This window comes from Acinetobacter sp. ANC 4173 (assembly GCF_004331255.1).
GTDB lineage: Bacteria > Pseudomonadota > Gammaproteobacteria > Pseudomonadales > Moraxellaceae > Acinetobacter.
This window is the reverse complement of record NZ_SJOF01000007.1, coordinates 1-57,671: the sequence shown is the minus strand read 5'-3', so window position 1 is coordinate 57,671 and position 57,671 is coordinate 1. Positions and strand designations below refer to the sequence as shown.

General features: G+C 38.6%; 56 protein-coding genes (1 of these 56 running past the window's edge). 29 read left to right on the top strand and 27 right to left on the bottom strand.

Annotated elements, in window-relative coordinates; genetic code table 11:
* A protein-coding gene (gene fba / locus E0H94_RS09805) for a class II fructose-bisphosphate aldolase (protein WP_131264377.1) crosses the window boundary here: on the top strand, positions 1-560 show its 3' portion. It extends 478 nt beyond the left edge of the window; the window shows 560 of its 1,038 coding nt (coding positions 479-1,038); its start codon lies off the left edge, out of view; its stop codon occupies positions 558-560.
* A 73-nt stretch (positions 561-633) separates the two neighbouring features.
* Positions 634-1,503, top strand: coding sequence for an EamA family transporter (locus tag E0H94_RS09800; RefSeq protein WP_227548572.1), 870 nt, complete (start codon positions 634-636; stop codon positions 1,501-1,503).
* A gap of 293 nt (positions 1,504-1,796) precedes the next feature.
* Here E0H94_RS09800 and nfsB read toward each other — a convergent pair whose 3' ends face one another.
* Positions 1,797-2,450 carry an oxygen-insensitive NAD(P)H nitroreductase gene (gene nfsB, locus E0H94_RS09795; protein WP_131326305.1) on the bottom strand — a complete coding sequence of 218 codons (654 nt, stop codon included), beginning with the start codon at positions 2,448-2,450 and terminating at the stop codon, positions 1,797-1,799.
* 242 nt (positions 2,451-2,692) lie between these two features.
* Between nfsB and hpaI the strand changes: the two genes are divergently transcribed.
* Positions 2,693-3,493, top strand: a complete 801-nt coding sequence (hpaI, locus tag E0H94_RS09790; RefSeq protein WP_131326303.1) for a 4-hydroxy-2-oxoheptanedioate aldolase — start codon at positions 2,693-2,695, stop codon at positions 3,491-3,493.
* Positions 3,494-3,560: 67 nt separating this feature from the next.
* Here the strand turns inward: hpaI and E0H94_RS09785 are convergent, their stop codons facing one another.
* Complete coding sequence (locus tag E0H94_RS09785; protein ID WP_131326301.1) at positions 3,561-4,280, bottom strand: UDP-2,3-diacylglucosamine diphosphatase; 720 nt, start codon at positions 4,278-4,280, stop codon at positions 3,561-3,563.
* An 83-nt stretch (positions 4,281-4,363) separates the two neighbouring features.
* Positions 4,364-4,873, bottom strand: a complete 510-nt coding sequence (locus E0H94_RS09780; protein WP_131264372.1) for a peptidylprolyl isomerase — start codon at positions 4,871-4,873, stop codon at positions 4,364-4,366.
* A gap of 167 nt (positions 4,874-5,040) precedes the next feature.
* On the opposite strand from E0H94_RS09780, the gene E0H94_RS09775 reads away from it, so the two are divergent.
* Complete coding sequence (locus E0H94_RS09775) at positions 5,041-6,765, top strand: glutamine--tRNA ligase/YqeY domain fusion protein (protein ID WP_131326299.1); 1,725 nt, start codon at positions 5,041-5,043, stop codon at positions 6,763-6,765.
* Between the two features lie 146 nt (positions 6,766-6,911).
* Here the strand turns inward: E0H94_RS09775 and E0H94_RS09770 are convergent, their stop codons facing one another.
* Positions 6,912-7,448, bottom strand: coding sequence for a lecithin retinol acyltransferase family protein (locus E0H94_RS09770; protein ID WP_131326297.1), 537 nt, complete (start codon positions 7,446-7,448; stop codon positions 6,912-6,914).
* A gap of 376 nt (positions 7,449-7,824) precedes the next feature.
* Here E0H94_RS09770 and E0H94_RS09765 point away from each other — a divergent pair, with 376 nt between their 5' ends.
* The gene (locus E0H94_RS09765; protein WP_205679295.1) at positions 7,825-8,346 is read left to right on the top strand and encodes a phosphodiester glycosidase family protein; all 522 of its coding nucleotides are present in this window, start codon (positions 7,825-7,827) and stop codon (positions 8,344-8,346) included.
* A 61-nt stretch (positions 8,347-8,407) separates the two neighbouring features.
* Here the strand turns inward: E0H94_RS09765 and E0H94_RS09760 are convergent, their stop codons facing one another.
* The 3 genes from E0H94_RS09760 to putA all read right to left on the bottom strand — a co-directional run bounded on the left by E0H94_RS09760 (position 8,408) and on the right by putA (position 13,929).
* Entirely contained in the window at positions 8,408-8,635 is a 228-nt protein-coding gene (locus E0H94_RS09760; protein ID WP_131326294.1) for a hypothetical protein, read from the bottom strand.
* A 239-nt stretch (positions 8,636-8,874) separates the two neighbouring features.
* On the bottom strand, positions 8,875-9,957 hold the full coding sequence (gene trmA / locus E0H94_RS09755) for a tRNA (uridine(54)-C5)-methyltransferase TrmA (RefSeq protein ID WP_131326291.1): 1,083 nt from the start codon (positions 9,955-9,957) through the stop codon (positions 8,875-8,877).
* A 222-nt stretch (positions 9,958-10,179) separates the two neighbouring features.
* The gene (gene putA / locus E0H94_RS09750; protein ID WP_131326289.1) at positions 10,180-13,929 is read right to left on the bottom strand and encodes a trifunctional transcriptional regulator/proline dehydrogenase/L-glutamate gamma-semialdehyde dehydrogenase; all 3,750 of its coding nucleotides are present in this window, start codon (positions 13,927-13,929) and stop codon (positions 10,180-10,182) included.
* Positions 13,930-14,047: 118 nt separating this feature from the next.
* On the opposite strand from putA, the gene E0H94_RS09745 reads away from it, so the two are divergent.
* On the top strand, positions 14,048-14,539 hold the full coding sequence (locus E0H94_RS09745; protein ID WP_131326287.1) for an Lrp/AsnC ligand binding domain-containing protein: 492 nt from the start codon (positions 14,048-14,050) through the stop codon (positions 14,537-14,539).
* A gap of 45 nt (positions 14,540-14,584) precedes the next feature.
* On the opposite strand, the gene putP is transcribed toward E0H94_RS09745, so the two are convergent.
* A complete protein-coding gene (gene putP, locus E0H94_RS09740) occupies positions 14,585-16,096 on the bottom strand; it encodes a sodium/proline symporter PutP (RefSeq protein WP_131326285.1) in 1,512 nt (503 codons plus the stop codon).
* A 754-nt stretch (positions 16,097-16,850) separates the two neighbouring features.
* On the opposite strand from putP, the gene E0H94_RS09735 reads away from it, so the two are divergent.
* The 4 genes from E0H94_RS09735 (at position 16,851) to E0H94_RS09720 (ending at position 23,014) form a co-directional block, all read left to right on the top strand.
* Complete coding sequence (locus tag E0H94_RS09735) at positions 16,851-17,207, top strand: hypothetical protein (RefSeq protein ID WP_131326283.1); 357 nt, start codon at positions 16,851-16,853, stop codon at positions 17,205-17,207.
* A 164-nt stretch (positions 17,208-17,371) separates the two neighbouring features.
* On the top strand, positions 17,372-20,830 hold the full coding sequence (gene mfd / locus E0H94_RS09730; protein ID WP_131326281.1) for a transcription-repair coupling factor: 3,459 nt from the start codon (positions 17,372-17,374) through the stop codon (positions 20,828-20,830).
* 223 nt (positions 20,831-21,053) lie between these two features.
* Positions 21,054-21,488 (top strand): HIT domain-containing protein, encoded by a 435-nt coding sequence (locus tag E0H94_RS09725; RefSeq protein ID WP_131326279.1) that lies wholly within the window; start codon positions 21,054-21,056, stop codon positions 21,486-21,488.
* Positions 21,489-21,610: 122 nt separating this feature from the next.
* Entirely contained in the window at positions 21,611-23,014 is a 1,404-nt protein-coding gene (locus tag E0H94_RS09720; protein WP_131326479.1) for an adenylate/guanylate cyclase domain-containing protein, read from the top strand.
* 97 nt (positions 23,015-23,111) lie between these two features.
* Here E0H94_RS09720 and fdx read toward each other — a convergent pair whose 3' ends face one another.
* From fdx to E0H94_RS09680, 8 genes are all read right to left on the bottom strand, one after another.
* Positions 23,112-23,450, bottom strand: a complete 339-nt coding sequence (fdx, locus tag E0H94_RS09715) for an ISC system 2Fe-2S type ferredoxin (protein ID WP_131326277.1) — start codon at positions 23,448-23,450, stop codon at positions 23,112-23,114.
* A gap of 14 nt (positions 23,451-23,464) precedes the next feature.
* Positions 23,465-25,324, bottom strand: coding sequence for a Fe-S protein assembly chaperone HscA (hscA, locus tag E0H94_RS09710; protein ID WP_131326275.1), 1,860 nt, complete (start codon positions 25,322-25,324; stop codon positions 23,465-23,467).
* Between the two features lie 34 nt (positions 25,325-25,358).
* On the bottom strand, positions 25,359-25,874 hold the full coding sequence (gene hscB / locus E0H94_RS09705) for a Fe-S protein assembly co-chaperone HscB (protein ID WP_131326273.1): 516 nt from the start codon (positions 25,872-25,874) through the stop codon (positions 25,359-25,361).
* 87 nt (positions 25,875-25,961) lie between these two features.
* Positions 25,962-26,282 (bottom strand): iron-sulfur cluster assembly protein IscA, encoded by a 321-nt coding sequence (iscA, locus tag E0H94_RS09700; protein ID WP_116760830.1) that lies wholly within the window; start codon positions 26,280-26,282, stop codon positions 25,962-25,964.
* 36 nt (positions 26,283-26,318) lie between these two features.
* The gene (iscU, locus tag E0H94_RS09695; RefSeq protein WP_131326271.1) at positions 26,319-26,708 is read right to left on the bottom strand and encodes a Fe-S cluster assembly scaffold IscU; all 390 of its coding nucleotides are present in this window, start codon (positions 26,706-26,708) and stop codon (positions 26,319-26,321) included.
* A 101-nt stretch (positions 26,709-26,809) separates the two neighbouring features.
* A complete protein-coding gene (locus E0H94_RS09690; protein WP_131326269.1) occupies positions 26,810-28,027 on the bottom strand; it encodes an IscS subfamily cysteine desulfurase in 1,218 nt (405 codons plus the stop codon).
* A 1-nt stretch (position 28,028) separates the two neighbouring features.
* On the bottom strand, positions 28,029-28,505 hold the full coding sequence (locus E0H94_RS09685; protein WP_016166295.1) for an Rrf2 family transcriptional regulator: 477 nt from the start codon (positions 28,503-28,505) through the stop codon (positions 28,029-28,031).
* A 112-nt stretch (positions 28,506-28,617) separates the two neighbouring features.
* Complete coding sequence (locus tag E0H94_RS09680; protein WP_131326267.1) at positions 28,618-29,268, bottom strand: hypothetical protein; 651 nt, start codon at positions 29,266-29,268, stop codon at positions 28,618-28,620.
* Between the two features lie 189 nt (positions 29,269-29,457).
* On the opposite strand from E0H94_RS09680, the gene E0H94_RS09675 reads away from it, so the two are divergent.
* The 3 genes from E0H94_RS09675 to E0H94_RS09665 all read left to right on the top strand — a co-directional run bounded on the left by E0H94_RS09675 (position 29,458) and on the right by E0H94_RS09665 (position 32,363).
* Positions 29,458-29,922 carry a phasin family protein gene (locus E0H94_RS09675; protein WP_131326265.1) on the top strand — a complete coding sequence of 155 codons (465 nt, stop codon included), beginning with the start codon at positions 29,458-29,460 and terminating at the stop codon, positions 29,920-29,922.
* Positions 29,923-30,090: 168 nt separating this feature from the next.
* Positions 30,091-30,363, top strand: coding sequence for an HU family DNA-binding protein (locus E0H94_RS09670; RefSeq protein WP_004697018.1), 273 nt, complete (start codon positions 30,091-30,093; stop codon positions 30,361-30,363).
* A gap of 131 nt (positions 30,364-30,494) precedes the next feature.
* On the top strand, positions 30,495-32,363 hold the full coding sequence (locus E0H94_RS09665; RefSeq protein WP_131326263.1) for a SurA N-terminal domain-containing protein: 1,869 nt from the start codon (positions 30,495-30,497) through the stop codon (positions 32,361-32,363).
* 58 nt (positions 32,364-32,421) lie between these two features.
* Here the strand turns inward: E0H94_RS09665 and E0H94_RS09660 are convergent, their stop codons facing one another.
* Positions 32,422-33,294 (bottom strand): DUF2797 domain-containing protein, encoded by an 873-nt coding sequence (locus E0H94_RS09660; RefSeq protein ID WP_131326261.1) that lies wholly within the window; start codon positions 33,292-33,294, stop codon positions 32,422-32,424.
* A 32-nt stretch (positions 33,295-33,326) separates the two neighbouring features.
* On the opposite strand from E0H94_RS09660, the gene E0H94_RS09655 reads away from it, so the two are divergent.
* On the top strand, positions 33,327-33,797 hold the full coding sequence (locus E0H94_RS09655; RefSeq protein ID WP_131264354.1) for a DUF6231 family protein: 471 nt from the start codon (positions 33,327-33,329) through the stop codon (positions 33,795-33,797).
* A gap of 147 nt (positions 33,798-33,944) precedes the next feature.
* The gene (locus E0H94_RS09650; RefSeq protein ID WP_131326478.1) at positions 33,945-35,345 is read left to right on the top strand and encodes a methylenetetrahydrofolate reductase C-terminal domain-containing protein; all 1,401 of its coding nucleotides are present in this window, start codon (positions 33,945-33,947) and stop codon (positions 35,343-35,345) included.
* 41 nt (positions 35,346-35,386) lie between these two features.
* Here the strand turns inward: E0H94_RS09650 and E0H94_RS09645 are convergent, their stop codons facing one another.
* From E0H94_RS09645 to E0H94_RS09625, 5 genes are all read right to left on the bottom strand, one after another.
* A complete protein-coding gene (locus tag E0H94_RS09645) occupies positions 35,387-36,481 on the bottom strand; it encodes a porin (protein ID WP_131326259.1) in 1,095 nt (364 codons plus the stop codon).
* A 252-nt stretch (positions 36,482-36,733) separates the two neighbouring features.
* Positions 36,734-37,153, bottom strand: a complete 420-nt coding sequence (locus tag E0H94_RS09640) for an HIT family protein (RefSeq protein WP_131326257.1) — start codon at positions 37,151-37,153, stop codon at positions 36,734-36,736.
* Between the two features lie 44 nt (positions 37,154-37,197).
* Positions 37,198-37,467, bottom strand: a complete 270-nt coding sequence (locus tag E0H94_RS09635) for a YARHG domain-containing protein (protein WP_131326255.1) — start codon at positions 37,465-37,467, stop codon at positions 37,198-37,200.
* 797 nt (positions 37,468-38,264) lie between these two features.
* The gene (locus tag E0H94_RS09630) at positions 38,265-39,137 is read right to left on the bottom strand and encodes an NAD(P)-dependent oxidoreductase (RefSeq protein ID WP_131326253.1); all 873 of its coding nucleotides are present in this window, start codon (positions 39,135-39,137) and stop codon (positions 38,265-38,267) included.
* Between the two features lie 10 nt (positions 39,138-39,147).
* Entirely contained in the window at positions 39,148-40,239 is a 1,092-nt protein-coding gene (locus E0H94_RS09625) for an alpha/beta fold hydrolase (RefSeq protein WP_131326477.1), read from the bottom strand.
* A 143-nt stretch (positions 40,240-40,382) separates the two neighbouring features.
* On the opposite strand from E0H94_RS09625, the gene E0H94_RS09620 reads away from it, so the two are divergent.
* The 9 genes from E0H94_RS09620 to trpB all read left to right on the top strand — a co-directional run bounded on the left by E0H94_RS09620 (position 40,383) and on the right by trpB (position 48,159).
* Positions 40,383-41,570 (top strand): O-succinylhomoserine sulfhydrylase, encoded by a 1,188-nt coding sequence (locus E0H94_RS09620; RefSeq protein WP_131326251.1) that lies wholly within the window; start codon positions 40,383-40,385, stop codon positions 41,568-41,570.
* A gap of 27 nt (positions 41,571-41,597) precedes the next feature.
* Positions 41,598-41,927 (top strand): YbaB/EbfC family nucleoid-associated protein, encoded by a 330-nt coding sequence (locus tag E0H94_RS09615; protein ID WP_116760803.1) that lies wholly within the window; start codon positions 41,598-41,600, stop codon positions 41,925-41,927.
* Between the two features lie 56 nt (positions 41,928-41,983).
* Positions 41,984-42,580 carry a recombination mediator RecR gene (recR, locus tag E0H94_RS09610; protein ID WP_131326249.1) on the top strand — a complete coding sequence of 199 codons (597 nt, stop codon included), beginning with the start codon at positions 41,984-41,986 and terminating at the stop codon, positions 42,578-42,580.
* A 238-nt stretch (positions 42,581-42,818) separates the two neighbouring features.
* Complete coding sequence (locus E0H94_RS09605; RefSeq protein WP_131326247.1) at positions 42,819-43,961, top strand: ribonuclease D; 1,143 nt, start codon at positions 42,819-42,821, stop codon at positions 43,959-43,961.
* Positions 43,962-44,093: 132 nt separating this feature from the next.
* On the top strand, positions 44,094-44,396 hold the full coding sequence (locus E0H94_RS09600; protein ID WP_131326246.1) for a YcgL domain-containing protein: 303 nt from the start codon (positions 44,094-44,096) through the stop codon (positions 44,394-44,396).
* 20 nt (positions 44,397-44,416) lie between these two features.
* Positions 44,417-44,800, top strand: a complete 384-nt coding sequence (locus E0H94_RS09595; protein WP_131326244.1) for a hypothetical protein — start codon at positions 44,417-44,419, stop codon at positions 44,798-44,800.
* A 20-nt stretch (positions 44,801-44,820) separates the two neighbouring features.
* The gene (locus tag E0H94_RS09590; protein ID WP_131326242.1) at positions 44,821-45,672 is read left to right on the top strand and encodes an AAA family ATPase; all 852 of its coding nucleotides are present in this window, start codon (positions 44,821-44,823) and stop codon (positions 45,670-45,672) included.
* Positions 45,673-45,685: 13 nt separating this feature from the next.
* The gene (locus E0H94_RS09585; RefSeq protein WP_131326240.1) at positions 45,686-46,873 is read left to right on the top strand and encodes a vWA domain-containing protein; all 1,188 of its coding nucleotides are present in this window, start codon (positions 45,686-45,688) and stop codon (positions 46,871-46,873) included.
* A 77-nt stretch (positions 46,874-46,950) separates the two neighbouring features.
* Positions 46,951-48,159 carry a tryptophan synthase subunit beta gene (trpB, locus tag E0H94_RS09580; RefSeq protein WP_131326238.1) on the top strand — a complete coding sequence of 403 codons (1,209 nt, stop codon included), beginning with the start codon at positions 46,951-46,953 and terminating at the stop codon, positions 48,157-48,159.
* Between the two features lie 60 nt (positions 48,160-48,219).
* Here the strand turns inward: trpB and E0H94_RS09575 are convergent, their stop codons facing one another.
* From E0H94_RS09575 to E0H94_RS09565, 3 genes are all read right to left on the bottom strand, one after another.
* Positions 48,220-48,651, bottom strand: a complete 432-nt coding sequence (locus E0H94_RS09575; protein ID WP_131326237.1) for a CBS domain-containing protein — start codon at positions 48,649-48,651, stop codon at positions 48,220-48,222.
* A gap of 138 nt (positions 48,652-48,789) precedes the next feature.
* Positions 48,790-49,164 (bottom strand): DUF2750 domain-containing protein, encoded by a 375-nt coding sequence (locus tag E0H94_RS09570; protein ID WP_131326235.1) that lies wholly within the window; start codon positions 49,162-49,164, stop codon positions 48,790-48,792.
* A gap of 137 nt (positions 49,165-49,301) precedes the next feature.
* Positions 49,302-49,535: a hypothetical protein gene (locus E0H94_RS09565; protein ID WP_016166270.1), complete on the bottom strand. Its 234-nt coding sequence runs from the start codon at positions 49,533-49,535 to the stop codon at positions 49,302-49,304.
* Between the two features lie 219 nt (positions 49,536-49,754).
* On the opposite strand from E0H94_RS09565, the gene E0H94_RS09560 reads away from it, so the two are divergent.
* The gene (locus E0H94_RS09560) at positions 49,755-50,117 is read left to right on the top strand and encodes a hypothetical protein (RefSeq protein ID WP_131326233.1); all 363 of its coding nucleotides are present in this window, start codon (positions 49,755-49,757) and stop codon (positions 50,115-50,117) included.
* A 335-nt stretch (positions 50,118-50,452) separates the two neighbouring features.
* Here the strand turns inward: E0H94_RS09560 and E0H94_RS09555 are convergent, their stop codons facing one another.
* Together E0H94_RS09555 and E0H94_RS09550 are read right to left on the bottom strand one after the other, a co-directional pair.
* Positions 50,453-52,036: a M16 family metallopeptidase gene (locus E0H94_RS09555; protein ID WP_131326231.1), complete on the bottom strand. Its 1,584-nt coding sequence runs from the start codon at positions 52,034-52,036 to the stop codon at positions 50,453-50,455.
* Positions 52,037-52,051: 15 nt separating this feature from the next.
* A complete protein-coding gene (locus E0H94_RS09550) occupies positions 52,052-53,434 on the bottom strand; it encodes a M16 family metallopeptidase (protein ID WP_131326229.1) in 1,383 nt (460 codons plus the stop codon).
* A gap of 177 nt (positions 53,435-53,611) precedes the next feature.
* On the opposite strand from E0H94_RS09550, the gene ftsY reads away from it, so the two are divergent.
* From ftsY to E0H94_RS09530, 4 genes are all read left to right on the top strand, one after another.
* A complete protein-coding gene (gene ftsY / locus E0H94_RS09545) occupies positions 53,612-54,715 on the top strand; it encodes a signal recognition particle-docking protein FtsY (protein ID WP_131326227.1) in 1,104 nt (367 codons plus the stop codon).
* Positions 54,716-54,889: 174 nt separating this feature from the next.
* Positions 54,890-55,576 (top strand): nitroreductase family protein, encoded by a 687-nt coding sequence (locus tag E0H94_RS09540; protein WP_131326225.1) that lies wholly within the window; start codon positions 54,890-54,892, stop codon positions 55,574-55,576.
* A 183-nt stretch (positions 55,577-55,759) separates the two neighbouring features.
* Positions 55,760-56,353, top strand: coding sequence for a nitroreductase family protein (locus E0H94_RS09535; RefSeq protein ID WP_131326223.1), 594 nt, complete (start codon positions 55,760-55,762; stop codon positions 56,351-56,353).
* Positions 56,354-56,604: 251 nt separating this feature from the next.
* Entirely contained in the window at positions 56,605-57,258 is a 654-nt protein-coding gene (locus E0H94_RS09530) for a DUF2057 family protein (protein ID WP_131326221.1), read from the top strand.
* Positions 57,259-57,671 lie beyond the last annotated feature (413 nt).

Below are 57,671 nucleotides of genomic sequence, written 5' to 3'. Positions count from 1 at the left end.
TGGGCGCTGAAGGTGTTCTCGATCATTCTCAACTTTTAACTTCAGTTGAAGAAGCGCGTCAGTTTGTTGCAGATACCAATGTCGATGCACTTGCAATTGCGGTAGGTACTTCACACGGTGCATACAAATTTACGCGTCCACCTACAGGCGATATTTTGGCAATTGACCGTATTAAAGAAATTCATGCGGCACTTCCAAATACGCATCTTGTAATGCATGGTTCAAGTTCTGTTCCTCAAGAATGGTTAGCTGTAATTAACCAGTATGGCGGCGACATCAAAGAAACTTATGGTGTTCCTGTTGAGCAATTGGTTGAAGCAATCAAACACGGTGTGCGTAAAATCAACATCGACACAGACTTACGTTTAGCATCGACAGGTGCAATGCGCCGTATGATGGCAGAACAACCAAGTGAATTCGATCCACGTAAATTCTTTGCTAAAACTGTTGATGCAATGAAACAGATCTGTGTTGATCGTTACGAAGCATTTGGTACAGCGGGCAATGCTGACAAGATTCGTCCAATTTCTTTAGAGAAAATGGTTGAACGTTATAAATAATCGCTCCACAAATTATTTATAAATTGAAGCCCACATAAGTTATGTGGGCTTTTTTATATGATTGGCGGAAAACTTGGGGAAGGTATTTAATGGAACTGATCTTTGCAGCGTTTTGGTATCAATACTACTGAAAGTTTGTAAGGCTAAGGGCTTGAATCCTATACATATGATTTGCTGGAATTATGCGATTGCGAGTCTTTTATGCTTTTACTGGTTCAAACCAGATTTAGGCCATGTTTCTCCGAGCAATACACCATGGTGGCTTATTCTCAGTCTAGGCATGTTATTGCCAAGTGTGTTTTTATGCTTATCGAAGTCATTACAAACTGCGGGTATTGTCAAAACTGAAGTCGCCCAGCGTTTGTCAGTGGTTTTGTCTTTGGGTGCTGCTTATTTCATTTTTAACGAGCAGTTTGGCACACTCAAACTTATTGGCATTGGGCTGGGTGTCATTGCAGTTTTATGTATTATCTACTCGCATCGAGCAACGAATAGCTATTCTAGCGTTAGTACTTCGGGGATGTTTTATTTGGCAAGTGTCTGGGTGGGGTATGCCTTGGTGGATATCTTGCTGAAATACACGACGGGTTTGGGCGTGCAGTTCTCTGTGGCTTTAAACTTAATGTTTATATGTGCCTTTGTATTTTCACTTTTATATGTCGTATTAACTACAAAGCAGATTGGATCAGCTACAAATATTTTGTTTGGTTTGTGTTTGGGCGTGCTTAATTTTGCCAATATCGCGCTATACGTTAAAGCACACATGTTGCTAAAAGATAGCCCCGCAATTGTATTTGCAGGGATGAATATTTTGGTGGTGTCATTGGGGGTGTTGAGCGGGTTTATTTTCTTTAAAGAAAAGCTCAAAACCACTACCAGTCTAGGATTAGGCTTAGGAATTATGAGTGTGCTTTGTTTAGCCTATGCCATGACTGTTTCATAAATTTGGCAACCCACGTTATTGGATAACGAAGTAAGTCGGTTTTTTCCGCGACGCCCATGAGTAAGCTAGTATGATGACATTCTGGGCAGAGTGATTCATGTAATGCAGATGGCGCATAGGCATGAAAATAGGTGAGTTGACAGTGTTTACATTCAAATTTGATTGGAAGCTGAACAAATAAAGACATTGTACTGACCTCTGCTTAGGTAGAATATGTATCTTAATTAAGCAAGATTTGTTCCTTTATAGAAAAAAGGGACAAATGAATTGTCCCTGATTATTGCAAGTAAATTTTACAGCTTAGTGAAAACTTCTTCTTTCTTTAGACGAGATTTTGGTAGCTTGGCGTTAAAATCTGTCTCACTGCGATAGCCCAGTGTTAATAGTACAGAGGGAATTAAGCCCTTTTCAGTAAGTTGTAATTCTTCAGTTAATAAATCCTCATCAAAACCACCAATAGGGGTAGCATCAATATGCTCAATCCCTGCTGCGAGTAAAATTTGACCGAGTGCGATAAAGGTCTGATTTTCAGCCCAACGTTGAATATCACCTTTTTCATTACGATAATAATCGACATAACCTGTACGACTATCCTTTTGACCTTGCTTTGCAGTGGCATCTTTAAAACGACCACTCACATCATCTTGTGCCAATAAATTTTCTAAATGTGCTTCAGTAATATCAGCTTTGGTGCAAAACAAAATGGTATGTGATGAATCTAATACTTTTGGTGCATTGTAGGCATATTTACCCACTAAAGCTTTGGCGATGCGTTCTTTGGCTGCATGGTTATCTGCAATAAAAAAATGCCACGGTTGAATATTAATTGAAGAAGGTGTTAAACGTAAAATTTCGAGTAAGTGTTCAAATTGTTCTTGTGGAATTTTCTTGGAAGGGTCGTAAGCCTTAGTGGTATAACGAGTTTTTGAAATATTCAAAAGATCCATGAAAATCACTCCGAGGTCAAATCGATGCTGTTATTAGCGGAATATTCACATTAATCGTTTCATGTATCAGATTCAAGCATCGTTCATATATGTTCTATCAAAGCTTGTTCAATTATGAGATAAGCACAGAATTCGGCACGATTAAGTGTTGAATACAATGATAAGATCGAAAATCAATATTGGCATTTTGCGCTATAAATCGATTTACTTATCAGCATCATGCCATTTAAACCTAGCTCATCATGAGACCTGACACCATTAACCATTTTAAGCAAAGATTAAAAAGCCAACAGCAAATCGGACTTTGGGTCGGTTTAGCAGATGCCTATGCAACCGAGATAGTTGCAAATGCCGGTTACGATTGGCTTTTAATTGATGGTGAACATGCTCCTAGTGATTTAAGAACCACATTATTACAACTGCAAAGTATGGCTGGCTATTCTTCACAAGCAGTGGTACGTCCACCGATTGGCAGTGTGCAATTAATTAAGCAATTATTAGATATAGGGGCACAAACCTTACTAATTCCGATGGTGGAAACGGTTGAGCAGGCAGAGCTTATGGTTAAAGCGGTACGTTATCCACCAGAAGGGATTCGTGGTGTCGGTGCAGCATTGGCTCGTGCAACGCGTTGGAACAGTATTCCTGATTATTATGCACATGCGCATGAACAAATTTGTTTGTTGATTCAAATTGAATCAGTACAAGGCTTAAGTCATTTAGATGAAATTCTTAAAATTGAAGGGATTGATGGAGTCTTTATTGGAGCAGTCGACTTATCTGCAACCATGGGTTATCAAGGCGATCCGAACCATCCAGACGTGCAAAAAGCTGTCATTGTAGCAATACAGAAAATACGTGCAGCAGGAAAAGCCGCAGGGATTTTATCCACTACAGATGAAGTCACGCAGAAATACATCGAATTAGGAACTGAGTTTGTTGCTGTTGGTGTAGATACTAGTGTTTTGATGAGTGGATTAAGAACGCTGTTGGTTAAATATAAAAAGGGCAGTGAGAAAATGCGAGTAGACGGTGGCTATTAATTCTAAGGATGTATCGCAAAAATGGTGTTTAAGTCAGAGAGACAGAGAAAAGTAAAGTTTTAAATACTTAGTAATTAAAATTGCTTAACTTTAATCTTAAATTTTGTTGTGTCGAATCAATCACTAGAATTTGTGCTGAATCTTCATTCCAATCGCCTAGCACAATGCGCTTTTTATCCTCTTGCTCATGAATGGCAGCACGATGGGTATGCCCATGAATTAAGATATCTACATTTGCCAAAGCCTGAGCAACCGCTTGTTGATTGACATCCATCACTTCATAGCTTTTAAACTGCTGAGCAGCATGACTTTTCTTTCGGAAGCCATTGGCTAGTTTGGTACGGAAACTGAGAGGGGTTTTTCGCAGAAAGCCAAGGACTATTGGATTGCGAATGACTTTTTTAAAGCGTTGGTAACCGATGTCATCGGTACATAAGGCATCGCCATGTTCAAGTCGGAATTTAAGTTGGTTAATTTCTAAGACATAGCAGTCTGGTAACAAAACACCCTGAAACTGATCGAGAAATTTTTGACCTAAGGCGAAATCACGATTACCCACTTGGAAATAGACTTGATTACCTGCGGCGTGAAAATCTTGTAAAGCCGTAACGATTTCATCTAACCATGGGGCAGTATAGTCATCACCAATCCAAGCATTGAACCAATCCCCTAAAATATAGAGCTGGGTTTGCTGGTGTTGATATTCTTTGAGCAAAGCGAAAAACCCTCGAACGAGTCGAGGGTGATCGGGTGACAAATGTAAATCTGATATAAACAGATAGGTCACGCTATTATCCTTTTTAATCTCCCTAAATCCCTCTTTTAAAAGAGGGACTTTCCGCCCTTTAAAGGGAGGTTAGGAGAGATTAATTACTCAGAAATGATTTTTGCAGATTCAATCACAACGTTTTCTAAAGGAACATCTGCATGGTAACCACGGTTACCAGTACGTACGTTTTTGATTGCGTCTACAATATCTAGACCTTCAGTAACTTTACCAAATACTGCATAGCCCCAACCTTGTGCTGTTTTACCAGTGTGGTTAAGGAAAGAGTTGTTTTTCACGTTAATGAAGAATTGAGCAGATGCAGAGTGAGGTGCTTGAGTACGTGCCATTGCAATAGTACCAGCATCATTGCTTAAACCATTGTCAGCTTCGTTTTCAATTGAGTCACGCGTTGCTTTTTCTTTGAAGTTTTCGTCCATGCCGCCACCTTGGATCATGAAACCATCAATCACACGGTGGAAAATTACGCCGTCATAGAAACCGTCACGAACATATTCTAAAAAGTTAGCAACTGTTTTAGGTGCTTTTTCAGCGTTAAGCTCTAGAACAATACGACCTTTATTGGTATTTAATTCGACTTGAGGAAAACTCATTGTGTAATCTCCTTAACATGGACATAAAAGCCATGGGTTTTTGGTTGAGAGAAGCATAAGCAAACTGTAAACTACAAGGCAAGTAAAAACGTACATTTCTTTGTTAAAAATACTGAAATTGCGTTTAAAATATCCTGTTTTTTATTTTTAGAAGTGATCTATCTACTATGAAGCCAAATGATGTTGTTGCATCTCTGCCAAATAACCCGACACCAAGTAATCATGCCTCTGTCGATGCTGCGCAGCAAGAACAACAGCCTGGCTTGGATTTTGTACGTCAGGTCATTACTGACGATTTATCTTCTGGGCGTACACAAACCGTTGTAACGCGTTTCCCGCCAGAGCCGAATGGTTATTTGCATATTGGTCATGTAAAAGCGATTTGCCTAAATTTTGGTATCGCACAAGAATTTGATGGTTATTGTAATCTTCGTTTTGATGATACGAACCCTGATGCCGAAGAACAAGAATATGTTGATGGTATTGCCAACGATGTAAAATGGTTAGGTTTTGAGTGGAAAGATGAACCACGTTATGCATCGGGTTATTTTGATCAGTTATATGCATGGGCTGTGCAATTGATTGAACAAGGTGATGCGTATGTGGATTTGCAATCGCCAGACGAAATTAAATTAAATCGTGGCAGCTTTGTTGAACCGGGTAAAAACTCTCCTTACCGCGATGCTACTGTCGCAGAGAACCTTGAGCGTTTTGAAAAAATGCGTAATGGTGAGACGAAAGAAGGTGAAGCGGTTTTACGTGCCAAAATTGACATGACATCTCCGAATGTTCATATGCGTGACCCAATTCTTTACCGTGTTTTGCATTCTGAGCATCATCAAACGGGTGACAAATGGAAAATGTATCCAATGTATGACTACGCTCATCCATTGTCTGATGCAATTGAAGGTATTACTCACTCTTTATGTACATTGGAATTCCAAGATCACCGTCCATTCTATGACTGGGTGATTGAGAAAGTTCATTCAGCCGCAGTTCCACGTCAGTACGAATCTAGCCGTTTAAACATTGATTACACCATTACTTCAAAACGTAAATTACGTAAATTGGTTGAAGGCGGTTATGTTAATGGTTGGGATGATCCTCGTATGCCAACAGTTGTCGGTATGCGTCGTCGTGGGTTTACACCTGAAGGCTTGCGTGATTTCTGTAAGCGTGTAGGTGTGACTAAGACCGACGGTATTGTGGATGTTGCAATGCTTGAGTTCTGTATCCGTCAATCGCTGGAAAATGCAGCTGGTCGTGGTATGGCAGTCTTGAATCCACTAAAAGTCACTTTAACGAATTTACCTGAAGCTTTGGATTTGGTGCATGCACGTCATCCAAACGTAGATATGGGTGAGCGTATTATTCCGTTAACTTCTGAAATCTATATTGATCGTAAAGATTTTGAAGAAATTCCACCGAAAGGCTTCAAACGTTTAGTGCCAGAGGGTGAAGTGCGTTTACGCCATGCTTATGTGATCAAGTGTGACGAAGTGATTAAGGATGAAAATGGTGAAGTAGTTGAACTGAAATGTTCAATCGATCCTGAAACTCTAGGTAAGAACCCTGAAGGTCGTAAAGTGAAAGGGGTCATTCACTGGGTATCTGCAAGCAAAGGTGTTCCTGCTGAAGTTCGTATTTATGACCGTTTATTCACTGAATCTGCACCAGATGCAACCGATGATTTCTTGGCAAACCTAAACCCAGAATCGTTGCAAGTGGTGCAAGCGGTCATTGAACCCGCTTTGGCACAAGCAGAGCCTGAACAACGTTTCCAATTTGAGCGTGAAGGTTATTTTGTTGCGGATCGTTATGACCATACAGCTGAAAAGCCTGTGTTTAACCGTATTTTAGATTTAAAAGACAGTTTTAAACCAGGTAAATAAAACCTGCTTTGAAATGTAAAAGCCCCTGAACCGCGAGTTGAGGGGCTTTTTTTATGTCTATTGCTTTTTGAAGCAGAGATTGTAAAAGAGTGGATTAAATATGATAAAGAGTTTGAAACTAGAAAATGGAACTTTTAAGCATCCACTTAACGATTTTTATGTTCCTGATCTTTAAGGAATAAATAAGTTTTTGTTTGCATTTTTGCTTTATCACGCAGCTTCTTTTTAATGTAAAGAGCAAGTGCAAAACAAGTCGTGGTAATGGTCAGCAGCATACTGTTCATATAACTCATAATTGAGCTGACATAACCAATCGTGGTTAATCGGTTCATCATCCGAACCACTTGAGGGCTGCTTTCTACCCCAGTAATTGCCCAAGTACAGAGATGTTCACAATTGTTCATAATCAGATGATAGTGGTTTTCTTTCATCCGTGAGCGCATACGGCGCACGACGTTGCGACCTGAATATTTAGGATGTTGGTATTGGACGACATCAATTTTTTTACCATGACAGAATTCTGCCAGAGTGGTAATTTCAATCGGTCTTTTTTTATAGAAGTGGGCAAAACCTGAATAATGGATAACACGTCCACGCCCCATATAAATCCCATGATGAGAGTAGGCGAAGTGTTTTACCACCAAATGTGCCCCAATAGGAAACGGTTTTTTCTGTTGATGCATTGCTACACTAAACGAATAAACTTAAGCAGTATATTAGCATGTAGTTTACTTGGAATGATGGAGATAGGTGAATAGTTGAATGTGAATGCTACAAAAAGCAATAAAATAAAAAATAAGCGGCTAAAGAGTGTTTGATGGTATGTATACAAGATTCAGGCAAAGGATTCAGCTTGCATTCATACTCCTATTCAGTTTGTTATCGATGCAATCTGAGGCACAAGTTAAAAGTTATACACGCGAATATAATGATCTCATTTTTACAGTAGTCGAAGTGCATGATCTGGCAAAGCTACGCTTATTTTTAAATCAACAGGAGCCTAAAACTCCCATTAATTATTTTACCAATATAGCAAGGCAACTAGCACAATGTGAGGTCATGTTATTTGCAATGAATGCAGGTATGTTTCATTCGAATTTCAATCCTGTTGGTTTATACCTTGAAAAAAGGCCGGCACAATATCCATTGAATCGGCATCAAGGCTGGGGAAATTTTTATTTAAAGCCGAACGGTGTTCTGGCATGGAACAGTAAACAGGCGATTATTTTAAGTAGTTCGCAATATACCAATAAGAAATTCAACGCTGATTATGCGACGCAGTCTGGACCGATGTTGGTGTTTAATCGACAAATCAATCCAATTTTCATGGTAGAAAGCACATCCTTGAAAATACGTAACGCCGTGGGGATAAAAGATCAAGTATTGTATTTTGTGCTGACTGAGCAAGCTGTGAATTTTTATACTTTGGCGAGTTTTATGCAAAACGAGCTCAAGTTAGAGCAAGCTTTATACTTAGATGGTTCAATTTCAGCAATGTACCTGGCTGAGACGGATATGAATACTCAGAGTAGTCCATTTGGACCAATCTTAGCCTATATTGAAGATCAGGATTGTGAGTAGAAACAAAAAGGCAATAAAAAAGCATTGGTTGCCCCAATGCTTCTTAATAACGAAATCGGCATCACTGTAAAGGTGAGCGAGCAATTTCATTGAGCTCTTTACGGCTATACCCACGAGAGGCTAAGACACGTTTAATACCAATGATAACATCATCATCTGTGGCTTGAGCAAGAGCCTTTAACAGTTGTTCATCTGTTTTACATGAGCAATCATTTTCGACACATGCGATTTGATTCTTGTGCTCATTCAACTGCTGAGGTGCAGTAAACAATTTTTGCCAAAAACTCATAGAGCCTTCATTCATGAATAACATAGAACGAAATATAGCCAATTCTATAAATAATGCAAGATGGTCTAAGTGATAAAAGCAGCAGTTGAACACGAAAAATTTCAATCATAATAGCAAGATTTAACGGTTTTATGACAGGTTGAAATGTATGGTGAAATTAACTACTTTATTTCAAATAAAAATCCTCAAGTTATTGTTTTAAATAACTTGAGGACGTAAAGGAGATGATTAAATAATTTTTACAATTTTTCTAGTAACACACCTGATTCTACATGGTGGGTATAAGGGAATTGGTCAAACAAGGCAAATTGAGTCACTTTGTGGGTTTGAGCCAGTTGCTTTAAATTGTCATGTAAAGTGTCTGGGTTGCATGAAATATAGATAATCCGCTCAAAGCGCTGTAATAATTTGAGCGTTTCATCATCAATACCAGCACGAGGTGGATCAACAAACACCGTATCAAAATCATAACTGCTGATATCAATTTGTGCTTCTTGTAAGCGTCTAAATTCACGTTCACCATTGTAGGCTTGGGTAAACTCTTCAGCAGAAAGTCGCGCTACTTGAATATTATCAATATTATTTTGTTCAATATTCCATTGCGCTGCGTAGACCGATGATTTTGCCAATTCAGTTGCTAAAACACGGTTAAAATGCGTTGAAAGCGGTAGGGTGAAGTTCCCATTACCACAATACAGTTCTAATAAATCTTTTGAAGATTCTTTTGCAGCATCACACGCCCATTCCAACATCTTTTGGCAGACTTGAGCATTGGGTTGAGTAAAGCTGCTTTCAATTTGCTTGTAATGATATTTACGCTCGGAAACTTGTAGTTCCTCGACCACAAATTCATCAGAAAGCACAACCTTTTGACCACGACTACGACCAATAATTTTAATCTTAAGTTTTTCAGCAAGCTGTTTGGCTAGAGTTTGCCACTGTTCATCAAGTGGGCAACGATAAATCAGTGAAACAAGCATTTCACCTTTTAAAGTCGCTAAGAAATGAACTTCAAATAAACGTTTTGAAAGGGCATGGTGACTTTTTAGTTCTGCCAAAAGCACAGGCATAAGTTGATTAATGCTGGCATCGGCAATTGGGAACTCATCTATACGAATCACTTGTTTTTGTTGTTGTTCGTCGCGCTCGAACATCGCATAGAACATATCATCATCAGTATGCCAAATACGAAATTCTGCACGCATACGAAAATGTTGTTCTGGAGATGCAAATACAGCAAGTGAAGGAGGGTTGAATTCGGCAAATTGTGCAGAAATACGTTCAACTTTGGCATCAAGTTGTTGCTGATAAGATGAAGTCATATGCAGTCAAAAATTATAAAACGTAGAAAACAGGGATGGTAACAAAGTTTACTGAAGAAGACTAAGCGAATTCAGCAACTTCGAATGAAAATCTAAAGAACTGGGAAACAGTTGAATGAATACGCAGAAAATATGCTTTTCTCAAATAAAAAGAAACCAAGCCATTAGACCAGTAATGGCTTGGTAAGGGAAAGATAACCCTTTAAAAGGAGGCTTTAAACCTTAGTTCAAGGTCATTAAGCTTGCATTACCACCCGCAGCTGCCGTGTTAATACTAATCGCACGTTCAATCACAAGACGTTCAACTGGAATGTTTTGTTCCGCAGGCTGTAAATGGGTAATACCCACAATAGCACCTGAACGTTGGGCGATGGTTGCTTGTAACTCAAGTACTTGAGTTGTTGTGCCATGGTGTAGAACCGCATCAAAATTACCCGTCGCAATGCTTTCGATCACTTTGAATTGTTGTGCTACAATTTTAGGCATAGAAGACATGTGCTTCAATGCAAAGACATTGTCAGCAAGTACAGCAGCTTGGCTACCGACTGCAAAAATTGCATTCAATTGAACCAATTGGTCTTGTTCTTGCTCAGCAAGAGACAATACGCAGTGACGTGCAACAATTGTATATTGGTTGCTTTCACCTGTAGGGCCATTTAATTCATACACTTGACCAGAAGCAAGCGCAGGAACTTGAGGCAATTTCACTTGTGGGAACTGTTTTTTCACCCAAGCGCTGAATTGTTCGTACACTTCATTCTTCGGTGCAGCTTGTAATACTTTACCTACTGCAAATGGAGTACTTAACTGTTTTACGCTGCATTCTTGCATTAAACGGTATAAGTAAAGTGGACCACCTGCTTTAGGACCAGTACCAGATAAGCCTTCACCACCGAAAGGTTGTACGCCAACAACAGCACCAACAATGTTGCGGTTAATATACAAGTTACCCACTTCAGAAGTGCTAATCACAGTGTTAATGGTTTCATCAATACGTGTATGTAGACCCATGGTTAAGCCGTAGCCTTTCGCATTGATTTGATCGACTACAGCTTTCACATGACCTTGTGGGTAACGGATTACGTGTAATACAGGACCAAAGACTTCACGCTCAAGGTCATTTAGGTTTGGCAATTCAATCAACGTTGGTGGAATGAATGTACCTTGAGTCAGGCTTGCATCAGCATTGTCGTTATGCATGAACTGATGAACCGCATAACCTTTACCACGCATTTTTTGAATGTGGTTTTGGATATTGGTTTGTGCTTCAGTATCAATGACTGGACCAATATCAGTTTTTAACAATGCAGGATTACCTACAGTTAACTGTTGCATGGCGCCTTTTAGCATGCGAATTACGCTTTCAGCATTGTCTTCTTGTACGCATAAAATACGTAATGCAGAACAACGTTGACCAGCACTGTCATAAGCCGAGTTTACAACATCGAGAATCACTTGTTCAGTTAAAGCAGATGAATCAACGATCATGGCATTTTGACCACCTGTTTCCGCAATTAACGGAATAGGTTGACCATTTGTACCTAAGCGTTTCGCAACAGTTTTCTGAAGAATTTTCGCAACTTCAGTAGAACCAGTGAACATAATACCTTGAATGCGTGGGTCGGCACTGAGTTGTGCGCCAACAGTTTCACCGCGACCAGGAATTAACTGTACAACCGCTTCTGGTACACCAGCTTCCCAAAGCATTTGAATGGCTAAAGCAGCAATAAGTGGCGTTTGTTCAGCAGGTTTTGCAATAACCGTATTACCTGCAACAAGCGCAGCAGAAATTTGACCACTGAAGATTGCAAGAGGGAAGTTCCATGGGCTAATACACAATACGGTGCCTAAAGACTCAATTTGTGCATTTGCAGCTAAGTTTGTGCATTGTGCTGCGTAGTAACGTAAGAAATCTACCGCTTCACGTACTTCGGCAATCGCGTTGGCATACGTTTTACCGCTTTCACGGCATAACAACACCATCAGCTCTTGGATACGGCTTTCCATTAGGTCAGCAGCACGGTTTAAACATGCAGCACGTTCATTTTTCGGCGTATTGACCCAAGCGGCTTGTGCATTTGTAGCATTTATCAGTGCTAGGTTTACATGTTCAGTAGAAGCTTCTTTTACGCTACCAACTTTGTCAGAGTGTACAGCAGGGTTGATGACATCAACTTCTGCAGCCGCAGCTGTTTCAGCTAAACCAGGACCCATTGATTCAGCAGCCCATTGCTGAGACATTAAGTTTTGAACTGTCGTGTCTAAACTCAATAATTCGCTGTCATTGGCTAAGTCAACACCTGAAGAGTTGTGACGCAATGCACCATATAAATTCTTTGGTAACGGAATAGCTGGGTGTTTTAAGCCAACCGCTTGTTCTTGTTTTGCAGCAGTTAAGATTGCTTCGCGTGGATTTTCAATTAAGTCTTGAATCTTCAAGCTTTTATCCGCAATACGGTTTACGAAAGATGTGTTAGCACCATTTTCAAGCAAACGACGTACTAAGTAAGCCAATAAAGTTTCATGCGTACCCACTGGTGCATAAATACGGCAAGGAACGTTTAATTTCTTTTCAGATTTTGGACCAACAACTTGCTCGTATAAAGGTTCACCCATGCCGTGTAAGCATTGGAATTCGTATTGACCGACATAATATTGTTCAGGTTTTGCCAATTCGTAAATAGTGGCAACCGTTTGAGCATTATGCGTCGCAAATTGTGGGTAAATTTGATCTGGTGCAGCCAATAATTTTCTCGCACAAGCGATATACGACAAGTCAGTATGTACTTTACGCGTAAATACTGGATAGTCGGTCATACCTTCAATTTGCGCTTTCTTGATTTCGCTGTCCCAATAAGCACCTTTCACCAAACGAATCATTAGACGTTTGTTGCTACGTTTAGCAAGATCAACTACATAGTCTACAACGTAGAAGCAACGCTTTTGGTATGCTTGAATAACAAAGCCGATACCTTTCCAATCCGCCAGTTCTGGTTCGAAGCAAAGACGCTCTAATAGCTCTAGAGAAAGCTCTAGACGCTCAGACTCTTCTGCGTCAATGTTTAAACCGATGTTGTAGTTTTTGGCTAAACGAGCCAATTCCAAAACTTTGCTATAAAGTTCGTTATGTACACGTTCAGTCTGTGAACGTTGGTAACGCGGATGTAAAGCAGAAAGCTTAATAGAGATACCTGGACCGCTATAAACGTCTTTATCTGTTGATGCTTGACCAATTGCATGAATTGCATTGGTGTAGTCATCAAAATAACGTTCTGCATCGTGATCTGTTAATGCAGCTTCACCCAGCATATCGTATGAATAACGGAAACCTTTATCTTCCAGACGTTCAGCATTGCTTAATGCTTCTTTGATGGTTTCGCCAGTAACGAATTGTTCGCCCATCATACGCATAGCAACGTCGACGGCTTTACGGATTACGCCACGACCACTACGTGCAATTAAGCCAGTAAGCATACTTGAAAGACTGGCTTGCTTCGGCGTTTCCATCAGCATACCCGTTAACATTAAGCCCCACGCAGCGGCATTAACGAACATTAGGTTACTTTGACCAATGTGATCTTTCCAGTTACCTTGGTTAATTTTGTCACGGATGAGTAAATCACGCGTTGCAGTATCAGGAATACGTAATAACGCTTCAGCAAGACACATAAGCGCAATACCTTCTTGAGAAGATAGAGAGAACTCTTGTAATAAACCTTGTACGATACCTGCTTTACCCGCAGAGCTTTTACGCTCACGTAACGTGTGTGCAAGGTTAAAAGCTAAGTCCTGAATACGTGTATTCAATTCATCTGAAATTTTGCTATGCTCAAGTAGATTCTCAACACATTCAGATTCGGCACGGCGCCAAGCAGTATTAATTTCTGTTTCGTAAGCGGTCTTTTCTTTGAAAAGCGTAATATAGTCTTGATGAGGCTTTGTTCCATCAATGGGGGAGGTGATCGTATTCATGCCAACTTCCTGTGACTGAAAAGATTGAGTTAAGCAAATTGCCGTATATAATTAATGATCACAGAAATAAACCCGAATAACTCACTATAGTTTCCCTTATTTTTAGAGATTAATTCAGATGTCTAGCCAAATTTTATCGCTTGATCGAACGGATATTAAAATTTTAGATATTCTGCAAAACGATGGAAGAATATCGAATATTAAATTGGCTGAAGAGGTGAATCTATCTCCTACGGCTGTGCTTGCAAGGGTTCAGAAACTCAGTAAAGATGGATTTATTCTTGGCTATGAAGCCAAGTTAAATGCTGCGATGTTGAATTCAAATTTTGTCGTCTTTGTAGAGATTTTACTCGATAAAACCACGCCGAATGTATTAGATGAGTTCTGTGAGGCGGTGATGCTGTATCCAGAAATTGTCGAATGTCACATGACCAGTGGTGGTTTTGATTTTGTTGTGAAGATTCGCTGCGCCAGTATGGAAGAGTTTCGTAAAATTTCAGGACAGGTGCTGTGGCAGCTACCGGGAATTAAAGAAACCCGAAGCTATCCTGTTATGGAAGTCATTAAAGAAAGTGCGAAGTTAAACCTGAAAATTAAAAAGAGTAGATAAAAATAAAGGGGCGTTTAGCCCCTTTATTTTTAACTTGATAAAGAATTATTTATTCTTTAATTCTGCCATTTCACGTTTGTAAAAGGCATCTGCTTTTTCAAAACGTTCAATAACGTCTTGCTCAGGTGCTTTGCCAAGAAGGCTAACAACGATAATGCTCACCAATGACAAGATAAAACCAGGAATGATTTCATAAATACCAGTGTCACCCATCGTATTTTTCCATACGATTACGGTAATTGCACCAACAAGAATACCCACGATTGCACTGTTCAGCGTCATACGTTTCCAGAACAAAGATAAGATAATCAATGGACCAAACGCGGCACCGAAACCAGCCCAAGCGTAAGACACTAAACCTAAAACTTTGCTGTCTGGGTTTTGAGCAATTGTAATAGCAAGGATGGAAATACCAATAACCATCAAACGACCGATCCAAACCAACTCTTTTTGAGATGCATTTTTACGGATGAATGATTTGTATAAATCTTCAGTAAGCGTACTTGAACAAACCAAAAGCTGACAGCTTAAAGTACTCATTACTGCTGAAAGAATCGCAGCCAAAATAACACCTGCGACCCATGGGTTAAATAAAATCTTATTTAATTCCATGAAGATCGTTTCAGGGTTTTGAGAAACAACCGCTGCAAGTTCAGGATGTTGCTGGAAGTAAGCGATACCAATAAAACCAGCACCAACCGCACCACCAAGACATAAAATCATCCAAGCCATACCAATACGGCGAGCAGCAGGGATTGTCTTAACAGAATCTGCGGCCATGAAGCGTACTAGAATGTGTGGTTGACCAAAATAGCCTAAGCCCCATGCCATTGAAGATAAAATGGCAACAGTACTTAAACCTTCAAGCATATTCCACGCTTGCGGGCGAGCAGCTTCAAGCAATACACCAAACTGTTGACTATGGTCATCAATAGCAAGGTAAGCCATCACTGGCATTAACAATAAAGCAAAGATCATCAAGCCTGCTTGGAAGGTATCTGTCCAACTTACTGCAAGGAAACCACCAATACATACATATGAAATTGTTGCGAGCGCACCAATCCAAAGCGCAGTAGAGTAGTTCCATCCGAACAAGCTTTCGAATAAACGAGCACCAGCAACCATGCCCGAAGCACAGTAAATAGCAAAGAAGATAAGAATTACGAATGCAGAAATGATTCGTAAAATACGTTTTTTATCGCCAAAACGACCAGTGAAGTAATCTGGTAATGTGAGGGCGTTATTCTGGAATTCAGTGTGAACACGTAAACGTCCTGCAACTAAAAGCCAGTTTAGCCATGCACCGATAATTAGACCAATCGCAATCCATGCTTCAGAGAGACCAGAGAGATAAATTGCTCCTGGTAAACCCATGAGCAACCAGCCACTCATATCAGATGCACCTGCTGAAAGAGCAGTTACAACGCTTCCAAGACTACGTCCACCCAAAATGTAGTCAGAGAAATCTGAAGTTGCCTTGTAGGCATATAGGCCAATACCGACCATTGCGATAATGTAAAAAATAAAGGTGATTAATGTAGGGTTCACTTGACTCATATGCCCATCCTTTGTCTTAAAATCATCAATCCAAGATGATTTTTTGAGCTTTAATAGCGAGATGGTGATTCAATCATAAAAACAAAATTACTTACTGTTACATTTCTAGGGTATTTGTAATCATTTTGTGTAGCGAAATGTAATTTTGTTTACAAAACTAAGAATGACAAATGATGCGAGTCAGTTTAAGTGATGTTCATAGTTTGCTTGAATATTTCCATTTATAATGTGAACTTTCTATGAATATGATTAAAAAACGATCAAATTTATGTGTGATTCAGAAATATTTCAAATTTGCTTACATAAGTTAACAATCAAGAGGTTGATGAAATTAAAAATAAATCTAGAAATTTCAATTTGATGTGAGTGAATTTTCTCCTGATCAATGAGTTTTTTGAGAAATTATTTAAAAAGTATCAATTTTACGCATTTTGAGGAGCTTATAAATATTATTGGATTATTGCTTTAAATCTGGCTAGCAATGTATTTCTTCTCCTTTTTTTATTGTATTGATAGATCAAGAATATTTTGGAGTGATGAATTTTCTTTCTTAATTATGCGCGCAATTTAAGTAGGTGCTATATACATTTATGTAAATGATTAAGCATAGAATCAAAGAATAAGGAAAGGATGGTACAGAATGCTAACTCAATGCATCTGCCCGCAAAGCTAAATTTCAAATGACACATAAGTAGATAGGTTTGTTCTGATTACATTATATAATGCAGCTTTAATTCTTTAGGAAAGCCTGCTGATGCTGAATAAGCTTAAAAATGTATTTAAAAGTTCAAAAGCGAAAGAGGAAGAAGCTTATTTGATGGAGCATGCGATTCAGTTTGATCCAGAGCAGGGCTATATTGTCGATGGGGTAATCCTAAATCAGGCGCTATCTGAACGCTTAGAATATTATTCCAATCGACGTTTAAAGAAGTTTGATGACCTACAAGCACTTTACTATGCAGCCATGCTTATCAATGAAAAAATTGATTTGGAAATTGCACAGCAGAGATTTGTCGCACGATTAGGCAATACGGAAGAAAATCTAGTGCAGTTTAAACAAATCGTACAAAAACTGAATGACTACTACCGCAACTTCATTCGAGAAAAATAATCATTAACTATATATAGCTATTTTTAGAGATTGTTTAGGTGTAGTCGAGTAGGTTTGAAAAGTTTAGCGCGTATTCTTGTTTAAGTAACTGTATAAAAATTTTATTGGCTTTTGGCCTCATGATAAGATTGTAACTAAGTGACTTATCTCAAAAAGCGATCTACATGTTCGAACAAGAAATTGCTCAACTCAATCTGTCTAAGTTGAAAGCAGGTGACAAACGCTGGATTGGACAATTACAAGGTTCAGCTGCTGCACTATTATTTAAAGAAATCTCAAAACAACATCAGCAACTTTTTATTTTTGTTGCACGGAATAGTCAGCACTTAGCACAGTTGGAAAGTGAGCTTGAATTTTATGGGCTAAAGCCAACTATTTTCCCAGATTGGGAAATTTTGCCTTATGACCGCTTATCTCCTCATCAAGATATTGTTTCAGAGCGTTTGGCAATTTTATCTAATATGCCGCAACAAGGGGTGTTATTGGTTTCTGCCTCAACTTTGGCACAGCGCGTTGCGCCGACCTCTTGGGTGTTGGGAGAACATTTCGATATTCAAGTTGGACAGAAATTTGATATTGAAAAGCAAAAGTTACGATTGATTCAGGCAGGCTATCATCTGGTCGATACAGTATATGACCATGGTGAATTTGCTGTGCGCGGCAGTATTATGGATATTTTTGCATCTGGGCAAAATTCACCGATACGTATCGATCTTTTTGATGACGAAATTGAAAGCTTAAAATTCTTTGATCCTGAAACCCAACGTACCACGCAAAATTTAGAAAAATTTAGTGTACTTCCAGCCAAGGAATTTCCATTAAAAGAAGCACGTTCTTTATTTAGAGACCGTTATGCGGAAAGTTTTCCAACAGCAAATCCGAAAAAAAAACCAATTTATCAAGATGTACTTGAGGGCATTGCTTCGCCAGGTATTGAGTTTTATTTGCCGCTTTTTTTCGATAAGTCTTTGATGCAAAGTCAAAGTACGCTTATGGCGTATTTACCAAGGAATGGCATTGTCATTACAGATGGTGGCTTAGACGAAGGAATATCTGGCTTCTGGAAAGAAGTTTTACGCCGTTATGAAGACCGTCGTCATAATGTTGATCATCCGATCTTGCCACCAGAAGAGCTATTTCTCTCACCAAACGTTGTTTTAGAGCAATTAAATAAATTTGCTCGTGTTATTGCTTCAACTGAAACTGTAGAAGAGCGCGCTGGGGCAATCAATTTAGATACTGAAACTCCACCACGTTTAGCGGTTGACCCCAAGCAAGAAAAGCCTTTTGCTGCTGTAAAGCAATATTTAGATGCAGTGAATCATCCAGTATTACTCGTTGCAGAAAGTGCAGGTCGACGCGAAACGCTAAAAGATGCCTTGCGGCCTTTTTTAGGTGATATTCCAAGTGTCGAAAGTTTTGCTGATTTCCAGCAATCTTTACAAGCAATCGCAATTACCAACGCACCACTTGATCGTGGTTTGGTTGTACGAGGTCAACTGAGTGTAATTTCAGAAAACCAGCTTTATGAACATCGCGTGGTACAGCGCCGACGTAAACGTCAGCAAGAAGTTTCAGAAGAGTTTTTAATTAAAAGTTTGACTGAACTGAGTATTGGTGCGCCAGTGGTGCATATTGATTATGGAGTTGGGCGTTATGCAGGTTTAATCACGCTGAGTATCGATGAGCAAGAACATGAATTCTTGCAACTTGATTATGCTGATGCGGCCAAAGTCTATGTCCCAGTAACGAATCTGCATTTAATCAGTAGATATAGTGGTGGGGATCCTGATTTAGCCCCATTACATAAATTGGGTACAGATGCTTGGAATAAGGCAAAACGTAAAGCTTTAGAACAAATTCATGATGTGGCAGCAGAACTGCTACATATACAGGCACGCCGTCAATCTAAACCAGGGATCAGTTTTGAATTAGATCAAAGCCTATATATGCAATTTGCTAGTGGATTCGCATACGAAGAAACTCTAGATCAAGCCAATGCCATTGAAGCAACGCTGCATGATATGCAATTGGCCAAGCCGATGGATCGTCTGGTTTGTGGTGATGTTGGCTTTGGTAAAACTGAAGTTGCTATGCGTGCAGCGTTTTTAGCAGTCCAAAATAATAAGCAAGTTGCTGTATTGGTGCCAACCACCTTATTAGCGCAGCAGCATTTTGAATCATTTAAAGACCGTTTCGCAGATTGGCCAATTCGTATTGAAGTATTGTCGCGGTTTGGTTCTAGTAAAACGCATCTCAAAATCATTGAAGATTTGGCTGAGGGTAAAGTCGATATTGTGGTGGGTACTCATAAGATTTTGCAAGAAAATGTGCAATTTAAGAATCTCGGTCTAATGATTGTAGATGAAGAACATCGTTTTGGTGTGCGTGATAAAGAAAGAATCAAAGCAATGCGCGCTGATGTGGACATGCTGACCCTTACCGCAACGCCAATTCCGCGGACTTTGAATATGGCATTTAGTGGTATGCGTGATTTATCGATTATTGCAACACCGCCAGCACGTCGCCTAGCGGTAAAAACCTTTGTACAGGAGCACACGTCAGAATCAGTGAAAGAAGCCATTCTGCGTGAACTACTACGCGGTGGACAAGTTTACTTCTTGCATAATGAAGTTGAGACCATCGAAAGAGCGGCACAAAGTCTTCGTGAACTTGTGCCCGAAGCACGCGTTGCAGTAGCGCACGGGCAAATGCGAGAGCGCGAACTTGAACAAGTCATGCAGCAGTTCTACCATAAAGAATACAATGTCTTGGTTTGTTCAACCATTATTGAAACAGGGATTGATGTCCCAAATGCCAACACAATTTTAATTGAACGTGCTGATAAGTTGGGATTAGCACAATTGCATCAATTGCGTGGACGAGTAGGGCGTTCGCATCACCAAGCTTATGCTTATCTGTTAGTGCCTTCCATTAAAGGACTAAAAGGTGATGCAGAAAAACGACTCGATGCCATTCAACGTGCTGCAACCTTAGGTGCGGGTTTCATGTTGGCGACGGAAGATCTTGAAATTCGTGGTGCGGGTGAACTCCTCGGTGAGCAGCAAAGTGGTTCTATGCAAGCGATTGGTTATAGCTTGTATATGGAAATGCTTGAAAAAGCGACCAAAGCCATTCAGAAGGGCAAAACCCCGAACTTTGATGCACCATTGTCATTAACGGCTGAGATCAATTTACATATGCCTGCATTAATTCCAGATGATTATTTGGGGGATGTGCATCAACGACTCCTCTTTTATAAGCGTATTAGTAATACAGATCACCAAGAAAAACTCGATAATATTCGTATGGAATTGATTGATCGTTTTGGTATTCCACCACAACCTGTCAAGCAATTGTTTGCTGTACATCAATTGCGTCTTAAGGCTGAACATTTAGGGATTACTAAAATTGATATTAATACCAATGGTGGCTATATCGAATTTTCACAAGATACACCAGTGCAGGCGATGAGTATCATTAGTATGATGCAAAAACATCCGACCTTCTTCAGAATGGAAGGTGGTCAGCGCCTAAAAGTCATGGTGATGTTGGAGGATTTTCAAAAAAGAATCCAATTTATTAATGAGTTACTTGATAGTTTGATTAAAGAGTTAAATTAGTCTCTAGAACGTACTTCTTTGGCTTGACTTTCTAAAAGTAAGATTGGAATGATAGCCGAAGAAGCAATTGATTTATTTAGAAAAATTATTAAAGTGTTAAATGTGATCAATATCATATAAAATAGTGCTTTATTTGTAATGAAACACCTTTTATAGAATACTCAGCTCTAGTTTGATGTGATAGTATTAACCACCATTCTAATTTTCCATCATTTATAAAGATATGTTTAGTTTGCATCCACAACTTGCTCAAGATACGTTTTTGGTAGGCGATTTTCCGCTTTCTACATGTCGTTTAATGAATGATATGCAGTTTCCTTGGCTTATTCTTATTCCACGTGTACCTGGAGTAACTGAGCTATATGAATTGAGTCAGGCAGATCAAGAGCAGTTCTTACGCGAATCAAGTTGGTTATCTAGTCAACTTTCACGTGTATTTCGTGCTGATAAAATGAATGTTGCAGCATTAGGTAATATGGTTCCTCAGTTGCATTTTCATCATGTTGTGCGTTATCAAAATGACGTGGTTTGGCCTAAACCAGTTTGGGGTACACCAGCAGTTCCATATACCAATGAAGTTCTTGCGCATATGCGTCAAACATTAATGCTTGCTTTACGTGGTCAAGGTGATATGCCATTTGACTGGCGCATGGATTGATCCCAGAAAATCTTTGTTTATGGATGAATTGTGATTAGATTCGGGTTCTGGAGTAGGTAGTGCTATCATTAAGCAATTGGATAGATAGAGACCCTAAGCATTTTGAATATCTTCATCGTGTGATGGGATATGCAATGCTATCTCTACTTTTAGTTGTTTATCACTACACATCCCCAGAAACCAAATATCAAATTTATGTCCCAATTCTGCTTGGAATTGTGGCATTAATTCTTCCTAAACTTTCGAATTGGTTAGAATTCAAGTTTGGTTATCATGCCAAGCGCAATACATTATTTGCGATTGATGTAGTTGTCATTGCGATTATGTTGTCGGCCGTACATTTAAGTTTAGTGCTGACTTTTACTGCAATTTTTGCAATTTTATTTTCATCTATAAATACAAAAGTTTCTTTTTTCTCCGCCATGCTTACTTGTGTGTTCGGTGTAGCTGTTTTTTATTTTAGTAATATTTTTGTTTTCGGTTTCGGTGAGTATTTCGAACATACATCGGCAGAACTGACGGTTCTTTCATTTTTGTGTTTAATCACCTACTTTGGTGTTGGGATTATTTATCAAAGCCGTCGCATTCGCTATATCCATACCAAGCGTGAATACTATTATAATCAGATGAATCGTTATATGGAGTTCGCAAACCAACTCAGTCGTTATGCACCGTTACAGCTTTGGCAATCGATTATGAAAGGAGAGTCGGAAGCCAAAATTGAATATAAACGTAAAAAAATGACAGTTTTTTTTTCCGACATTCAAGGTTTTACTGAGTTATCCGAAACGTTAATTCCAGATGATCTTGCATATTTACTCAATGATTACTTAAGTCATATGACTGAAATTGCTAAGCAATATGAAGGTACTGTCGATAAGTTCATGGGTGATGCCATTTTGATTTTCTTTGGTGATCCAAATACTCAAGGTGTTGAGCAAGATGCAAAAACCTGCGTAGAAATGGCAATGGTTATGCGCCAGCAAATGAAGTTGCTTCGAGAGCGTTGGATTAAAATGGGTTATCCACCGTTGCATATTCGTATGGGGATCAGTACTGGTTATTGTCACGTAGGGAATTATGGTGCTGCACATCGTATGGCCTATACAATTGTGGGTCGTGATGCGAATTTGGCAGCTCGATTACAGAGTGCCGCAGCAGTTGACGAAATTTTAATTTCTGATGATACCTATAACCTTATTAAAAATGATTATTTGTGTGCGCCTAAATCACCAATTTATTTGAAAGGGATTCAGGGCCCTGTAAGAACTTGGCAGGTAATGGAGAAGTATACTTCTCAAAAAATGGATTATCAGCGTTGGTTTGATTATGAATACAAGGGTTTTCACTTATTGTTAAACTTGGATGAAGTGCAAAACTTTGAGTATCCTGAACTGATCACTGTGTTAGATAAAATGATTAAGCGTATTCAAACTCAGCAAAAATTAACAAATTCACAGGGTATTGTGAAGCTAAAGCTTGAAGATGAAGTGATTCAGCCTATTGAAAATATACATACTCATTAAATCGAGAGAATGCTGAATTAGTATTGTTTTGTATAAAATAAAAAGTTGAATAATAAAAAACCACGCATTCGCGTGGTTTTTTTACATCAGAAATGGATTAGTGATTTTCTGAAGCATGGTTGATGGTGTATTTGGGAATTTCAATTTCTAAATCTTCATCTACAATTTCAACTTGGCATGAAAGGCGTGAATCAGGTTCTAAGCCCCAAGCACGATCTAACAAATCAGCTTCAACATCATTCATTTCTTCAAGACTCTCAAAACCTTTGCGTACAATGACATGGCAAGTTGTACATGCACAAGACATGTCACATGCATGCTCAATTTTGATATTGTTTTTTAATAGGCTTTCACATAAGTTTGCATTTTGCTCTACTTCAAACTCAGCACCTTCTGGGCAGAATTGCGCATGTGGAAGTACTTTAATACGTGGCATAATCTTTACCTTAATTAGTTTGAGTTTGACCAGTCTTCGAGTTTAGTGCCTTTTAATGCGGCATCAATATGTTGATTCATACGTAATGCGGCAAAATTATCACTGTGTATTTTAAGCTGTTCGATTGATTGTTCAATGGCCTTGATATCATCACTTTGTAGCTGAGTCTCTAGTTGAGTTTTGGCAGTATTTAGCTGGTCAAGCTGCTCAGTACTTAAAAGATGGGTATCAACTTTTAGGGCTTGAACTAGTGCTTCAAGTTCACGCTGTGCTTCAACTTTGGTTTCTTGAAGGTGGCGAAGATTTTTATCTTCTTCAGCATACTTAAAGCCATCAAGTAATAGTCGTTCGGTGTCTGATTCAGATAAACCATATGATGGCTTAATATCGATTTGCGCGTGTACACCAGAAGTCGTTTCTTTTGCAGCTACAGTAAGTAAACCATCAGCATCGACTTGGAAGGTCACTTCAATGCGTGCTTGTCCTGCTGTCATTGGTGGAATGCCATGTAATACAAAACGACCTAAGCTACGGCAATGTTCGACCACTTCACGTTCGCCTTGTACCACATGAATCAACATGGCAGTTTGACCATCTTGATAGGTGGTGAATTCTTGACGACGTGCAACAGGAATTGCAGTATTACGAGAAATTAGACGTTCAACTAAGCCCCCCATGGTTTCTAAGCCAAGTGAAAGCGGGGTAACGTCTAAGAGTAATGAGCCATCTGTTGAGTTGCCAATTAATTGGTTGGCTGTAATAGATGCACCAATTGCGACCACTTCATCGGGGTTAATGGTGCATAGGGGTTCTTGATTGAATACAGTCTGAACCGCTTTTTTAACCGCATAAGAGCGCGTAGAACCACCCACTAAAACCACATTTTGAATGTCATTGAGTTCTAATTTGGCATCACGCATGACACGTTTACAAACGCTGATGGTTTTATCAAGCGCAACTTGAATAATCGATTCAAAAGTAGGGCGATCAAGTTGTAATGATTGATCAAGGAGTTTGAGTTCGACTTCATTAACATCAGATAAGGCTTCTTTTGCCTTGCGAGCAGCGACAATGAAATGTGCATATTCAGCATCATCAAGAAGTTCGATGTTTAATTGTTTTTTTGCCCATTTCACAATCAGACGATCAAGATCATCACCACCTAATGCGGTATGTCCACCTGTTGCTAAAACTTCGAATACGCCTTGTGAGAAACGAAGAATAGAAACGTCAAATGTACCACCACCCAGATCGTAAATCACATAGTTGCGATCAGTTGCTAAATTGGTTTCTTGGTCTAGGCCATAAGCAACGGCTGCCGCTGTTGGTTCATTCAATAGGCGTAGAATATTTAAACCAGCCAGTTGAGCGGCATCACGCGTTGCTTGGCGTTGAGCTTCATCAAAATAAGCTGGAACAGTAATAACGGCACCATTGACTGAATTTTTGAGACTTTCTTCAGTGCGGTCTTTCAGTTGTTTTAAAATTTCAGCAGAAATTTCAACAGGAGTTTTACGACCTTGTGCAGTTTCAAATGCTGGCATTTGATGGTCTTCACCCACAAGTGTGTAGGGGTGTTGAAATTTGATGTCAGCTTTAGATCGCCCCATAAACCGTTTAACGGAAACAATGGTATTTTTAGGATCTGTGGTAATAAATGGTTTTGCATCATCGCCATAATGGGCTTGATGTGGAGTGTAATGAACGATTGAAGGAAGTAACACTCGACCTTGTTCATCGTTAAGAACTTTGGCTTTTCCTGAAAGCACAGTTGCGACTAAAGAGTGGGTTGTGCCTAAATCAATTCCAATCGCGATACGGTGTTCATGAGGTGCACTTGATTGCCCCGGTTCTGCAATTTGCAAGAGTGCCATGCGTTACATCCTTTGAGCAGCAAAATTTAAAGAATTAGAAATCATCATCAAGATCGAAACTATCATCATCTAAGAAACGATCTTCAGCTCTGTCTATGTCGAGCATGACTTTTTGAAAGAAGCGTAATTTTCTGACGGTGTCGCGTGCTTCGGACCAATCTTCATCTGTATAATCGATTTTGAATTCTCGAACTAAACCATCAATCCATTGAAAAACTTCTTTTTTAAGCGAGCTGAGATCTTCAGTTGAAGATGCTTCATCAAGTTGCTCACGTATTTCTAACGCAGATTGAAGAAATTCAAAGTCACTAATCGATTGATCTAAATGATGATCTTGTTTTTTGAGAGCTAACAAATAACCAGCACGGCTATCCACATGAGATAAAACCTTGAATGCTTGATTGATTTCACTTGATTTAATCAAGGCTTTATCTTTATCTTTAGCTTTATCAGGGTGATATTGTTGCTGCAGTTTTAAAAATTCACTTTTTAAACTTGCTAAATCAATATCGAGCGCTACTGGGAGGTTAAACAACTCAAAATGATTCATGGAAGATGGATCCGCAATAATTTCATGTAAATAAATAGAATTAAAACAGTGTAAAGACACTGTTTTAAGGAAGACGGTAATGGGAAGTTAAACAGTGAAAGATTCACCGCAACCACATTCACCTTTTTTATTCGGGTTGTTAAATTCGAAGCCTTCATTTAGACCATTTTTCACATAGTCCATTTCCATACCATCAAGATAGACTAGGCTTTTCGGATCTACAAAGACTTTAACACCGAACTGTACAAACATTTCATCATGTGTATCAACTTCATCAACGAATTCGAGTACATATGCTAAGCCTGAACAGCCAGAAGTTTTCACACCAACGCGAATACCTTCACCCTTACCGCGATTCTTTAAGTAATTGCTGATATGAGTTGCAGCATTTTCAGTTAAATTGATCATGAAAACTCCATTATTCTTTCACTGATTTTGAAACAATTAAGCTTTGGCTTGCTTCTTGTTGCGATAGTCTTCAACAGCAGCTTTAATTGCATCTTCCGCAAGTACAGAGCAGTGAACTTTTACTGGTGGAAGTGCAAGCTCAGTTGCAATATCAATGTTTTTGATGGCTTGAGCTTGGTCTAAGGTTTTACCTTTTAACCATTCAGTCACTAAAGAACTTGATGCAATTGCAGAACCGCAACCATAAGTTTTAAAGCGAGCTTCTTCAATTACACCTTCGTCGTTAACTTGGATTTGAAGACGCATAACGTCACCACAAGCTGGCGCGCCAACCATACCAGTACCAACATTTTCAGCGTTTTTATCTAAAACACCAACATTACGGGGGTTTTCGTAATGATCAATTACTTTTTCACTATATGCCATGATGCTTCTCCAAACCTCGGGGTCAGCGTTAATATTAATATGGGGTTAAATTCGGTTTAATCAATGAGATCATGCGAGATGATCTCATTGAAAGAAGAGAATTAGTGTTCAGCCCATTCGACTGTAGAAAGGTCGATACCTTCTTTATACATATCCCAAAGCGGAGACAGTTCACGTAACTTATCAACAGCAGCTCGGGTCACGCTTAACACATGATCAATATCTTCTTCTGTGGTGTATTTACCAAAGCTGAAGCGAATTGAACTGTGAGCCAGCTCATCAGAAAGACCTAATGCACGAAGTACATAAGATGGTTCTAAAGTTGCAGATGTACATGCAGAACCCGAAGAAACCGCAGCATCTTTGAGTGACATCATTAATGATTCACCTTCAACAAAATTGAAGCTCACATTTAAATAGTTAGCAACGTTTTGAGTTGGGTGACCATTAAGGAATACTTGTTCAAGATCTTGTAAACCATTCCAAAGTTTGTCACGCAATACACGTAAGCGAGTTTGTTCTGCAACCAAGTTTTTGCCTGCAAGTTCAAATGCTTCACCCATACCTACAATTTGGTGTGTTGGTAAAGTACCAGAACGCATACCACGCTCATGACCACCACCATGCATTTGTGCTTTTAGGCGTACACGAGGACTACGACGAACAAACAATGCGCCGATGCCTTTAGGGCCATAAATTTTGTGTGCCGAGAAACTCATTAAATCTACTTTTAAGGTAGACAAATCAATTTCAACTTTACCAGCAGCTTGAGCAGCATCAACATGGAAGAAAATTTTGTTAGCGCGAGTAATTTCACCAATAGCAGCAACATCAGTCACAGTACCAATTTCGTTGTTCACCATCATGAGGGAAACAAGAATTGTATCTGGACGAATTGCAGCTTGAACCATTTCAGGGGTAATTAAACCTGTTTGTGGTAATGGTTCAAGGTAAGTAATTTCAAAACCTTCAGCTTCTAGTTCGCGACAAGTATCTAAAATTGCTTTATGTTCGATTTTACTGGTGATGATATGCTTACCTTTGGAAGCATAAAATTGAGCTACACCTTTTAACGCTAGGTTGTCAGACTCAGTTGCACCAGAAGTCCAAACGATTTCGCGAGGATCGGCTTTGATTAAATTCGCAACTTGTTCACGTGCATATTCAACTTTTTCTTCAGCTTGCCAACCGTATGCATGAGAACGTGAAGCCGCGTTACCAAAAGTACCTTCGAAAGTTAAACATTCCATCATGCGTTCTGCAACTTGAGGGTCTACAGGGGTGGTTGCTGCATAATCAAGATAAATCGGACGTTTCATTTCAAATACTACCTGTAACCGATAAAAGGGCTGAATCAAAAGATGCTGTGTTTTGACGAATAGCAACGGTTTGTACGTTGTCACGAGCTACAAGATCAGCAAGTGTGATTTTAGCGAGATAATCGGCAATGTGGTGAGAGAGTTCTTGCCATAAATCATGTGTTAAACACATTGCACCATTTTGACAGTTGCCTTTGTGGTCACAACGTGTTGCATCTACAGTTTCATTTACAGCTTCAATAATTTCTAACACAGTGATGTCTTCAGCGCTGCGAGCTAGGTGATAACCACCGTTCGCACCACGAACACTAGAAACTAATCCATGGCGTTTTAACTTGGCAAAAAGTTGTTCAAGATATGCAACGGAAATAGTTTGGCGAGCTGCAATTTCGGCTAATGTGATCGTTTGTTCAGTAGGCTGCAAAGCTAGATCAAGTAGAGCAGTCACCGCGTAGCGACCGCGAGTTGTTAAGCGCATGATTCGATACACATGTTTAGACTAGATGTGTAGATTCTATGAATCCTGACTAAAATAGTCAAGTTTTTTTGAGATCAATTCTTTTCTTTTAATTAATAATAAAAATAGTGATTTATGAAAGCCAAATATTATACACAAATAAACCAATCAGGAGTACTGTGATTACAAAAAAAGCAATGTTAATCTGCTTTTGTTTTTGTTCTAAGCGACGTATGCGATTTTTATATTGTTTTACCTCAACTTGGAGCGAGTTGATTTTAGAACGTTGTTGATCAATCTTTTCTAAGAGTGGGGCAACCCGTTTATTTGATGATGTAATATTTTCTTCATCACCAACAGGTTCTAAAAACCATTGTTTCCAGTCGGCTAGCACTTTAGGTGCACTGAACAGTAGTACTAAATCGCGAAATTCATCTTTAAGTGTAATGTCACCATCTATACGCATGGTTTTAATGCTGCGTCTGTTGGCAAAGACAAATATTTTAATTAAATCCATTAGTGTAGTTCTAACATCTAGATCTACAGCTTTTTCAGGTGCTTTGGTATCAAACAAAATACCATGTTCGTTAAATTGTACATAAAAGTCGAAATAAGGGACGTAGCTATTAATTTTAATTGCGATTTTTTGATCTACAAATTTTTTGGCTTGAAGTGCAACCACAGCATCACGCTTAATCACAAAAGTAAAAATAGTTTCTAAAGCAATCATGGATGTTGTCAGCAACAAATGTGGTTGATTTTGTCTTTGTTGCGAATCGCTCATAAAACTTAATCCTTGCGGGTAAAAAGAGTCCTATCTCATTGTATGTGTCTGAGGACTGGAATAAAGTGCATATTAAAGCTGCTTTGTAGAACAGTTTTGCAAATCGATCAAGTGTTAAGTTTGTTATGATGAGTCTATTTATATAAATACAGTGTTGAACAGGACATAAAATAGGCAGGAGTGGCTCAAATGAATAAAACGACAAAAGTAGATGAAGGTGATTTTGGAATTCCTGCGGAAACTGTGAATAAAACAGCCTTAAGGCAGCGCTCGAAGTCTGGTCTGGATTTTAGAAAATATACCAAACAAATTTGGTTGGCGGGTTTGGGTGCATTTTCACGTGCTGAAGAAGAAGGGAATAAGTTATTTGACTCTTTGGTTAAAGTTGGGGAAGAGCTTGAGTCAAAAACAACAGAAATTGCAGACCAAACGGTCGAAAAAGTTTCAGAGAAAGCTAAAGAGTCAGTCGTTGACACTAAAGACAAAGTAGAAAAGTTGATTGATCACAGCGTGCATCATTCGCTAAATCGGATTGGTTTGGTTACAGTAAAAGATATTCAACATTTGGAAAGCTTGATTTTACAATTACATAGTAAGGTTGATGCTTTGATTATAGAAAATGAACAACTGAAAGCAAAAATTGATAAAAAATGACAGATTTTGGAACTTTGCTATTTTTTCCAAGTGAATTTGCGATTAAATTTGTAGAAAAGCTCAAGAGGAGTATTGCGTTCTCCCCTAAAGCATTGCTATAAAGGCGTTATGGTAATTTAAACTATATCCTTGAACCTTAAATAAACGATATTAGAGGACTTCATCTTCATGAATAAATCAGAATTAATTGATGCAATTGCAGAAAAAGGGGGATTGTCTAAGACTGACGCAGGTAAAGCCTTAGACGCGACAATTGCTTCAATCACAGAAGCACTTAAATCTGGTGATACAGTTACACTTGTGGGCTTTGGTACTTTCAATGTGAAAGAACGTGCTGCTCGTACTGGTCGTAACCCACAAACTGGTGCGACTCTTGAAATTAAAGCTAGCAAAGTTCCTAGTTTTAAAGCAGGTAAAGGTTTAAAAGATTCTGTAGCTTAATCTTTTAATGATTTACCAAACGCGCCTTCTTGGCGCGTTTTTTATTAATAATGCTGATTTGATGGCTAAACGCATTCATTCATATCAGGTTTTCGGGTAAAATGCGGCACAAATAAAATATTGGAATACTTATGGAATCTTTTCGTAAAGTTATTAAGGGCTGGTTGGGCAAAGTTCTGCTCATTTTGTTTTTGACCCCTTTAGCACTTGTAGGTATTGAAGGATATTTTAGTAGTGGTAGTTCTAAAGACACTGCAAAAACAGTGAATGGGCAAGAAATCAGCAATAAAGAGCTGGAAAATGCGACGAAGTCGTATAGTCAGCAGTACTTATCTTATGTAAATGGTGATGAAACCTTGTTGAATCAGTCTTTTATTAAAGATAAAGCTTTAGAGTCGTTGATTGCCCGTAACTTATTATTACAACAAGCAGAAAAATTGGGCATTTCATTGAGCGATGCTCAAATTGAGCAAATGATTGCACAACAACCAAGCTTACAAGAAAATGGCAAGTTTTCTGAAGCGCTTTATGCGAATTATTTAAAATCAGTGGGTTTAACGAGCCAGGCATTGATTGAAAATTTACGCCAAGATCATGCTTTGAAGATGATGTCGTCAATGGTGATGGATTATGCCTTGGTGAGTAAGGTTGATATTCAGCAAATTGCGAATTTGCAAACTGAGCAACGTACGATTCATTTGGCAAGTATCAAACTTGATGATTATAAAAAAGGTATTCAAGTTAGCCAGCAAGAAGTTTCTGATTATTATAACAAGCATAAAAATGCATTTAAACAAGTTGCAAGTGTCGATGTTGATTTTGTGGTGCTCAGCCCAACAAACTTACCAACAGTAAATGCTCAAGTTACAGATGAAGAATTACAACAAGCCTATGCAAAATTTGTTGAATCTCAGAAGTCTACAGTTAAGCCTTTAGTGAAGCATATTCTTATTACGGCCGATTCGCGCTCAGATGCTGAGGCGAAGAAATTAGCTGATAGCGTGGCTGCACAAATTAAAGCGGGTATGAGCTTTAATGATGCTGCTCAAAAGTATTCAGATGATACTGACTCAAAATCAAAAGGCGGTGTTATTGCTGCCTATGATAAAGGGGTGTTTGGTGATGCCTTTGATACAGCTGTTGCATCATTAAAGTCAGGTCAAGTGTCTGCACCAGTGAAAACCCAATATGGTTATCACATTATTTCTGCTGAAGCACCTGCAATCAAATTGCCATCTTTTGAAACTGAAAAGCCGCGTTTAATTGCTGAAGTGCAAAAGGCGAAAACGGCGAATGCATTCTCTGATACTGTAAATAACTTGAATGAAATGGTGGTGGGTAGCGATGCACTTGATACCGTGGCCCAAGAAGTTAAAGGGGTGCAGGTTCAATCAATTAAAGGTTTAACTTTAGGCATACAGCATCCAGTTTTAAGTCAGGCAAATGTTAAAGCTAAACTCTTTAATGATGATGTGAAAAATGGTGATCGTAATGCTTCAAGTAACATCCAATTGGCTAATGGCGATGTTGTTTGGGTAAAAGTACGTGATTATCATGCCGCGGGTGAACAAACTTTAGCAGAAGCAAGCGCACGTGTGAAAGCAAAATTGATTGAGTTGAAAGCTACGGCTGCAGCTAAAGCAAAAATTCAAAAAGCATTGGATGAGTTTAAAACTCAACCAGCTGCAACAGTAATTGCTAAAAATCAATTAAGTTTTGAAGATGTAGGTGTATTTACCCGCTCGCAAGGCTTAAAGCGTCAGATTGAGCGAGCAGCATTTAGTGTTCCTGTACCTAAAGCAGGCCTGTGGTCGGTAACAACAGCGTCATTACCAAATGAGTTTGTTGTGGTTGCAATTTCTAATGTGAACAAAACTGCAGCAAATGCTCTGGCACCAGAACAGTTGGCAGAATTGGCTAAGCTTTATCAACAACTGCGTGGTCAGCAAGAACTTGATGACTACACTCAATATTTAAAAAGCCAAGCGAAGATTAAATAAAATACAGTAATAAAAAAACCAGCCTAGGCTGGTTTTTTATGGCTATTAAATTATGAAATTATTCAGCACGTAGAATAATTTCATAACCCGTATATTTACGGATGTTAATCACACCTGTATCGAGCAGTAAATATTGTCCTTTAATCCCTTGCAGCTTGCCGCGAATGATTGGGGTTTTATCCAAATTATGCGACTTAATCTTTTCAGGATAGTGTTCGACAGGATAAATGAACTCACGCGGCTGTTCATTTTCAAGCAACTCAACAGTTTCATTGAATTCAAGATTTTGGCTAAATTCATCTCGTATGGTTTGAATTTTAGGTGAAAATTCTTCAATCAATTGCTCACGCACTTCAATTAAATTTAAAGGTTCAGCTTCACCTTTAAGGAGTTTACGCCAGTCAGTTTTATCTGCAACTTGAGTCCCAAACATGATTTCGAGTTGACCAGATAAGCGACGAGAACCCACTTTCATAATTGGAAGAGCCTGAGTAGCACCTTGGTCTAACCAACGAGTAGGCATCTGTCCAAGACGGGTAATTCCGACTTTTAATGCACTCGAATTAGCCAAATAAACAATATGGGGTTGAAAACAAACTTCATGCGCGAAACTATCTTCACGGCATGTACCTAGATGATAGTGGCAGGTTTCTGGTTTCATAATGCACATATCGCAAGATGCTTTGGTTTTAAAACATTTAAAACAATGCCCTTGTGAATAAGACTTCGGTGTTTTGCTGCCACAAGAAACGCAAGAAATATTTCCAGTCCATTCCAACTCAATTTCTTGACCTAAACTGAATGGAAGCTCAATTTCTGCACGATCTAGGATAAATTTATATTCAACATTTGCCTTGCGAGTCTGTTGATCAGTTACACTAAGGTCCTTGAGACCTGCATGCATTTTATGACAAATGCCTTGTAGTTCCATGAAAAGCTCACTCAAATAATAAGGATGCAGTTATGGCTGAACAGAATGTCATCACTTCTATGCTAGACGATTTATCTCAGGAACAGCCTATTCAAACTGCATTGTGTATTGGTCAAAATTTAGAACAATATGACCAGAATCAATCAATTCGTTGGACTTATTTTAACGTAACTGAGTTTCTAAGTCTGCCTTTTACGCAACGTTATGATTTGGGTTTTGTTGTACTCGATAATTTAGAGATGAGTAGTTTATCAGATACGACCAAAGCACAATTTTTGGTAAAGTTGCGTGATTTAATGGCGAAAAAGTTGGTTGTAGTCACAAATGAGCAAGATCATAAATTAATGCGTTCGCTTGGTTTTACCCAACTCATTGAAAAGTCAGCGCAGGGTCATGATATGGCAATATGGCAATTCAATATTCTCAATTATAAGCATGTCCCAGATTGGTTTAACTCGAAATATTGGGCGAATCCTGAAAACTGGAATAAATTTCGCTGGTAATTTTTACGTTTAGGAAAGAATTGTGAAAATGGGTTTGTGCTTTTTAAGGGTGTACAAGCTCATTATTTATTTTGCCAATGAGCATTTTCATCTTTTATAATAAGCTGCTTTCCTTTTTTGACATTTGTCACACATCTTCCAGATATGATGCCTTTACTTACTGATTCCTTGCAAAATCAGCCTTTTTCTATTTTTCTTGAATACTTGCCGACCAAGCATGCACAGCCTGTACCATCATGCATAGCTGGCTATCCAGTGACCATGACGATTGCTGATCGTGTACGTAGTGATGATGATCCAGAGCCATTAGCAATTGCCCAAAATTATGCTGCTGAGATTCCGAAAATTTTACATTTTTCTGGTAAAGGGCGAGACATAGCAGATTTTAATGAATTTATTCGAATGGCACAGGTACACGGTTATTCGAATGTGTTGTTACTCACAGGTGATAAATTAAAGCATCATCAAAATGGTCAAGATATAAATTTTTCACGGACGCGCTATTTAGAATCCGTGAATGCTGTGATGCAGTCCAAAAAACTCGCACCTGCAATAAAGGTTGGGGTAGCGCTGAATCCATTTAAATATGCGAAAGCTGAGCATGATGCCCAATATTATAAATTGGATAAAAAAGTGCTGGCAGGGGCAGACTATGTCGTAACCCAATTAGGGTTTGATTTGGATGCATTAAAAGAAGCGAAGCAATATTTAGAAAATCAACATTCACAGGTGGATTTGTTTGCTTGTGTAATGCCATTAACAGCGGCGCGTGCAGAATTTATGGTCAAGCAAAAAGTTGCGGGAATTGTTTTGCCCCCGCATCTTTTGCAGTTACTTAAACAAGAACAGGTTGTGGATGCTGCACTTGCAGAACAAAATGTCTATGCGCGTTGCGCTTTGCAGATTTTAATTTGTCGTTATTGGGGATTTGCAGGTGTGCATTTATCGGCCTGTCATAAGCCCGAAGAGCAGCAAAAGTTAGAACAGGCTCTAAATCGTTTTAGGGATTTAAGTTTTGATCAATGCATGCTGATTTGGAGTGAGCTACATCAATTGAAATCGGGTGATGAGCTTAAGCCTAAACCTGATGTATTTCAAAAGAAAGTGTCTCCGGAACAGGTGCTCAAGTATAAAAGCATGCAGTTTATGCATGACTCAATGTTTGATTCCAAGATTGCGCGAAACGTAGGAAGTAAATTTTTTAATCCTAAGCTTTGGTCTGGTCGTTTTGCCAACAAATTGCTTATAAAGTCTGAATACTTGTCTAAACATGGTGTCGTCGGCTGTGAAAGTTGTGGTCAGTGTCGCCTTGCAGATACTTTATATATTTGTCCTGAAACTTGTCCTAAAGGCTTAGCAAATGGTCCTTGTGGAGGCACAACTTTCGATCGTTGTGAGTTCGGAGATCGAGAGTGTATTCACTCAGTAAAAGCACGATTAGCACAGCAAGTGAATCAAATTGAGGTGCTTAAAACGCGCATGATTGATACTGTTCCAATTGAATCGCGAGGCACAAGTTCTTGGGTGAATTGGTTTAATCCCAAATAAAAAAACACGCCTAAGCGTGTTTTTTATAAAATTGGTGAGGATTAGAAATTGTATTCCATACCTGTCCCGATTACAGTGCGTTTGTCGTCATCGCTTAACCAATCACGTTTTTGTTGTGCTACGATGCCGTAGAAACGTGCTTGTTTGTTAATTTTGTAGTCTAAACCGATGCCATACTGGTCAATAGTACGATCGTCATGGCCATCACGTGCAGTTTTTGCTGATTGGTATTGTCCTTTTACAGCAAAAGGTGTGTTGCCGATTTTGTAAGTAACAGCTGTAATCCAAGAGTCTTCTTCTAAGCCTTGGTAGTTTGTAGTAACAGCATTAGCGGTATAAGCAGTTAAGTCATCTTTAGGTTCAGCATGTTGCCACAAGCCACCCAGTACAAGACCTTTAAGACCAATAGTGCTGAAATCGTAAGAACCTGTTACACGGTAAGCATCAGAGTAAATATCTTTTAAGCTGTAAGCGTTGTATTTGCCTTGGATACCTGAGTTACCAGCAACTGCCAGTGCTAGACCTAAATCTTTATTTTCATAGTTGACTGAAGCTGAAACGGCATCACCAAAGCCATCACGTTTATCATCATTACCAGTTGTTCCTGCTGTTACGCTAGAAGAACTTTCACCTTGTTGGAACATTACATTGAATGATAAGCCAGCAAGTAATTTAGGGTCAGATTCAAAACCAATTACGTTATTTGAACGTTCTTCACCATACATCGTATTGGTGATATCTAAAATTGTGTGGTCGTTGAAGATATCTTGATTGTTACCAGCAGCTGTCTTGAAGTAAGAGTCAAATTTACCTACTTTTAGCGCGCCGATACCATCACTTTTTAAACCGATGAAGCGGTTACGAGCGCTAAGGTCTGTATCAGAACCAGAACCATCAGTTGCAATTGCCCATTCAGCTAAATAAATTGCAGATAATTTTTCTGTTAGCTTTTCTTCACCTTTAATACCAAAGCGAGAAGCATTAGAGTTGACTTCACTTACATCACTCTTGCCATCAAAGTTTTTGTTATCAACATTGTCGATCGATACATTTAGTTTACCGTACAATGTTGGCGCTGCCTGTGCTGCGTTTAAGCTTAAAGTTGTCACTGCTGCAGCAAGTAGCAATTTTTTCATTGAGATTTCTCCAAAACACGATTTTTATGGCAAGTGCCTACAAACTCTTATTTTCAGCTCGCTTCTGTACAATTCGTTACATAGCTCACCAACTTGCTATGCAGTATCTGTAAACTTTGTGACAGCAAAGTGAAAAATAAATGACAGTTTGATGACGAGGTGTGATTGGATAACTCTCAGTTTTATTTTGCTTTTTTACTTAAGATAAAAAAATGGAGCCGAATGGCTCCATTTGTTGTTTAGATAATCAAATTATGATTCTAAAGCAGCTTTAATTTTTTCAGCCTGAGCTTTAATCTTTTCTTGATCACCCATTTGTGCAGCATGCTTGCCTAGCTGATGTACATTGGTCGGGATAAGGTGAAAGTGGATGTGCGGAACAGTTTGTCCGGCAGCAGCTCCATTTAATTGCATTAAGATAATGCCATCTACGCCAAGTGCTTTTTCCATTGCACGAGCAATTTTTTGTGTAACCTGAATGGTGTAAGCAGCAGTTTCTGCTGGAAGATCGAGCAAGTTTACTGCTGGAGTTTTAGGAATGACTAGGGTGTGTCCTTCAGCTTGCGGCATGATATCCATAAAGGCAAGAACCTGATCATCTTCATACACTTTGATTGCAGGAAGCTCTCCGCGTAGGATTCTTGCAAAAATATTTTGATCATCGTAAGCCATAATTATTCCTTTAACAGTCTCCATTCAAGGAGGTAATTCAGTTGTTATTTACAATTTAGTTCTTTCTGACGAGCTTTGATTTCGTCAAGACGTTGCTGTTCTTTGTCTGAAAATTTAGGTTTGGTGGTATAGCAGTTGTCATTACCAAACTTTGCTTTTGCTTCAGGATCTTTAAAACAAAAACCTTTAGATGCATAGATCACATCATGATCGTTCTTGAGTTTTTGACACTCTTGCTCTGGCGTAGCAGCCAAAGTATTTGCACCAATAAAGGTAGATAGACCAGCAAGACAAGCAATAAGCAACTTACTCATAAGAGTTTCCTCACGGTTTGTAACAGTATATGTTTAATACCTTATTACAATATTGGGTTTAATTTGTCATCTTCAATGGCAATAAATTACTCTAGCGTACTTTTGTTCAACATGATAGGCAAAAGTTATATATATCAATAATTTTATAAAGTTTTATTGATAATAAAAGGCTAATTTTTTGTTGTAACTGTATCTAGTCGTTCTACGGTATGTTGCGTTATTTGTAAATTGATTGCGCTAAAACTTTTTAGTCATTTAGGGTCTGTAAAGTGACAATTAAATTCAAATTGTTATGCTCGTCGACAAACCGAGTCTAATTCAAAAATGACTTATGTATTTTCCTATTGTTTGGCTGGGAGATCCATTTTTTACATGTAATCTGGAAATTGGATGTCTTCCTAAAGAATATGGTCATATACTCATGTTTCTGTTAATCAGTTTTTGCTATTACAGATATTGTAAGATCAAGGATCTTGGTTGATTTCTATTTGAGAAATTGCTTTCTTGGAATATTGGATTTCAATGAGAAGAGAATTTACACCACCAAGAATTCCGATTATCAACAGTATCAAACCAATCTTGAATCATCTGCTGACCTACAGTCATTTAAATCCTCAGCAGGTTTATCTTGAGTGCTTGCTAAAATATTTTCAATGAAGAAGTAAAGACAAAATGAAAAATTTGGTTCTCTGGAATGTCTAGTGAAATTTAAAAATTTATAGACATTCCATGGAACTCAAAATACTTTACGATATGGAATAAAAATAAGTATAAGTTATTTATTTTAAATAGAAAAACTACTCTAACGTGATTTTACTCCAAGATTCATATAATTTTACGACGCTTGAGAAATCACTTTCTGAAGGAGAAAGATCACTTGCTGCTTGTATAAGACTTTGTGTTAATGCAATTACAGGTGCTGAAAGTTTAGCATCACGGACTAAATCTAGAGCGATACCTGTATCTTTTGCTAATAAAGGCAAAGCGAAGGTAAGAGGAAAGCTACGGTTTAAAACGCGTTGAGGTAATACGGTTTCAGTCACACCACTTTTACCACTGGATGCATTAATGCAATCTAGTGCTTCTCCCAAATTTACACCATGTGCTTTTAACGCGGTAAAGCCTTCGGCAACAGAACAGAGGTTAACCGCAAGAAGCATGTTATTGACTGCTTTCACTGCGAAACCTGCACCAGAGTTGCCCACATGCTTAATGAGTTTTCCAATAGCTTGCAAAGCTGGAAGTGCTTTTTCAAAGGCTTCAGCATTACCACCCACCATTACAGTTAGTGTGGCATTTTCAGCTCCAATGGTTTGACCACTTACAGGCGCATCTAAAAAAGTCACTTGTTGTGTCTGTAAAGCTTCTGCCAGATTTTTAGCAGACTCTGGGACACCACTCGTGCAATCAATCCAAATACTACCGGCTTTTAATTCTAGCCCCGAAATAAGTGCTTCAACATCTTGGCTGGTTGGAAGACAAGAAAAAATGATATCTGCTTGAACTGCGTCTTGTAAAGATACGGCAAGGGTTCCGTATTCAGCTGCATGTTGTTCGGCTTTGGAAAAATTACGGTTCCAAACAAACACGGTTTCAAAATGTTTAGGAAGATGAGCTGCCATGCGATAGCCCATAGCACCTAAACCGATAAAAGCAACTGAATGAATCATAATTTTTCCTTTATATCTTTGTCGATCTTTGTTCTAACCACGAAGTGAGTTTGGGCCAAAATTGTTCAGCGCTTGTCTTATTTGACATTAAACCCAAATGCCCTCCGGGGATAAGAGTAAACGTGACATCTTGGCTGTTTGTCAATTCACATAATGGTTTTATTGCAGCTTCGGTAACAAGCTGATCGGTTTGACCTGCGCCAATCAACAAGGATGAAGTGATTGAATTTAATTTGATTTGTTTATCTTTGAGCTGAATAACCCCATTTTTGAGTTCATTTTTGAGCCAAATCTTAAAAATCATATCTTGGTTAATCCCACCAGGGTAATCAATCATATTATTTAGGAATTGGCTAATGGTGGCATTTTCACTGATGGTTTCCAAATCATCCAAGTTATTTAAAAGGGTCTTATAACTTGCATACCAGCCCTTAGGGTCTAGAATTTTAAAACCAATAGAATTTAAACGCCCTGGCGTATGAGTAAATTTTTTTGGAATATGGCTAGAAAACAAGAGTTGATTGAGTGATGCATTTTTTTGGATCAGTCGATACAGATTTTGATTAACTTTACCAATGAATCCTGATGCATAACTATCTATGGGACTGCCTAAAACGATTAAATTTTTAACAAAATTAGGCTGGTGTAAGGCACTATAAAGTAGAACAAAAATGCCCGCCATACTCCAACCATGGAGTGAAATTTGCTCAGATTGAGCATGACTGCGTATCTTGTTAATACAGTCAGGTAGTGCGTAGTCGATGATGGTAAGAAAATGAATATGTCGGTCACGAAAGCGAAACTGCTTCCATTCAACTAAATACACATCAAAACCTTGATTTTGAAAATGCTTTACTAGCGACCGATAAGGAAACAAATCATATATCGCCATATTAATGGCAAAAGGGGCAACAAAAACCAGAGGTTCTAGATAATGCTTTGAGACAGCTGGGTAGTAACGCACTTTAGCATAATCATTGTAGGCGACAATTTCATAAGGTGTACTTTCAGACAGAATAAGTGAATGTTGCTTAAAGATGCGGGTAGATAAGTTTTTGAGTTGGACTTTTTTACTTGCGATCCGTTGTTTTAGTTTTGTCATCGCGGGCATATTTATTGACCTATTTGAAGATTTGCTCGAAGTCTAAACGATAATTTTATATTTTACCTTGACCTGAAATGCCGTAGGCGCTCAAAATGTTGGCAATTATTCACAAAGGCAGTTCTGAGAACTGAATCGTAGAAATGAGCCAATACGACGACATCGAATATCAATTAGACACTTTAGCGATTCGTACCGGTCACACACGTACTTTTGAAGGTGAGCATAGTGAGCCAATTTTTCTAACATCTTCTTTCGTATGCGAAAATGCGGCAGATGCAGCAGCCAAATTTTCAGGACAAATAGAAGGTAATACTTACTCACGTTATACCAACCCAACTGTACAGGCATTTGAAAAACGTTTAGCTGTATTAGATGGTGCTGAACGTGCAGTGGCGACCAGTTCGGGTATGGCAGCAGTTCATGCTGTGACTTTGGCTTATTTAAAAGCAGGTGATCATGTTGTGTGTTCACGTGCTGTCTTTGGTTCGATCATTTCACTGTTTGAAAAATATGTCATCAAATTTGGTGTCGATGTAACATTTGTAGACTTGGAAGATTTAGACGGTTGGAAACAAGCGATTCGTCCTAATACGCGTCTTTTATTTATTGAAACACCGTCGAACCCATTGGCTCAAGTGGGTGATATGCAGGCGATTGCTGATATTGCCCATGAACATGATGCTTTATTTGCAGTCGATAATACTTTCTGTACCCCAATCTTACAGCAACCAATTAAGTTCGGCGCAGACCTGATTGTCTATTCATCAACGAAATATATTGATGGCCAAGGTCGTGCTTTAGGCGGTGCGGTTGTGGGTAAGGATAAATTGGTTGAAGAAATTAACGGTGTTATTCGTACACTCGGTAATTCTATGAGCCCGTTTAATGCGTGGATCTTCTTAAAAGGTTTGGAAACTTTAAGTTTACGCATGAAAGCACATTGTACCAGTGCGCAGAAATTAGCAGAATGGCTCGATGCGCATCCGAAAGTTGAAAAAGTGTACTACGCGGGTTTACCAAACCATGAAGGACATGAGCTGGCAAAGAAACAACAATCTGGTTTTGGTGGCGTGGTTTCTTTTGTTGTGAAAGGCGAGCGTGAAGGAGCTTGGACAGTCATTGACAACACTCGATTCTTATCGATTACTAGCAACTTAGGTGATGTTAAATCAACGATTACCCATCCTGCGACGACATCGCATGGCAGAATGTCGGCTGAGGCAAAACAAGCAGCGGGTATTAGCGAAGGTTTAATTCGTGTTTCTGTTGGTTTAGAAGATATTGATGATATTATTCGTGATATCGCACGTGGTTTAGACTTAATCTAATTTTTAATTTTATGTTCGGAGATTTTTATGAACATTAATATGCTGATGCAACAAGCACAACGCATGCAAAAAGATATGGAAGTTAATCTTAAAAAAGCCAAAGAGGAGCTTGCACAGACTGAAGTTCATGCAGAAGCAGGCGGTGGTTTGGTTAAGGTGACTATGACTTGCCGTAATGTGGTAAAGCGCATCGAGATTAATCCTGAATTGTTGCAAGATGATCCAGATATGATCGAAGACTTGATCGCGGCTGCAATGAATGATGCTGCACGTCAGGCAGAAGTTATTTCTGAAGAGCGCTTGAAAGGTGCGAGTTCGGGTATGGGCTTGCCACCAGGCCTTGCGGGAATGTTCTAATCCCAAGTGGTTGCTTACCTCCCTTTTTAGGGAGGTATTTTTATATAGGAATAATAGTGTTTAGTGATCGATTTGAACAATTGGTTCAAGCTTTAAGAATTTTGCCGAGTGTTGGGCCAAAGTCTGCACAACGTATGGCATTGCATCTGATTATGAAAAATCGGGAAGGTGCAGTGGGCTTAGCTCATGCTTTGATAGAGGCGACAAATCATATTCATGAGTGTTGTGTATGCCATTCACTCACAGAAGAAGAGATATGTGATATTTGCCTATCAACTGAGCGTGATGATCAGCTATTGTGCGTGGTGGAGTCTCCCGCAGATGTCATGGCAATTGAGCAAAGTGGAAGTTTTCGCGGGAAATATCATGTTTTAGGTGGACATTTGTCTCCACTCGATGGTATTGGACCAGACGAAATTGGGATTCCTCATTTGGTGCATCGCTTAACAGATGGCAAAATCACTGAAGTGATTCTTGCAACCAACGCGACTGTTGAAGGTCAAGCAACCGCACATTATCTGGTTGAAGCCTGTAAGCATCTGCCAGTGCATATGACAAGAATTGCACAAGGTGTACCACAAGGTGGCGAGCTTGAGTATGTAGACAGCCATACCTTAAGTCAGGCTGTACATAACCGTATGCGCATGAAATAAGTCAATACTTGTTTCATGTTCATTTTAGGAGAATAGTATTTTAAATTTTGAAAGTTATTTTAACGATTGGTATATTTTTAAAAAATTAATGATATAAAAAAGTATCAATAAACAGATAAATAGAGCTTATATACTAAAAATAAACTAATTCTTTAGTAGAAAATTAAAATTTTTATAGATAATTGTTATATATAAGGTAAGATACCTTTTTAGAGAATCTATTCCTAGACTCGGCAGTATGTTTCAGTTTATTCAGCACCAAACAGATTTAAATAACTTTTTGTCCATCATGGATCAAAACTCCATTTATGGGCTTGATACAGAGTTTATTAAAGTGGATACCTTATGGCCAAAGCTTGGGGTGTTTCAAATTAACGTTGCTGGCCAAGTCTATTTGTTAGATGGAACAACTTTAGATTTAAGTGGGTTCTGGAAAAAAATATTTACTGCGCAGTTGAATGTGTTTCATGCTTGTGGTGAAGACATTGATTTGATTTATCATTACGCACAAGATAAGTCACTTAGTAATGTGTTTGATACCCAAATTGGGATGTCATTCTTAGGTCATGGCTTGCAAGTCAGTTATCAAAATGCACTGAAGCAAATGCTCAATGTAGATATTGATAAAGATCAGACCCGTTCAGATTGGTTGGCACGTCCGCTCTCGCCGGAACAACTCAATTATGCTGCGAATGATGTGCTGTATATTATGGCATTGGCACAAAAAGTTAGATCTGAGCTGCAAGAAAAGCACTTGTTAGATTTTGCTCAGGAAGACTGCCGAAATCTAACCTATGAAATTGGTCAAGAAACTCCACTGACTTTGCTCTATCAAGATATTGGAAATTATCGACATTCACGCCGTGAACTCATGCAATTACAGCAATTGGCCGTTTGGCGTGAGCAGATGGTTAAAGCACTAAATCAACCACGTAGTTTTATTCTTAAAAATTCAAGCATGATTGATTTGGTTGAGAAGAATCCAAAAAATCATTTCCAATTGTGCAATATCAAAGATATTCGTCAGAATATTTTACGTGAGCACGGAAAAACCATTTTAGATTTGTTGAAGTTTTTACCTGCTCAAGAAGAATGGCCATTACGCATGGCGCGCTCAATCCGCCACTCGTCTAAAGAAATTGGTCATAAGGTCGATGCGGTCATTCAAAATGTGGTGAATGAAACAATGGTTCCTAAGGAAGTCTTGTTGCGTAAAAAGTGGCTTAATGCTGTGTATCAGCATGTTGTGTCTGGGCGAGATGAACAAGATTTACCAAATTATTTACTAGGATGGCGCTATGAGCTTTTGACCAAGCCGCTCATTCAAGTATTACATGCAGATCAGCAATATTTATCTACACAAATGCAAGTTGCACAATAGTCACTCAAATTTGTTTAAAGAATTGACACTTAGACAAATTGACGACTGCTGCGTTAATAATCACTACTGAATCAGATTATTTTTTGTTGTATGCTTGGCGCTGTGTTTTCTAAGTTAAGTAATGTTCCAAACATGCATTGTTCAATCTATAAATCGAGCAAAAAAGACGAGATGTATCTTTATGTTGCTCGTCCTTCTGAAAATGATGCAGAAGCATCTAATCCATTAGACGTTATTCCAGAAGCTTTACGTATTGCTTTTGGTCGCGCAACGTTTGTTATGCATATCGAGTTGACCGAGACACGCAAGTTAGCGCGTGTAAATGTATTACATGTAATAGATTCGATTGAAACGAATGGTTTCTTTATTCAAATGCCACCAGAAGGGTTAATTAACCCGAATGCCGTAGCCCCAGAAGGCTTACGTGGCGCTTAATTTTTTTCAGGAGTTGTACTATGAATAATTTTCTTTCAATTTTAGACACAATTCCTGAAGATACGATTGCAGTCAGTGTGTATTTGCTAGGCAGCATCATTATTTTATGGTGCTGGTATGCAATTGCGAAGCGCCTACCAAAACCGTTTGGTGGAATTAGTTGGGTGGTTGTTTTTGCTGTTATGTTGACGCCAACGGTTTCTGAAGGGACAAATGCTTCGATTGCACCTGCATTTTTTGGTCTCATGTTTGGCATACTGACTAAAGAAAACCCGCTCATCTGGTTTAATTTATCTGCAATTTTATGTGTTCTTGGTTTGGGTTTGATCGTGGGATATTGCTGGTCTAAGTATAGTGATAAACGCGGAATTTCTATAGTTAACAAGAAAAGTTCACCACTTTAAATAAAAAATAAGGTTATCTTATGTCTGTTGATGCTCAACAATTTACGGGTACAAGTCAGTACATCGCGACTGATAGTTTAAAGCTTGCAGTGAAGGCTGCACGTGCATTGCAAAAGCCATTATTGGTTAAAGGGGAACCGGGAACGGGTAAAACTTTATTGGCAGAGCAAGTTGCACAAAGCTTAGGTCTAAAGCTCATCACATGGCATATCAAGTCGACAACCAAAGCACAGCAAGGTTTGTATGAGTATGATGCGGTTTCACGCCTGCGTGATAGCCAGTTGGGTGATGACCGTGTCTATGACATTAAAAACTACATTAAACCCGGTAAATTGTGGGAAGCATTTACCAGTGAAGAACGCTGTGTGTTGCTGATTGACGAAATTGACAAGGCGGATATCGAGTTTCCAAACGATTTATTGCACGAACTCGATAAAATGTCTTTCTTTGTGTATGAAACAGGCGAAACCATTACCGCGACTCAACGTCCAATCGTCATCATTACCTCAAATAATGAAAAAGAATTACCGGATGCTTTCTTGCGTCGTTGTTTCTTCCATTATATTGAGTTTCCAGATGAAGCAACCATGCGTGAAATTATTGATGTACATTTCCCGCAGGTTTCAACAGCTTTGGTGAATGAAGCACTTCAAGTTTTCTTTAAATTACGTCAGGTACCTGGTCTTAAAAAGCCACCTTCAACCTCTGAATTGATTGATTGGTTAAGTCTATTGATGGCAGATGATATGCCAGAAAATGTATTGCGTAATCATGATAAATCTAAAGCGATTCCGCCGTTGTATGGCGCATTAATTAAAAACGAGCAAGATGTGCAGTTGCTTGAGCGTTTAGCCTTTATGTCACGTCGCTAAAGGAGAAACACGCATGTTTGTGCGCTTGTTTTATACCTTACGCAAATATGGTGTGCCTGTATCTACACGAGAACTCATTGATTTGAATGAGGCGGTCGCATCAGGCTTGGTATTTGCCGATCAAGAAGAATTTTATCAGCTCGCCAAAACCATTATGGTGAAGGATGAGCGTTTCTTTGATAAATTTGATCGGGGCATGAAAGACTATTTTGATGGTATTTCAACGTTTGACTTGGATGAATTACTCAATCAAGTTCAGCAATTACCCAAAGATTGGTTCGATTTAGAATTATTAGAAAAACATCTCACGCCAGAACAGCGTGAAGAGTTGAAAAAAGCGGGTTCCCTTGAAGAATTGATGAAAATGTTGGAAGAGCGATTACGCGAACAGCATAAAAAGCATCAAGGTGGAAACAAGATGATTGGTACGGGGGGGACTTCTCCTTTTGGTGCTTATGGAGATCATCCTGAAGGTGTGCGCATTGGTGGCCCAGGGCGGAAGCGTTCTGCGGTAAAAATTTGGGAACAGCGTAAATACCGTAATTTAGATGATGAGCAGATCTTGGGGACACGCCAAATGCAATTGGCATTACGCCGTTTGCGTAAGTTTGCTCGTCAAGGTGCAGCTGAGGAGCTGGATATTGATAGCACCATCAAAGAAACGGCCAAACAGGGCATTTTGGATGTTCAATTGGTGCCTGAACGCCGTAACCGCGTCAAAGTCTTGATGTTGTTTGATGTGGGTGGTTCAATGGATTCTCATATTGCACAATGTGAAAAATTATTTAGTGCAGCCAAAACAGAATTTAAAACACTCGAATATTTCTATTTTCATAACTGTTTGTATGACTATGTCTGGAAAGATAATATACGTCGCTCCAACACGCGCATGAACACATGGGATTTATTCAATACCTATGGGCGTGACTATCGTGTAATTGTGGTGGGTGATGCAAGTATGGCACCTTATGAGCTCAATTCGGTAGGTGGTTCTGTTGAATATATGAATGATGAATCGGGACAGGTGTGGTTACATCGCTTACGTCAGCATTTCGATAAAACAGCATGGCTAAATCCTGAACAAGAAAATTATTGGCATTACACCCAAACGATTGGCGCAATCAAACAGATTTTTGAACAGCATATGTATCCGATGACCTTAAAGGGTGTTGAGGATTTAACCAAATACTTGGCACGTTAAATTCACCATGTTTTCAAATGCGTGTTAAGCATTCAATAAAGTAAGAAATAATAAATGTAGCCTAGGGGGAATAAGAGATGAATCATCAAATTAATGGAGTCGACCTACCCAATGCGGAAGGTTTTTTTGGACCTTATGGTGGTCAATTTATTCCTCCACATCTTAAAGAGGCTATGGATGAAATTAACGTGGCATATGAAGAGATTCGTCATACGTCAGAATTTCAAAATGAACTTGCAGACTTATTTGCAAACTATGTAGGTCGCCCTAGCCCTTTATTTCATGCGAAATGTTTGTCTGAGCAATTGGGCGGTGCGCAAATTTATTTAAAGCGTGAAGATTTGAACCATACGGGCGCACATAAAATTAACCATTGTCTTGGTGAAGCATTACTTGCCAAGTATATGGGAAAAACTAAAGTCATCGCGGAAACAGGTGCGGGACAACATGGTGTGGCTTTAGCTACAGCGTGTGCTCTGGTTGGAATTCCTTGTGAAATTCATATGGGGCAAGTGGATATTGAGAAAGAACATCCAAATGTTGTAAAAATGAAGATTCTTGGGGCAAAACTGGTTTCGGTTACGCGTGGTACAGCAACCCTTAAAGATGCGGTAGACAGTGCTTTTGAAGAATACCTGAACGATCCAAAAAATTATATTTATGCTATTGGTTCAGTTGTCGGTCCACATCCATTTCCAAAAATGGTGCGTGATTTTCAAAGTATTATTGGTAAAGAAATTAAAGTCCAAGCCCAAGACCGATTTGGACAAAATCCTGATTATGTCGTGGCTTGTGTAGGTGGTGGTTCTAATGCAATCGGTGCTTTTACAGCATTTTTAAATGATACAGAGGTAAAATTGGTGGGTGTTGAGCCTGCTGGTCATGGTTTGGATACAGTAATGCATTCTGCGACTTTAACTTTAGGCAAACCAAGTCAAATTCATGGTATGGCATGTTATGTATTGGAAGATGAGCAAGGCGAACCATTACCGGTACATTCAATTGCTTCTGGTTTGGACTATCCTGGTGTAGGACCACAACACAGCTTTCTAAAAGATTTAGGGCGCGTTGAATATACAACAGCAACCGATCAAGAGTGTTTAGATGCATTTATGACTTTGTCACGCGTTGAAGGGATTGTGCCAGCATTAGAAAGCTCACATGCAGTCGCATGGGCATTACGTGAAGCACCCCAATTACCCAAAGATGTGAAAATCGTAGTGAATTTATCAGGTCGTGGTGATAAAGATTCTGATTATGTTGCAGACAAACTTGGTCTCAATTAAAGCGTACATTTAAAAAGGTCAGCAAGTGCTGACCTTTTTTATGCATTGACCTATATTTCATTATCCAGAAATATATTGCTGCAATTGTTCAATCAAGTTCTTCTGATCCGCCATCGCTGCTTTTACCAAGTCACCAATTGAAATTAAGCCAATCAGTCTTTCATTCTCAACCACAGGTAAGTGGCGTAGGTGGCGATCAGTCATTAACTCCAGACAGTCTTCTATACTGGTGTTGGTTGTTACGGTCAATACAGTTGCCGTCATAATTTCACTGACATTGGTTGTAAATGAAGTGCGTTCCATTAACGCAACTTTACGCGTGTAATCACGTTCGGAAACGATACCCACTACACGTTCATCTTCGGTGACCACTAAAGCACCAATACCTTTATCAGCCATAAGTGTAATGGCTTCAAATACGGTCGAATCTGGACGAATTGTAAAAACTGACTGTTCGGATTTATCTTGAAGGACTTGTACAACTTTAGTCATATTATTCATCTCTGATGTTGTTTATTGTTTGACTTTTAACTTAACTTGAAATATGCAAAATGCAAATACCTAAGCAGTCATAAATTGCATAAAATTAAAAAAATTAGGTGTTAAAGGTAACACCTAATTTAATTTGCTTTAAGCGGGCTGCAATTGCACATCTGCAAAGAAAAAATGCCGCATTTGCTGAGTGGTGAGTTTAATTTTTTGACTAGAAGAATTGCATAAAGCAGGTATGACCTTTAATCGAGCTAAAGTTGGTAGCAACGATTTTTGAAAATCGGCAGGGGTAATCTTGCGAGGCGTATAGCTCGGCCAATGTACCTCTGCGTATTTATGTGCTTGAGCACTATTCATCCAGAATGGAAAAATAAAATCATCTTGGTCGGACATGATTGCCCAGCCTTGATTATATAATCCCCACAACACACCGCAGTACATCATGGATTTAAGAACAGTAATTTTAAAAAATAAGTCTTTCGAGATCGGTTGTAATTGACTAATTTGTTTCATCTTGGGCAAACATTGTGAAGTCATGCTTTATTGTAAAAATATCATGTTAAATTTCAGTGTAAGCTTTGCGAAAAATCGTAAGTAAATATTTTTATAAAAATAAAGTCCAAAAAAAACGCCACCTAAGTGACGTTTCGTTATGCTTGCATCGTGGCCATTTTCTGCCAGTACTGAGCTTTAAGCGAATCACGTTCTACACGAAAACCTTGATAATAAAGTTCAGCTAAAAACATTGCTGCTTTACCATGACCTGCACGCGCAGCATCTTCCAACTGTAAAACTGCTTCTGAAAAGTTCATTTGCGATTGAATTGTGTTTACCGCATTGGCATACACATGTTCTAACTCATGATGAGAAATTTGTTGAATCATAGATAACTCCTTATTGTAATTATGATTGCACAGCTCGACTTTTATAGTCTTTATACTAATTTAACTAAGTATTATTAAACTAATATTACAGATTGGATGAAAAGTCAAATAATAGATGAGGGTTGTGCGAATAAATTCAAGTTACATGATTAAACAATAGTCAAAAAGTTTTTTTATTATTATGGATCTACAGGATACTGTAATTAAAAGGAGAATAATATGACAAATACAATAGATGGTTTTACTTTTGATTTACCACTGAACGCGGAAAAAATTATTGAATTGGCTCACTATCATCGCCAACAATTAGATGAGGCCATTTTTCACAATGAAATTCATTTAGGGGAATATTGTTTGGCTCAGCGTAAGCGTGTGTATGATTTTACGCGAACACTGGAGCCACAACAGCGTGTTGAATTTTATAAAATGTATGATGGAGAACTGCGTAGAATTGCAGATGATGAGGACTTACATCCTGCGGATGCAGAGCATGGGGTAGGTGTATTTGCCATTGTACTGGCATTAGCATTAATTGCTTTTATCCTTTATTTTGCTGTAGTCCGTAATATTACCAGTGGTTAAGACTCAATTTGCCCATTTTTAGCCACTTGAGGTTAAGACTGGGCAAATAAACTTGAGATTCTATTGTCGTCAACCTACACTATCTACTCATTCGAGGTAGTGTATGCATAGCGCAAAGCAAAAAATTATTCATTTTTTTTATCAGTTTAAATTAGAGAATTTATATTATTTCTTGATCGTGTTAATTATTGGTGCGATTCTCTTTTTCGCTACTTTTGCCTTGTTTAGACCTGTGACACCAGAGCAATATCATCAAATTAAACAGTTATCTCGACAAGCTTATTATCCTTCTACTCAAGATATGGCAGATCAGCTTTTGTATCAGCATCAGGTCACTATAGGTCATTATTTGAAATTGATGCGGGCGTATCATGCGGAGAAAAATCGGGCGCAGGAGTTTCCTTCTTTAGCGGACGAGACACTTCGTTGAATTTAGGTCGTGCTGCTTCGTTAGGGATTAGTCTTTCAGTGGCATTTAAATTATTTTGTAGAATTTGCTCTAAGGCAGCTTTATCTAATTTTTTACTAAAAATAATTATCGTTAATCGATCTGGATGTAAATGCTTTTGAATAGCACGTTGTACTTGAGTAGCAGTAACTTTGCTTAATTCTTCAGTGTAGTGGTCTAAATAATTCGCAGGTAAATGATAAAAACCGATAGCGGCTAACTGAGCATTAATCGCGGCATTGCTACTATAATGATTTGGAAAAGCTCGTATCATGCCTAATTTTGCTTGTTCAAGCTGTTGTTTATCAATCGGGGTATGGATGAAATTGACTAAGGCTTGATGTGCAATTTGAATGCTTTCTAACAAATGTTCTTGCTTGGTAGAATAGCCTAAGCTAAAAGGACCAGCGACTTGCATAAAACTAAAATTACTATAAGCACCATAGGTTAGTCCGCGTTTTACACGTAGTTCTTGGCTTAAGATAGAATTGAATCCACCAGTGCCAAATATACGATTGGCAAGTAGTAGTGCTAAGTAATCGGGATCATCACGAGTAGTGCCAATTTCACCCATAATAATATGTGCTTGGCTTGATGCATAAGGGATATGCCGAATGTTAAAATCTGTACGAATAGTGGGGGCTGGAAGCGTCTTAGCCTTGTTTCCTGCGGGTAATTGCTTCGCTATTTTTTCTGACAGTTTTAATGCTTCTTTCGGATTTAATTGTCCAGTAATTGCAATATTCAAATTATTACGTACTAACAGTCGCTTGCGAAATTCGATCAAATTTTCAGGCGTGATGCGTTTAATGCTGGCTTGAGTTCCTGTAATTGGTTCGGCATAAGGGTGTTTGCGATATAAAGTACGGTAAAACACAATATTTTTCATACGCTCTGGATTTTCTTTTAATTGTTTTTGCCCCACAGCTGTATTACTGAGCATTAAATCAATACTTGGCGTCTTAAAAGTAGAGTGATTTAACACTTCAATCATCATTGCCAAAGCGGGTTGTAACTTTTCAGGGTCAGACAAGGTTCTTAATTTGATAATAAACATATCTCGATATGACGCTACGCTGAATTTTGCTCCAATACTTTCAAAAGTTGAAATAATTTCCTGCGCCGTGTAGTTGCTGGTTCCTTCATCCATCAGCTGGGCCGCCATGTTGGACAGACCATAAAGATTAGATCCTATTTCCGAGTCACGTGCTGAACCTGCATTAAATGTCAGTTGAATATCCACCATGGGTAAAGTTGGCGATTCCACAAACAGTGATCGAACATGAAAGCGATTATTCAGTTCATGCACATAGGGCGCCTTTTGATGAGGATTCTCCTGAATATTTTTGATGCTTTGTAGATGAGCAATTGAGCTGAACTCATTTGTTGTTTCTGTATTTTGTATAACCTCTGCGAAACTGGCAGGTAAAAACGAAAAAGAGGCCATGATACATAAATGAAATTTCCACATTTGCTTATCCCTTGGTTATTTTTGTTCTTCAGGAAGAATATGCATATTGCTTAGATTTGTTTGGTTGAAATAGGTATTGGCTACGCGCTGGATATCTTCTGGGGTAACAGCTTCATAATGTTGTTGTAATTGATCAATTAAGTGATAACTCAAACCATTCACTTCCAATGTTCCAATCATTCTGGCTTGTCCCGCAATATCATCTTGGCTGTAAATCAAATCGGCCATATATCTTGTCACTACACGATTTACCTCATCATCAGATACAGGGCTGTTTTTTAAATTTTCTATTTCATCCAATACAGCTTTTTCAATCTCCTCCAGTGAAACTCCTTCTACGGGTAAGGCGGTAAGACTAAAAAGGCTATCACCGCGATTATATGGATCATAAGATGCACTAATTGAAGTCGCTAACTTTTGATTGCGTACTAAATTATTTTGTAAGCGTGAAGTTATACCGCTATCCAGTATATTTTTGATAATAACGAGTGCATAGACATCTTGTGGGTTTTGTGCAGTAGCTAAAGAGTGAACATTCCAAGCCAAAAAGAGATTTGGAACTTGTACAGGGAGTTTAACCTCCATGTAGCGATAGCCAATATTTATATATTCCTGAACTTCATTTCTTTGAGCTAATACTTTTGCTGGAATAACAGAAAAGTATTGTTTTACTTGATGAAGTGTTTGCTGGGTATCTACATCACCAACAATAACTAAAATAGCATTATTTGGGGCATACCAGTCTTGATACCATTTTTTAAGATAGTCTAATTGAAGGATATTAAGATTCTTCATATAACCAATTATGGGTTGTCTATAATGACTGGTTGGGTAAGCAATCCATTTAAACCGTTCTGATGCAACGGCACGTGGATTATCATCGGTTCTTTGGCGCCGTTCCTCCATAACAACTTTAATTTCAGTGTCAAAGTCTTGTTGTCTGAGAAGTAAATTACTCATACGATCTGCTTCTAACTCTAAAGCTAAGGGCAAAAAGTCTTTTTGGTAGAGTTGATAGTAGTAGGTGTAGTTGGTAAAAGTTGCAGCGTTCACACTGCCACCATACAGTCGACTTAAACGAGTAAATTCATCATTGGGCACTTTGATTGTGCCTTTAAACATCATATGTTCTAAGGCATGTGAAATACCTAAAAGATTTCCTGATTCATCACTGCTACCAACAGCATACCAAATCTGTGTCATGACCATTGGTGAACGATGGTCTTCACGGATTATGACTTTCAGGCCATTGTCTAAAGTATATTCTGAGGTTGTGTGTGTTAGAAAGTTTTGAGGTTTTGCATAAACTGGAGAGCAATAAATCGGACAAATGAAGATTAATATACCCAAGAGTATAGCGGGTTGTTCTAGGCGTTTATTATTATTTTTGCCAAACACTTAGGGAGCTCACAAACCTTGGTATTTAAATTCATTCTTAAGAAAATCATTTGTAAATGCAAGGTAAGGGTGTAGCTTTTTGTAGCTGATTTACACGATACGGCAAGATAAGGAAAATCCTTATCTTTTATGCTAAAATTACTAACTTTTAACACGCTGCTTTTCAAAGGATTCGGCATGCAACAACAATCTACTGGGCAAAATAAATTTTTGATTGATGCTGATATTGGGGATGATGATGTAACTTTACCAAGTTTACCTGCGGTAAATGTGCCAATTATTGAGACTCCAAAAGCTGAAGAAATTATTACTCCAGTTCAAAAAACTTCCGATGAGCAAACTGTCGAAAAGTCAACAGGCGGCTTTTTTAACCGAATGAAAGAAGGGTTAACCAAAACCCGTAAAAACTTTGCCGATGGTATGGTCAATATTTTGATCGGTGGCAAAGAAATTGATGATGAACTCCTTGAAGAAGTTGAAGAGCAGCTTTTAGTTGCAGATATTGGCGTAGATGCGACCAAAGCAATTATCGCGAATTTAACTGAGCGCACAGCGCGCGGTGATTTGATTTATTCGCATTCACTATATAAGGCATTGCAAGAAGAATTGGTTAACTTGCTGGCTCCGCGGGTTAAGCCCTTGCATATAGATCCAAACAAAAATCCATTTGTGATTTTGGTCGTGGGTGTAAATGGTGTAGGTAAAACTACCACCATTGGTAAATTGGCTAAGCGTTTACAAGGTGAGGGTAAAAAAGTCATGCTTGCCGCTGGAGATACTTTCCGTGCAGCAGCAACTGAGCAATTGCAAATTTGGGGTGAGCGCAACAATATCGCCGTGGTTGCTCAAGGTCATGGTGCAGATAGTGCTTCTGTCATTTTCGATGCTTTTGAAAGTGCACGTGCGAAAGGTGTAGATGTTCTGATTGCCGATACCGCAGGACGTTTGCATAACAAAAGTCATTTGATGCAAGAATTGACGAAAGTTAAGCGCGTTATGCAAAAAATTGATGCCACAGCACCTCACGAAATTATGTTGGTGGTCGATGCAGGCACAGGTCAAAATGCGATTAACCAAGTAGAGCTGTTTGATGAGGCTGTTGGTCTCACAGGTATTACGATCACCAAATTAGATGGAACAGCAAAAGGTGGTGTTCTGTTTAATATTGCAAGTCGTACCCATGTTCCAATTCGCTTTATTGGCGTCGGCGAAAAAATTGATGATTTACGACCGTTCTCGGCAAAATCATTTGTAGCTGCTTTATTCGAAACTGAAAAATAAAAAGTAGTTTATTTCACATAAACTCCGCAAAGTGCGGAGTTTATCTTTTTTAGGGTATTTAGTTGATTTAAAAGAGAACAGTCTTTCCAAAGTAAATGGTTATTTCCCAGAAATTTGGCGTTAGAATAAAACCCTTAAAAAAAATATGTGTATTTGAGTTTTACGGGGTAATCAATGGCGCTATTAGATAAACTTAGCCAAGTGCTAACAACTGAAATTACAACGGACTTAATTTTTAATAGAAAAAATGAAACTGATTCAAAAGAATCTGATTATCTTCAACAATTACAACAACGCCAATCCATACAGAAATTAGGTAAGCACCTAGCATATGATCAAGCCTATTTAACCAAGTTGATTCATGCAGCTGCTTTAAGTTGCCCATCGGCAGTGAACATGAAAACCACACGTATTGTTATTCTATTTTCCAAAGCACATACCGAATTTTGGCATTTGGTTCAAGAAATTCAAAAAACACAAATCCCCGAACACTTATTTCCAGCAATTGCAATAAAGATTCAGAAATGCAACGCGGCTTATGGAACAGTTTTATTTTTTGAAGATCAAACAGCCATCGAAAACTTGCAAAAGAATTCACCCTTAAATTCAGCAGAATTACCATTGTGGTCAGAACAGAGTTTAGGAATGGCGCAATATGCAGTGTGGATGGCTTTAGCTGAAATAGGAATAGGAGCGAACTTTAATTATTACAGTCCGTCAATTGATTACAAAGTCGCTCAATACTTTAAAATAAATACAACATGGAAATTGAAAACCCAACTGGTATTTGGTTCTGTCGAACAAGATGCTGAGTATGTTGACGCTACCAAGAAAGAAGCAGAATTTTTGGTTTTTAAGTAAGAGAATAAACAATTTCGTTTGATTTTTAATAGAATAGATCCTGTAAGACATTAAACGTTCTAAATATAAAACAGACTGTCACAATCATAGGTCTTTATATAATTTACAAAGGACTTAAGATATCCCTAAGTCAATTGAGATATAACTCTCTATTTAAACGAACAAATGAATGAGGAAAAAATAATGGCATTCTTAGATCATATGAAAAAACGCCGCACAATTTATGCAATTGGAAAGAATGTAAAGTTAGAGCAAACTGAAGTTGAACAACTTATTAAAGATGCCGTACGTGAAAGTCCATCAGCTTTCAACTCTCAAACCTCACGCGTTGTTAGCTTATTTGGTCAATCACATCATAAGTTCTGGGAAATTGTACGAGAAAGCTTGCGTAAAATGGTTCCAGCAGAAGCATTCGAAAATACAAGTAAAAAAATAGACAGTTTCGCTGCAGGTTACGCTACTGTACTTTTTTATGAAGATCAAGATGTTGTGAAATCATTGCAAGAGCAATTCGCACTATATGCAGATAACTTCCCTGTATGGTCAGAGCATTCATCAGCAATTGCCCAATATGCGGTCTGGACAGCATTAGCTGAACATAATATTGGTGCATCCTTACAGCACTATAATCCTGTAATTGATGCTGAAGTTGCAGCAACTTATGACATTCCAAGCCATTGGAAGCTACGAGCGCAATTGGTGTTGGGTTCAATTGAAGTGCCAGCTGGTGAAAAAACATATTTAGACGATAACATTCGCTTTAAAACATTTAACTAAAAGTCTTTACCGCAGTCATCACCATTGATGATTGCGGTATCGTTAAATGATCATATTTCTATATTCAAGTACATACACGATGTACATTCGGATTTCCCTCTCGACCAAATGCCAATATCATCTATTGTGTAAAGCATATAAAAATAAGTTAAAGAAATCGGTTGCATTTCAAAAATGACTTTGTCATAAAATTGTCATTTATAACTTGCATAGTGCAACTAAAATTTAACAATGAATCAAGAGAAGGCAAAATGGCTTTACGTTTAACATTTGCTACAGCGGCATTAATGGTAAGTAGTTCGGTATTTTCGGCGGTTACAATCACTGCTCCAGAAGCAATCAAGATTCTTGCGGTAAATGATCAAGAAGTAAATACAGGTTTATTCCGTTCAGAAAATAATGCCTATAAATTAGATGCGGGTAGTTCCAATATCAGCGTTCGCTACATTCAGTATTTTGAACATATGTCTGGTGAGCATGATATCGTTAAATCGGGTGTTGTTACTTTAAAAACACCAAGCCTTGAAGACAATGAAAATTATCAATTGGTTTTAATCAATGCACCAAAAACTTATGAAGATGCAAAAAAATACGCACAGCAACCCACAATTGCACTTTTAAATAAAAAGCAACAAATTTTGGTTCAGCAAACTGGTGCAAATACAGAACAAAAACCGTGGTTAAGCCGCAGTATGTTTGGTGAGGCTTTAGATTTAACACAAAAGAATTCTACGCCTGTCAATCAGCCGCCAGCTGTATATGCACAACCTTCGACGCTACAAGCTGCGACAAATACCAAATCAAATGCTATCGCTGTAGATCAACAATTAATTGAACTATGGAAAAAAGCAAATAAAGTAGAGCGACAAAAATTTATGGGTTGGGTGGCTGAACAAGCAAACTAAGCTATCTTTCACTATAAATGAACTCAGTATATGTATGTGTACTGAGTTTTTTCTGTATAGCAATTTGTAAAAATACGCTCTGATGCTAAATTTAGCATTATAAATGTTCAATTTGGTTGATTACTAATCGCTTGATAGTGTGTTCTGCGATTATTAGTTAAAAGAGCTTGCACTTGTAGCAAAACCGTATAGAATGCACCCCATGTCGACGAGATAGACGGAAATGAACGAAGCACGAAGCGCTGAGTTGTTAAGTTTATCGAAGTCCAGCTTCTAGCACTGACGAGGTGTTAGAAAGATCATTAAGAGATTATGAAGAACAACTTGTGTGGATTTTTACTGATTGATTAATCGAAATTATTTTCATTGATTGATGGTAGAAATTACTCGAAGTTTATTTGAGAAATATTTGT

Excerpts from the sequence above, each read along its gene's own strand:
- E0H94_RS09560 (WP_131326233.1), top strand. The coding sequence starts at position 49,755 with ATGACAAATACAATAGATGGTTTTACTTTTGATTTACCACTGAACGCG.
- E0H94_RS09590 (WP_131326242.1), top strand. The coding sequence starts at position 44,821 with ATGTCTGTTGATGCTCAACAATTTACGGGTACAAGTCAGTACATCGCG.
- E0H94_RS09595 (WP_131326244.1), top strand. The coding sequence starts at position 44,417 with ATGAATAATTTTCTTTCAATTTTAGACACAATTCCTGAAGATACGATT.
- E0H94_RS09555 (WP_131326231.1), bottom strand. The coding sequence starts at position 52,036 with ATGTGGAAATTTCATTTATGTATCATGGCCTCTTTTTCGTTTTTACCT.
- hscB (WP_131326273.1), bottom strand. The coding sequence starts at position 25,874 with ATGAATCATTTTGAGTTGTTTAACCTCCCAGTAGCGCTCGATATTGAT.
- E0H94_RS09585 (WP_131326240.1), top strand. The coding sequence starts at position 45,686 with ATGTTTGTGCGCTTGTTTTATACCTTACGCAAATATGGTGTGCCTGTA.
- E0H94_RS09540 (WP_131326225.1), top strand. The coding sequence starts at position 54,890 with ATGGCGCTATTAGATAAACTTAGCCAAGTGCTAACAACTGAAATTACA.
- E0H94_RS09675 (WP_131326265.1), top strand. The coding sequence starts at position 29,458 with ATGAATAAAACGACAAAAGTAGATGAAGGTGATTTTGGAATTCCTGCG.
- E0H94_RS09605 (WP_131326247.1), top strand. The coding sequence starts at position 42,819 with ATGTTTCAGTTTATTCAGCACCAAACAGATTTAAATAACTTTTTGTCC.
- E0H94_RS09775 (WP_131326299.1), top strand. The coding sequence starts at position 5,041 with ATGAAGCCAAATGATGTTGTTGCATCTCTGCCAAATAACCCGACACCA.
- E0H94_RS09655 (WP_131264354.1), top strand. The coding sequence starts at position 33,327 with ATGGCTGAACAGAATGTCATCACTTCTATGCTAGACGATTTATCTCAG.
- E0H94_RS09690 (WP_131326269.1), bottom strand. The coding sequence starts at position 28,027 with ATGAAACGTCCGATTTATCTTGATTATGCAGCAACCACCCCTGTAGAC.
- E0H94_RS09530 (WP_131326221.1), top strand. The coding sequence starts at position 56,605 with ATGGCTTTACGTTTAACATTTGCTACAGCGGCATTAATGGTAAGTAGT.
- fdx (WP_131326277.1), bottom strand. The coding sequence starts at position 23,450 with ATGCCACGTATTAAAGTACTTCCACATGCGCAATTCTGCCCAGAAGGT.
- E0H94_RS09745 (WP_131326287.1), top strand. The coding sequence starts at position 14,048 with ATGTCTAGCCAAATTTTATCGCTTGATCGAACGGATATTAAAATTTTA.
- E0H94_RS09625 (WP_131326477.1), bottom strand. The coding sequence starts at position 40,239 with ATGACAAAACTAAAACAACGGATCGCAAGTAAAAAAGTCCAACTCAAA.
- hpaI (WP_131326303.1), top strand. The coding sequence starts at position 2,693 with ATGAGACCTGACACCATTAACCATTTTAAGCAAAGATTAAAAAGCCAA.
- E0H94_RS09570 (WP_131326235.1), bottom strand. The coding sequence starts at position 49,164 with ATGAAACAAATTAGTCAATTACAACCGATCTCGAAAGACTTATTTTTT.
- E0H94_RS09720 (WP_131326479.1), top strand. The coding sequence starts at position 21,611 with ATGGGATATGCAATGCTATCTCTACTTTTAGTTGTTTATCACTACACA.
- putP (WP_131326285.1), bottom strand. The coding sequence starts at position 16,096 with ATGAGTCAAGTGAACCCTACATTAATCACCTTTATTTTTTACATTATC.
- E0H94_RS09645 (WP_131326259.1), bottom strand. The coding sequence starts at position 36,481 with ATGAAAAAATTGCTACTTGCTGCAGCAGTGACAACTTTAAGCTTAAAC.
- E0H94_RS09620 (WP_131326251.1), top strand. The coding sequence starts at position 40,383 with ATGAGCCAATACGACGACATCGAATATCAATTAGACACTTTAGCGATT.
- E0H94_RS09770 (WP_131326297.1), bottom strand. The coding sequence starts at position 7,448 with ATGCATCAACAGAAAAAACCGTTTCCTATTGGGGCACATTTGGTGGTA.
- E0H94_RS09665 (WP_131326263.1), top strand. The coding sequence starts at position 30,495 with ATGGAATCTTTTCGTAAAGTTATTAAGGGCTGGTTGGGCAAAGTTCTG.
- iscA (WP_116760830.1), bottom strand. The coding sequence starts at position 26,282 with ATGATCAATTTAACTGAAAATGCTGCAACTCATATCAGCAATTACTTA.
- E0H94_RS09600 (WP_131326246.1), top strand. The coding sequence starts at position 44,094 with ATGCATTGTTCAATCTATAAATCGAGCAAAAAAGACGAGATGTATCTT.
- E0H94_RS09765 (WP_205679295.1), top strand. The coding sequence starts at position 7,825 with ATGTTATTTGCAATGAATGCAGGTATGTTTCATTCGAATTTCAATCCT.
- E0H94_RS09725 (WP_131326279.1), top strand. The coding sequence starts at position 21,054 with ATGTTTAGTTTGCATCCACAACTTGCTCAAGATACGTTTTTGGTAGGC.
- iscU (WP_131326271.1), bottom strand. The coding sequence starts at position 26,708 with ATGGCATATAGTGAAAAAGTAATTGATCATTACGAAAACCCCCGTAAT.
- E0H94_RS09670 (WP_004697018.1), top strand. The coding sequence starts at position 30,091 with ATGAATAAATCAGAATTAATTGATGCAATTGCAGAAAAAGGGGGATTG.
- E0H94_RS09680 (WP_131326267.1), bottom strand. The coding sequence starts at position 29,268 with ATGAGCGATTCGCAACAAAGACAAAATCAACCACATTTGTTGCTGACA.
- E0H94_RS09735 (WP_131326283.1), top strand. The coding sequence starts at position 16,851 with ATGCTGAATAAGCTTAAAAATGTATTTAAAAGTTCAAAAGCGAAAGAG.
- trmA (WP_131326291.1), bottom strand. The coding sequence starts at position 9,957 with ATGACTTCATCTTATCAGCAACAACTTGATGCCAAAGTTGAACGTATT.
- E0H94_RS09565 (WP_016166270.1), bottom strand. The coding sequence starts at position 49,535 with ATGATTCAACAAATTTCTCATCATGAGTTAGAACATGTGTATGCCAAT.
- E0H94_RS09535 (WP_131326223.1), top strand. The coding sequence starts at position 55,760 with ATGGCATTCTTAGATCATATGAAAAAACGCCGCACAATTTATGCAATT.
- hscA (WP_131326275.1), bottom strand. The coding sequence starts at position 25,324 with ATGGCACTCTTGCAAATTGCAGAACCGGGGCAATCAAGTGCACCTCAT.
- E0H94_RS09760 (WP_131326294.1), bottom strand. The coding sequence starts at position 8,635 with ATGAGTTTTTGGCAAAAATTGTTTACTGCACCTCAGCAGTTGAATGAG.
- nfsB (WP_131326305.1), bottom strand. The coding sequence starts at position 2,450 with ATGGATCTTTTGAATATTTCAAAAACTCGTTATACCACTAAGGCTTAC.
- ftsY (WP_131326227.1), top strand. The coding sequence starts at position 53,612 with ATGCAACAACAATCTACTGGGCAAAATAAATTTTTGATTGATGCTGAT.
- E0H94_RS09685 (WP_016166295.1), bottom strand. The coding sequence starts at position 28,505 with ATGCGCTTAACAACTCGCGGTCGCTACGCGGTGACTGCTCTACTTGAT.
- E0H94_RS09635 (WP_131326255.1), bottom strand. The coding sequence starts at position 37,467 with ATGAGTAAGTTGCTTATTGCTTGTCTTGCTGGTCTATCTACCTTTATT.
- E0H94_RS09630 (WP_131326253.1), bottom strand. The coding sequence starts at position 39,137 with ATGATTCATTCAGTTGCTTTTATCGGTTTAGGTGCTATGGGCTATCGC.
- E0H94_RS09650 (WP_131326478.1), top strand. The coding sequence starts at position 33,945 with ATGCCTTTACTTACTGATTCCTTGCAAAATCAGCCTTTTTCTATTTTT.
- E0H94_RS09660 (WP_131326261.1), bottom strand. The coding sequence starts at position 33,294 with ATGGAACTACAAGGCATTTGTCATAAAATGCATGCAGGTCTCAAGGAC.
- mfd (WP_131326281.1), top strand. The coding sequence starts at position 17,372 with ATGTTCGAACAAGAAATTGCTCAACTCAATCTGTCTAAGTTGAAAGCA.
- E0H94_RS09575 (WP_131326237.1), bottom strand. The coding sequence starts at position 48,651 with ATGACTAAAGTTGTACAAGTCCTTCAAGATAAATCCGAACAGTCAGTT.
- E0H94_RS09780 (WP_131264372.1), bottom strand. The coding sequence starts at position 4,873 with ATGAGTTTTCCTCAAGTCGAATTAAATACCAATAAAGGTCGTATTGTT.
- trpB (WP_131326238.1), top strand. The coding sequence starts at position 46,951 with ATGAATCATCAAATTAATGGAGTCGACCTACCCAATGCGGAAGGTTTT.
- E0H94_RS09640 (WP_131326257.1), bottom strand. The coding sequence starts at position 37,153 with ATGGCTTACGATGATCAAAATATTTTTGCAAGAATCCTACGCGGAGAG.
- E0H94_RS09615 (WP_116760803.1), top strand. The coding sequence starts at position 41,598 with ATGAACATTAATATGCTGATGCAACAAGCACAACGCATGCAAAAAGAT.
- putA (WP_131326289.1), bottom strand. The coding sequence starts at position 13,929 with ATGAATACGATCACCTCCCCCATTGATGGAACAAAGCCTCATCAAGAC.